The sequence below is a fragment of the Serratia proteamaculans genome (assembly GCF_008830365.1).
GTDB lineage: Bacteria > Pseudomonadota > Gammaproteobacteria > Enterobacterales > Enterobacteriaceae > Serratia > Serratia proteamaculans.
Genome location: NZ_WBKI01000008.1, coordinates 1 through 57,671 on the forward strand (window position 1 = coordinate 1; position 57,671 = coordinate 57,671).

At 54.5% G+C, this 57,671-nt stretch carries 55 protein-coding genes (1 of these 55 running past the window's edge); 34 read left to right on the forward strand and 21 right to left on the reverse strand.

The features are described from left to right. The 3 genes from F8R23_RS24240 to mdtD all read left to right on the forward strand — a co-directional run. On the forward strand, positions 1–186 hold a 186-nt coding region (locus F8R23_RS24240; RefSeq protein WP_211369081.1), incomplete at its 5' end, for a hypothetical protein. Between the two features lie 30 nt (positions 187–216). Then, entirely contained in the window at positions 217–906 is a 690-nt protein-coding gene (locus F8R23_RS21055) for a FadR/GntR family transcriptional regulator (protein ID WP_099065713.1), read from the forward strand. Positions 907–972: 66 nt separating this feature from the next. Continuing rightward, positions 973–2,388, forward strand: a complete 1,416-nt coding sequence (mdtD, locus tag F8R23_RS21060) for a multidrug transporter subunit MdtD (RefSeq protein WP_129937729.1) — start codon at positions 973–975, stop codon at positions 2,386–2,388. Here the strand turns inward: mdtD and rbsR are convergent. The 7 genes from rbsR to kup all read right to left on the reverse strand — a co-directional run bounded on the left by rbsR (position 2,385) and on the right by kup (position 10,260). Next, positions 2,385–3,386 (reverse strand): ribose operon transcriptional repressor RbsR, encoded by a 1,002-nt coding sequence (rbsR, locus tag F8R23_RS21065; RefSeq protein WP_085120102.1) that lies wholly within the window; start codon positions 3,384–3,386, stop codon positions 2,385–2,387. The genes mdtD and rbsR overlap by 4 nt on opposite strands. 5 nt (positions 3,387–3,391) lie before the next feature. After that, the gene (gene rbsK, locus F8R23_RS21070) at positions 3,392–4,318 is read right to left on the reverse strand and encodes a ribokinase (RefSeq protein ID WP_129937731.1); all 927 of its coding nucleotides are present in this window, start codon (positions 4,316–4,318) and stop codon (positions 3,392–3,394) included. A 67-nt stretch (positions 4,319–4,385) separates the two neighbouring features. After that, the gene (gene rbsB, locus F8R23_RS21075) at positions 4,386–5,273 is read right to left on the reverse strand and encodes a ribose ABC transporter substrate-binding protein RbsB (protein WP_085120130.1); all 888 of its coding nucleotides are present in this window, start codon (positions 5,271–5,273) and stop codon (positions 4,386–4,388) included. A 24-nt stretch (positions 5,274–5,297) separates the two neighbouring features. Further along, on the reverse strand, positions 5,298–6,263 hold the full coding sequence (rbsC, locus tag F8R23_RS21080) for a ribose ABC transporter permease (RefSeq protein ID WP_037421280.1): 966 nt from the start codon (positions 6,261–6,263) through the stop codon (positions 5,298–5,300). Positions 6,264–6,269: 6 nt separating this feature from the next. Continuing rightward, positions 6,270–7,775, reverse strand: a complete 1,506-nt coding sequence (rbsA, locus tag F8R23_RS21085; protein ID WP_129937732.1) for a ribose ABC transporter ATP-binding protein RbsA — start codon at positions 7,773–7,775, stop codon at positions 6,270–6,272. Positions 7,776–7,782: 7 nt separating this feature from the next. Then, on the reverse strand, positions 7,783–8,202 hold the full coding sequence (gene rbsD, locus F8R23_RS21090; protein WP_099065709.1) for a D-ribose pyranase: 420 nt from the start codon (positions 8,200–8,202) through the stop codon (positions 7,783–7,785). Positions 8,203–8,391: 189 nt separating this feature from the next. Beyond that, positions 8,392–10,260, reverse strand: coding sequence for a low affinity potassium transporter Kup (gene kup, locus F8R23_RS21095; RefSeq protein ID WP_151415963.1), 1,869 nt, complete (start codon positions 10,258–10,260; stop codon positions 8,392–8,394). 283 nt (positions 10,261–10,543) lie between these two features. Here kup and ravA point away from each other — a divergent pair, with 283 nt between their 5' ends. Both ravA and viaA read left to right on the forward strand, forming a co-directional pair. Continuing rightward, positions 10,544–12,052, forward strand: a complete 1,509-nt coding sequence (ravA, locus tag F8R23_RS21100; RefSeq protein ID WP_129936183.1) for an ATPase RavA — start codon at positions 10,544–10,546, stop codon at positions 12,050–12,052. 2 nt (positions 12,053–12,054) lie between these two features. After that, positions 12,055–13,518: an ATPase RavA stimulator ViaA gene (gene viaA / locus F8R23_RS21105; protein WP_085120108.1), complete on the forward strand. Its 1,464-nt coding sequence runs from the start codon at positions 12,055–12,057 to the stop codon at positions 13,516–13,518. Positions 13,519–13,521: 3 nt separating this feature from the next. Here the strand turns inward: viaA and asnA are convergent, their stop codons facing one another. Then, positions 13,522–14,514: an aspartate--ammonia ligase gene (gene asnA / locus F8R23_RS21110; RefSeq protein ID WP_129936184.1), complete on the reverse strand. Its 993-nt coding sequence runs from the start codon at positions 14,512–14,514 to the stop codon at positions 13,522–13,524. Positions 14,515–14,669: 155 nt separating this feature from the next. On the opposite strand from asnA, the gene asnC reads away from it, so the two are divergent. The 23 genes from asnC (at position 14,670) to F8R23_RS21225 (ending at position 37,466) form a co-directional block, all read left to right on the forward strand. Continuing rightward, positions 14,670–15,131: a transcriptional regulator AsnC gene (gene asnC, locus F8R23_RS21115; protein WP_004950461.1), complete on the forward strand. Its 462-nt coding sequence runs from the start codon at positions 14,670–14,672 to the stop codon at positions 15,129–15,131. A 97-nt stretch (positions 15,132–15,228) separates the two neighbouring features. Beyond that, positions 15,229–15,669 (forward strand): FMN-binding protein MioC, encoded by a 441-nt coding sequence (mioC, locus tag F8R23_RS21120; protein WP_129936185.1) that lies wholly within the window; start codon positions 15,229–15,231, stop codon positions 15,667–15,669. A gap of 382 nt (positions 15,670–16,051) precedes the next feature. After that, a complete protein-coding gene (mnmG, locus tag F8R23_RS21125) occupies positions 16,052–17,941 on the forward strand; it encodes a tRNA uridine-5-carboxymethylaminomethyl(34) synthesis enzyme MnmG (RefSeq protein ID WP_129937734.1) in 1,890 nt (629 codons plus the stop codon). Positions 17,942–18,077: 136 nt separating this feature from the next. Then, a complete protein-coding gene (gene rsmG / locus F8R23_RS21130) occupies positions 18,078–18,698 on the forward strand; it encodes a 16S rRNA (guanine(527)-N(7))-methyltransferase RsmG (RefSeq protein ID WP_112349481.1) in 621 nt (206 codons plus the stop codon). A gap of 640 nt (positions 18,699–19,338) precedes the next feature. Beyond that, positions 19,339–19,722 (forward strand): F0F1 ATP synthase subunit I, encoded by a 384-nt coding sequence (atpI, locus tag F8R23_RS21135; RefSeq protein WP_085120112.1) that lies wholly within the window; start codon positions 19,339–19,341, stop codon positions 19,720–19,722. Positions 19,723–19,742: 20 nt separating this feature from the next. Next, on the forward strand, positions 19,743–20,564 hold the full coding sequence (gene atpB, locus F8R23_RS21140; RefSeq protein WP_112349480.1) for a F0F1 ATP synthase subunit A: 822 nt from the start codon (positions 19,743–19,745) through the stop codon (positions 20,562–20,564). A gap of 49 nt (positions 20,565–20,613) precedes the next feature. Then, positions 20,614–20,853: a F0F1 ATP synthase subunit C gene (gene atpE, locus F8R23_RS21145; protein ID WP_004093904.1), complete on the forward strand. Its 240-nt coding sequence runs from the start codon at positions 20,614–20,616 to the stop codon at positions 20,851–20,853. A gap of 57 nt (positions 20,854–20,910) precedes the next feature. Then, positions 20,911–21,381, forward strand: coding sequence for a F0F1 ATP synthase subunit B (gene atpF, locus F8R23_RS21150; RefSeq protein WP_004950476.1), 471 nt, complete (start codon positions 20,911–20,913; stop codon positions 21,379–21,381). 14 nt (positions 21,382–21,395) lie between these two features. Beyond that, positions 21,396–21,929, forward strand: coding sequence for a F0F1 ATP synthase subunit delta (gene atpH, locus F8R23_RS21155; RefSeq protein ID WP_151415964.1), 534 nt, complete (start codon positions 21,396–21,398; stop codon positions 21,927–21,929). 12 nt (positions 21,930–21,941) lie between these two features. Continuing rightward, positions 21,942–23,483 (forward strand): F0F1 ATP synthase subunit alpha, encoded by a 1,542-nt coding sequence (gene atpA / locus F8R23_RS21160; RefSeq protein WP_085120115.1) that lies wholly within the window; start codon positions 21,942–21,944, stop codon positions 23,481–23,483. Between the two features lie 58 nt (positions 23,484–23,541). Continuing rightward, complete coding sequence (atpG, locus tag F8R23_RS21165) at positions 23,542–24,405, forward strand: F0F1 ATP synthase subunit gamma (RefSeq protein ID WP_085120116.1); 864 nt, start codon at positions 23,542–23,544, stop codon at positions 24,403–24,405. A 32-nt stretch (positions 24,406–24,437) separates the two neighbouring features. Next, positions 24,438–25,820 carry a F0F1 ATP synthase subunit beta gene (atpD, locus tag F8R23_RS21170; RefSeq protein ID WP_085120117.1) on the forward strand — a complete coding sequence of 461 codons (1,383 nt, stop codon included), beginning with the start codon at positions 24,438–24,440 and terminating at the stop codon, positions 25,818–25,820. A gap of 20 nt (positions 25,821–25,840) precedes the next feature. Continuing rightward, entirely contained in the window at positions 25,841–26,260 is a 420-nt protein-coding gene (locus F8R23_RS21175) for a F0F1 ATP synthase subunit epsilon (RefSeq protein WP_004950490.1), read from the forward strand. 296 nt (positions 26,261–26,556) lie between these two features. After that, positions 26,557–27,927: a bifunctional UDP-N-acetylglucosamine diphosphorylase/glucosamine-1-phosphate N-acetyltransferase GlmU gene (gene glmU / locus F8R23_RS21180; protein ID WP_151415965.1), complete on the forward strand. Its 1,371-nt coding sequence runs from the start codon at positions 26,557–26,559 to the stop codon at positions 27,925–27,927. Positions 27,928–28,207: 280 nt separating this feature from the next. Then, positions 28,208–30,037 carry a glutamine--fructose-6-phosphate transaminase (isomerizing) gene (gene glmS / locus F8R23_RS21185; protein ID WP_112349478.1) on the forward strand — a complete coding sequence of 610 codons (1,830 nt, stop codon included), beginning with the start codon at positions 28,208–28,210 and terminating at the stop codon, positions 30,035–30,037. Between the two features lie 335 nt (positions 30,038–30,372). Beyond that, positions 30,373–31,413 carry a phosphate ABC transporter substrate-binding protein PstS gene (gene pstS / locus F8R23_RS21190; protein ID WP_112349477.1) on the forward strand — a complete coding sequence of 347 codons (1,041 nt, stop codon included), beginning with the start codon at positions 30,373–30,375 and terminating at the stop codon, positions 31,411–31,413. A 92-nt stretch (positions 31,414–31,505) separates the two neighbouring features. After that, entirely contained in the window at positions 31,506–32,462 is a 957-nt protein-coding gene (gene pstC / locus F8R23_RS21195) for a phosphate ABC transporter permease PstC (protein ID WP_085120121.1), read from the forward strand. A gap of 1 nt (position 32,463) precedes the next feature. After that, positions 32,464–33,354, forward strand: coding sequence for a phosphate ABC transporter permease PstA (gene pstA, locus F8R23_RS21200; protein WP_099064418.1), 891 nt, complete (start codon positions 32,464–32,466; stop codon positions 33,352–33,354). A 48-nt stretch (positions 33,355–33,402) separates the two neighbouring features. Further along, positions 33,403–34,179: a phosphate ABC transporter ATP-binding protein PstB gene (gene pstB / locus F8R23_RS21205; RefSeq protein WP_012004491.1), complete on the forward strand. Its 777-nt coding sequence runs from the start codon at positions 33,403–33,405 to the stop codon at positions 34,177–34,179. An 11-nt stretch (positions 34,180–34,190) separates the two neighbouring features. Continuing rightward, positions 34,191–34,925 (forward strand): phosphate signaling complex protein PhoU, encoded by a 735-nt coding sequence (gene phoU / locus F8R23_RS21210; protein WP_085120124.1) that lies wholly within the window; start codon positions 34,191–34,193, stop codon positions 34,923–34,925. Between the two features lie 168 nt (positions 34,926–35,093). Then, the gene (locus F8R23_RS21215) at positions 35,094–35,933 is read left to right on the forward strand and encodes an ABC transporter substrate-binding protein (protein ID WP_129936187.1); all 840 of its coding nucleotides are present in this window, start codon (positions 35,094–35,096) and stop codon (positions 35,931–35,933) included. A 77-nt stretch (positions 35,934–36,010) separates the two neighbouring features. Then, positions 36,011–36,724 (forward strand): amino acid ABC transporter permease, encoded by a 714-nt coding sequence (locus F8R23_RS21220; RefSeq protein ID WP_112362304.1) that lies wholly within the window; start codon positions 36,011–36,013, stop codon positions 36,722–36,724. Position 36,725: 1 nt separating this feature from the next. Beyond that, positions 36,726–37,466, forward strand: a complete 741-nt coding sequence (locus tag F8R23_RS21225; RefSeq protein ID WP_151415966.1) for an amino acid ABC transporter permease — start codon at positions 36,726–36,728, stop codon at positions 37,464–37,466. Here the strand turns inward: F8R23_RS21225 and yieH are convergent. Beyond that, positions 37,459–38,124, reverse strand: a complete 666-nt coding sequence (gene yieH, locus F8R23_RS21230; protein WP_129936190.1) for a 6-phosphogluconate phosphatase — start codon at positions 38,122–38,124, stop codon at positions 37,459–37,461. The two genes, F8R23_RS21225 and yieH, sit on opposite strands and share 8 nt — an antisense overlap. Before the next feature lie 224 nt (positions 38,125–38,348). Between yieH and F8R23_RS21235 the strand changes: the two genes are divergently transcribed. After that, positions 38,349–39,686, forward strand: coding sequence for an NCS2 family permease (locus tag F8R23_RS21235; protein ID WP_099064423.1), 1,338 nt, complete (start codon positions 38,349–38,351; stop codon positions 39,684–39,686). 35 nt (positions 39,687–39,721) lie between these two features. Here F8R23_RS21235 and F8R23_RS21240 read toward each other — a convergent pair whose 3' ends face one another. The 10 genes from F8R23_RS21240 to rpmH form a co-directional block, all read right to left on the reverse strand. After that, on the reverse strand, positions 39,722–40,774 hold the full coding sequence (locus F8R23_RS21240) for an alpha/beta hydrolase (protein ID WP_129937737.1): 1,053 nt from the start codon (positions 40,772–40,774) through the stop codon (positions 39,722–39,724). Positions 40,775–40,868: 94 nt separating this feature from the next. Further along, positions 40,869–41,435, reverse strand: coding sequence for an NADPH-dependent FMN reductase (locus F8R23_RS21245; protein WP_099064425.1), 567 nt, complete (start codon positions 41,433–41,435; stop codon positions 40,869–40,871). A 174-nt stretch (positions 41,436–41,609) separates the two neighbouring features. After that, on the reverse strand, positions 41,610–42,335 hold the full coding sequence (locus F8R23_RS21250; RefSeq protein ID WP_129936192.1) for a 4'-phosphopantetheinyl transferase family protein: 726 nt from the start codon (positions 42,333–42,335) through the stop codon (positions 41,610–41,612). Positions 42,336–42,431: 96 nt separating this feature from the next. Next, complete coding sequence (locus F8R23_RS21255) at positions 42,432–43,745, reverse strand: lysine N(6)-hydroxylase/L-ornithine N(5)-oxygenase family protein (RefSeq protein WP_112349468.1); 1,314 nt, start codon at positions 43,743–43,745, stop codon at positions 42,432–42,434. 122 nt (positions 43,746–43,867) lie between these two features. After that, positions 43,868–44,668: an MBL fold metallo-hydrolase gene (locus F8R23_RS21260; RefSeq protein WP_112349467.1), complete on the reverse strand. Its 801-nt coding sequence runs from the start codon at positions 44,666–44,668 to the stop codon at positions 43,868–43,870. A gap of 155 nt (positions 44,669–44,823) precedes the next feature. Then, positions 44,824–46,188 (reverse strand): tRNA uridine-5-carboxymethylaminomethyl(34) synthesis GTPase MnmE, encoded by a 1,365-nt coding sequence (mnmE, locus tag F8R23_RS21265; protein WP_112349466.1) that lies wholly within the window; start codon positions 46,186–46,188, stop codon positions 44,824–44,826. Positions 46,189–46,289: 101 nt separating this feature from the next. After that, complete coding sequence (gene yidC, locus F8R23_RS21270) at positions 46,290–47,927, reverse strand: membrane protein insertase YidC (RefSeq protein WP_085120151.1); 1,638 nt, start codon at positions 47,925–47,927, stop codon at positions 46,290–46,292. 2 nt (positions 47,928–47,929) lie between these two features. After that, positions 47,930–48,187 (reverse strand): membrane protein insertion efficiency factor YidD, encoded by a 258-nt coding sequence (gene yidD, locus F8R23_RS21275; protein ID WP_012004505.1) that lies wholly within the window; start codon positions 48,185–48,187, stop codon positions 47,930–47,932. Next, positions 48,151–48,510 (reverse strand): ribonuclease P protein component, encoded by a 360-nt coding sequence (rnpA, locus tag F8R23_RS21280; protein ID WP_025123954.1) that lies wholly within the window; start codon positions 48,508–48,510, stop codon positions 48,151–48,153. Before rnpA ends, yidD begins: the two co-directional genes overlap by 37 nt. 18 nt (positions 48,511–48,528) lie before the next feature. After that, positions 48,529–48,669 (reverse strand): 50S ribosomal protein L34, encoded by a 141-nt coding sequence (gene rpmH, locus F8R23_RS21285; RefSeq protein WP_003849659.1) that lies wholly within the window; start codon positions 48,667–48,669, stop codon positions 48,529–48,531. 682 nt (positions 48,670–49,351) lie between these two features. Here rpmH and dnaA point away from each other — a divergent pair. From dnaA to yidA, 5 genes are all read left to right on the forward strand, one after another. Then, positions 49,352–50,743: a chromosomal replication initiator protein DnaA gene (dnaA, locus tag F8R23_RS21295; RefSeq protein WP_012004506.1), complete on the forward strand. Its 1,392-nt coding sequence runs from the start codon at positions 49,352–49,354 to the stop codon at positions 50,741–50,743. Between the two features lie 4 nt (positions 50,744–50,747). Next, entirely contained in the window at positions 50,748–51,848 is a 1,101-nt protein-coding gene (gene dnaN / locus F8R23_RS21300) for a DNA polymerase III subunit beta (RefSeq protein WP_129936196.1), read from the forward strand. A gap of 102 nt (positions 51,849–51,950) precedes the next feature. Further along, a complete protein-coding gene (gene recF / locus F8R23_RS21305; protein WP_099064431.1) occupies positions 51,951–53,036 on the forward strand; it encodes a DNA replication/repair protein RecF in 1,086 nt (361 codons plus the stop codon). 18 nt (positions 53,037–53,054) lie between these two features. After that, positions 53,055–55,469: a DNA topoisomerase (ATP-hydrolyzing) subunit B gene (gene gyrB / locus F8R23_RS21310; RefSeq protein WP_112349464.1), complete on the forward strand. Its 2,415-nt coding sequence runs from the start codon at positions 53,055–53,057 to the stop codon at positions 55,467–55,469. Between the two features lie 242 nt (positions 55,470–55,711). Then, positions 55,712–56,527 carry a sugar-phosphatase gene (gene yidA, locus F8R23_RS21315; RefSeq protein WP_129937738.1) on the forward strand — a complete coding sequence of 272 codons (816 nt, stop codon included), beginning with the start codon at positions 55,712–55,714 and terminating at the stop codon, positions 56,525–56,527. 45 nt (positions 56,528–56,572) lie between these two features. On the opposite strand, the gene F8R23_RS21320 is transcribed toward yidA, so the two are convergent. After that, entirely contained in the window at positions 56,573–57,514 is a 942-nt protein-coding gene (locus F8R23_RS21320; RefSeq protein ID WP_151415967.1) for an ornithine cyclodeaminase family protein, read from the reverse strand. Next, a protein-coding gene (locus F8R23_RS21325) for a threonine/serine dehydratase (protein WP_112349461.1) crosses the window boundary here: on the reverse strand, positions 57,501–57,671 show its 3' end. The gene runs 798 nt beyond the window's last position; 171 of the gene's 969 nt are visible here — the last part of the coding sequence; its start codon lies off the right edge, out of view; its stop codon occupies positions 57,501–57,503. Before F8R23_RS21325 ends, F8R23_RS21320 begins: the two co-directional genes overlap by 14 nt.

Genomic DNA, 57,671 nt, shown 5'->3' on the forward strand with positions numbered 1-57,671 from the left:
GTTAGAGGAGTCGTTGTTCCCGGTCAGTGGAGGCGCATTATAGGGAGTTCTCAGAAGGCCGCAACCCCTAAATGCAAAAAACTTTTCAAGCGCGGATTTTTTCGGCAAAGCGCTGCACAAGCCAGCGTTTTCGTCACTTTTTCCGGTAAACAGCCACAAAAACTGGCGATCCGTAGCGTAAAATAAGAGTAACAATGTCAGTAAGGACTCGCAGCCATGCAATTTAATGCTCAACAACAGGCCGCCCAACGCAATCTTTCTTATCTACTTGCTGAAAAACTCGGCCAACAAATTCTGGCAGGCGATTATCAGGCCGGCAGCATCCTGCCCGGAGAGATGGAACTGGGGGAACAATTCGGCGTTAGCCGCACGGCGGTACGCGAAGCGGTGAAGATGCTGGCGGCCAAAGGCATGCTATTGCCCCGACCGCGCATCGGGACCCGGGTCATGCCGCAAAGCCAGTGGAACTTTCTCGATCAGGATTTACTGACCTGGTGGATGACCAAAGAAAACTTCGATCAGGTCATGCAACACTTCCTTATCTTACGCACCTCACTGGAACCCCAAGCCTGCTCACTGGCCGCAGCCAACGCCAACACACAGCAAACTGCACGGCTGGCTGAACTGATGGCGGAAATGCGCGCCCTGCATATCCAGTTTGACCGGGAACACTGGATCCAGGTGGATACCCAGTTCCACCAGCTTATTTATGAAGCCAGCGGCAATCCCTTTCTGACCTCATTCGCCAATCTGTTCAGTTCGGTGTATCAAAGTTACTTCCGCGCCATCACCGGTAACGAGGTGATTAAGCTCCAGCACCATCAGGCCATCGTCGATGCGATACTCGCTGGCGATAGCGCAGAGGCATTAGCCGCCTGCCAGGTTTTGCTTAGAGAGAAAGACTAACGCATCCCTGCTTATATATAGAAGAAAGACGAAAGGGACGAAGACGACAGTTAACCGGGACTCACAATGACTAAATCCGCGCGCAGTATGGCAGGGCTACCCTGGATCGCCGCCATGGCGTTCTTTATGCAGGCACTGGACGCCACCATCCTCAATACGGCTTTGCCGGCGATAGCCCAAAGTCTTGAGCGCTCGCCGTTGGCGATGCAGTCAGCGGTTATCAGCTATACCTTGACAGTAGCCATGCTGATCCCGGTCAGCGGTTGGCTGGCAGATCGCTTCGGTACGCGCCGGGTGTTTATCGTGGCGGTTTCACTGTTTACTCTCGGTTCGCTGCTGTGCGCGCTTTCTCCGACGTTAAGCCTGCTGGTAACTTCACGCGTTATTCAGGGAGTCGGCGGTGCGATGATGATGCCAGTGGCGCGATTGGCGCTGCTACGTGCTTATCCGCGCAGCGAACTGTTGCCGGTACTGAATTTCGTGACCATGCCGGGGCTGGTTGGGCCGATCATGGGACCGATGCTGGGCGGTTGGCTGGTAACTTACGCCACCTGGCACTGGATTTTCCTTATCAATATCCCGATTGGCCTGCTCGGCATCTTCTACGCCCGTAAATATATGCCGGACTTCACCACCCCCAAGCGTCGCTTCGACTTTATTGGCTTTATGCTGTTTGGCCTGAGCCTGGTGTTGGTTTCCACCGGTCTTGAGCTGTTTGGTGAACAGGTGCTGGCCAGCTATATCTCACTGGGCATACTGCTCAGTGGTGTAGTGATGCTGTTCGGCTATATAGTCCATGCCCGTAGGCACCCTCAACCCCTGATTGGTCTGGATCTGTTCCAGACCCGAACCTTCTCGGTGGGTATTGCCGGCAACGTCGCTTCGCGGCTGGGCACCGGCTGCGTGCCGTTCCTGATGCCACTAATGCTGCAGGTGGGTTTCGGTTACTCGGCAATTATTGCCGGCTGCATGATGGCGCCGACCGCCGTCGGTTCATTAATGGCGAAATCCACCGTCACTCAGGTGCTACGTTGGTTCGGCTATCGTAAGACTCTGGTGGGTATCACCGTCATTATTGGCGTGCTGATTGCTCAGTTCGCGCTGCAAAGCCCGGGAATGCCGCTGTGGTTGATGATCCTGCCGTTGTTCGTGCTGGGGATGGCTATGTCGACGCAATTCACCGCCATGAATACCATCAGCCTGGCAGATTTGAACGACGCCAATGCCAGCTCCGGCAATAGCGTGCTGGCCGTGACTCAACAGCTTTCCATTAGCTTCGGGGTAGCGATCAGCGCGGCAGTGCTGCGTTTCTACCAAACAATGTCGCTGGGGACCATGGTCGATCACTTCCACTACACCTTTATCACTATGGGAATTGTCACCGTAGCGTCGGCGTTTGTGTTTATGCTGCTGAAAAGAAAAGACGGGCGTAACCTGATCAGCGGACGGGAACCGAAGAAGCCGGCTAAAACCGCAGGCTAACGATGACCGACCGAGGCGCGTTCCACCAGCTCTGGGGTCAACACCAGGATCTGGGCTTCGCGTTCCGGGTTCTGCAGACGATGAATCAGCGTATCGATCGCCAGTTCCCCCAGTGAATCTTTCGGTTGGTGAATGGTGCTTAAGGGTGGCGCCAGGTATTTAGCCAGTTCAATATCATCGTAGCCCATCACTGCCATGTCCTGCGGCACCGATAACCCAGCCTGATACAGCGCCTGATAAGCGCCAACGGCAACCGCATCGTTGCCGGCAAACACGGCGTGTGGCGGCTCGGCCAGTGCCAGCAGTTGCTTCATGGCATCCACACCGCCTTCAAATTCAAAATCGCAGTGCACTTCGTATCCCGGCAAGATGGTCAACCCGGCGCGTTGCATGGCGCGACGGTAGCCTTCCAGCCGATGGCGTGCGGTAGTTTTATCCTGTGGACCGGCGATGCAGGCAATCTTGCGATACCCACGGGCGATCAGGTGATCGGTCGCCATCTCACCGCCCAGCAGCGAGTTATCCTGGATGATATCGTTGGCCCCTTCGAACGGCGCCCAATCCATCATGACTATCGGTAACGAAGGATAGCGGCTCAGCGCGTCCTGCGATGGACGATGGTTTTCGGTACACATCAACAACAAGCCATCGACGCGCTTTTGCAGCAGCGTCTCCATGTTGCGATTCATGCGCGCGGCATCTTCTTCAGTATTGCACAGGATCAGGCTGTAACCACGTTCATAGCAACTGCGCTCAACGCCACGCACGACTTCGGCATAAAACGGGTTATTGCTGGAGGTCACCAGCATGCCGATGGTGCGCGTCTGGTTCAGTTTGAGGCTGCGCGCCAGGGCAGAAGGCGCATAGTTCAGTTGTTCAACGGCCGCCATGACTTTGGCTCGCACGCTGTCGCTGACAAAGCGATTGTCATTAATGACGTGCGATACTGTCGAAGTTGAAACGCCCGCCAGACGGGCGACGTCTTTCATGGTGGCCAAAGGGATTACTCCTGCTGCTGCAAGAAGGTGTCGATCTCTTCGCGCCAGGGCACAGAAGGCTGGGCTCCGGGACGAGTCACCGCTATGGCCGCCGCCGCATGGGCAAAGCGCACGGCATCTGCCATCACCTTACCTTCCAGCAGTGCCGTAACCAGCGCCCCGTTGAAGGTATCGCCGGCGGCAATGGTATCTACCGCTTTAACCTTGAAGCCAGGCACCAGCTTACCTTTGCTGTTCTCACTCAGCCAAACGCCACGGCTGCCGAGGGTGATGATCACCGTGGCAATGCCTTTATCATGCAAAGCCTGTGCGGCACGCGCGGCATCATCATCATTATTGACCGCAATACCGGTCAGGCGCTGGGCTTCGGTTTCGTTTGGCGTAATCATATCGATCATTGCCAATAATTCGTCCGGCAGTTCACGTGCCGGCGCAGGATTGAGGATCACCTGAGTTTGATGCTGTTTCGCCAGGCCGGCGGCTGCGATAACCGTCTCCAGCGGTGACTCGAGCTGCATCAGCAGCGCGTCGGCGTCGATCACCTTTTGCTGATAACGAGCCAGATAGTCGGGAGTCACTGCGGCATTGGCACCGGCATCAATGCCGATCACATTCTCGCCTTCCGCATTAACAAAAATCAGCGCAACACCGGTGGTACTGTCGGCTATCGCCTCAATCGGTTGGGTATCAATGCGATCGGTCGCCAGTTGCTGACGGACACGTTCTCCGATGTCATCAGCCCCCACGCAGGCGATAAAAGCGATATCCGCGCCGCTGCGGCCTGCCGCCACCGCCTGGTTGGCGCCTTTACCGCCAAACGCCACTTTATACTGCTTCCCGATCACCGTTTCACCCGGTTGGGGGAACTGCTCAATATTGAGGATATGGTCGGCATTGATGCTGCCCAGAACCACCAGCTTACCTGTTGCCATCGCATTGATTCCTGAATTGCGCGCCATCATAAACGCCCCGTTTTGATGGCGCTGGTGCTACAGAGTGTTATTTAGTGACCAACTTCAGATCAACCGGGATAGTGGCCGGCACTTTTTCGCCTTTCAACACTTTATCCGCCGTTTCCACACCAATCACGCCGATCTGATCCGGACGCTGCGCCACGGTCGCTGCCAGTTTGCCGCCTTCAACCGCCTTCACGCCGTCAGCGGTGCCGTCGAAGCCTACCACGACCACGTCGGTTTTACCGGCGGTTTGCAGCGCACGCAGTGCGCCCAGTGCCATTTCATCGTTCTGGGCAAACACCGCCTGCACGTCCGGATGAGCGGTCAGCAGGTTCTGCATCACGTTCAGGCCTTTGGTACGGTCGAAGTCTGCCGGCTGGCTGGCCAGCAGTTTGAATTTGTTCTGATCCAGTGACTGTTTAAAGCCTTCGCCACGTTCACGGGCGGCGGAGGTACCGGCGATCCCTTCCAGCTGGATCACTTTAGCGTCTGCGCCCACTTTCTTGGCAATAAAGTCACCGGCCATTTTACCGCCGACGCGGTTATCCGAAGCGATGTGGCTGACCACTTCACCTTTGCTTGCCACACGGTCCAGGGTGATAACCGGGATCTTGGCCTGGTTGGCCATCTTGATGGCGTTGCCAACCGCATCGGAGTCGGTTGGGTTAATCAGCAGTAACTTAGGTGCCTGCACCATCAGATCCTGCACGTTCGCCAGCTCTTTCGCCGGGTTGTTTTGCGAGTCCAGCACCACCAGGTTGTAACCCAGCTTATTGGCTTCCTGCTGTGCGCCCTCTTTCATTGAGACAAAGAACGGGTTGTTCAGGGTAGAGACCACCAGCGCGATGGTGTCTTTAGCCAGCGCATTCGCACTCAGGGTGGCGCTCAGCGCGAAGGCTGAAGCCAGAATTGCCAGTTTTTTCATTTTCATCATCGTGATTCCTGTAGGGGGAGGTTATTTGTTGCTTTTGTTCTCTACCAGAACCGCCAGCAGTATCACCACTGCCTTCACGATCATTTGGTAGTAGGAAGAAACACCCAGTAAATTCAGGCCGTTGTTCAGGAAGCCAAGGATCAGCGCCCCGATCAACGTACCGACAATGCGGCCCTTGCCACCGGCCAGGCTGGTACCACCCAGCACCACCGCAGCAATGGCATCCAACTCATAGCCGGTCCCGGCGGTCGGTTGCGCGGAAGACAGGCGCGCCACTTCGATCACCCCCGCCAGCGCCGCCAACAGTCCACAAAGCGAATAAACGATAATCTTCACTTTGTCGACGCTGATGCCGGACAGGCGGGTCGCCGCTTCGTTACCGCCCAGGGCATAAATATAGCGGCCCAGACGGGTATGGTGCAGCATGTACCAGGCGGCGATAAACACGATCGCCATGATCCAGATCGGGGTAGGCACCCCCAGCGGGCGGCCAATGCCGAACCAGCCGAAGGTATCGGCCACGTCGGTGAAGCCGGTATTCACCGGACTGCCGTTGGTGTACACCATGGTGACACCGCGCAACAGCAGCATCATCACCAAAGTAGCGATAAACGCCTGCACCTTGCCTTTGGCCACGATCACCCCGGTACAGGCGCCAACAGCCGCCCCCAATGCCAGAGCCGCCGCCACGGCTACCACTGCGTTAATTTCGAAACCGACGATCGACGCCGCCACCGCGCCAGTCAGCGCCAACAGCGATCCCACCGACAAATCGATGCCGGAGGTCAGGATCACCAGCGTCATCCCCACCGCCATAATGGCGTTCACTGAGGTTTGCTGCAGAATATTGAACAGGTTGTTTACGGTGAAGAAATTCGGGCTCATGGAAGAGACCACGGCGATCAGCACCAGCAGAGCAATCAGTGATTTTTGCTCTAACAGCCACTCTTTACTGAACCAGCGCTTTGCCACACTCTGGGAACTCATATCTGATTACTCCTGCTTTACGCCGTATTGCTTGCCAACGGCCGCAGCCATCAACGCTTCCTGGGTGGCCTGTTCAATCGGGAATTCACCGCTGAGGTGTCCTTCGTGCATCACCAGGATGCGGTCGCTCATGCCCAGCACCTCCGGCATTTCCGAAGACACCAGAATGATGCTCAGCCCTTCCTGCTTGAACTGGTTGATTAACTGATAGATTTCTTTTTTAGCGCCCACATCGACGCCACGCGTCGGTTCATCGAGGATCAACACCTTTGGCCGTGTCATCAGGCCACGGGCGATCGCCACTTTCTGTTGGTTACCGCCGGAAAGCAGGCCAATCGGCTGCTCCATCGACGGCGTCTTGATATTGAACAGGCGGATGAAATCACCCACGGCCTGCTGCTCTTCCGCCTGTTTCAGGCTGCCACCGGCCCGGCTGAAATAACGCAGCGCCGTCAGCGACATGTTTTCCTTTACCGACATCCCCAGCACCAGGCCATCGCGCTTGCGGTCTTCGGAGATATACACAATGCCGTTCGCCAGACCGTCCTGCGGCGAATGGGTTACCACCGGGCGGCCATCGAGGTTGACGGTACCGGCTTTACGCGGCGCGGCACCGTAGAGAATTTTCATCAGTTCGGTACGCCCGGCGCCCATCAGACCGGCCACGCCAAGAATTTCGCCCCGGTACAGAGTAAAGCTGACGTCATCCACACCAGGGCCGGAAACCTGGCTGACTTCCAGTCGCTTTTCGCCCCGCGGCTGATTCAAACGCGGGTACTGTTCTTCCAGCTTGCGGCCGACCATCATTTCTATCAGCGAATCTTCCTGCAGCTCACTGACCGGTCGCTCGGCGATAAACTGCCCATCACGAAACACCGTGACGTCATCGCAAATTTCAAAGATCTCTTTCAGCCGGTGCGAAATATAAACAATGCCGCGCCCTTCGGCTTTGAGTTCATTGATCACTTTAAATAAAGAAGCGGTTTCCGTGTCGGTCAGCGCATCCGTCGGTTCATCCATAATGATGACTTTGGATTCGAAGCTCAGCACCTTGGCGATTTCCACCATTTGCTGATCGCCAATCGACAACTCGCCCACCAGCCGGTGACTGCTGTAACTCAGGTTCAACCGCGCCAACAGTTTGTCGGCTTCGGCATACATGCGCTTCCAGTCGATGCGGCCGATGCGGTTAACAAACTCACGCCCGAGGAAGATGTTTTCCGCGATCGTCAACTGCGGGATCAGGTTTAGTTCCTGATGGATAATCCCGATGCCCGCTTCCTGCGAATCCTTTGGCCCGTTGAATGCCACCTCTTTACCGAGAAAATACTGACTGCCGGCGTCTTTGTTATAAATGCCGGTCAGCACTTTCATCATGGTGGATTTCCCGGCGCCGTTTTCCCCCACCAGCGCCATCACCTTGCCGGGATAAACGCTGAGCGCGGCGCCTGAAAGCGCCTTCACGCCGGGAAAAGCTTTATCGATCCCTTTCAGTTGCAGTAAAGGTTGCATAAATGCCTCAGAAAGTTACGCCGGCGCAGAGGATCACGTTCGCGTAAGGCGAGCATTCCCCGCTGCGGATCACCGCCCGGCTGTGTTCAGTTTGCGCTTTAAATGCACTGTGGCTGATATAACTCACGCTGATGGTATTTCCCTGGTGTTGGCCAAGTTCAGTCAGTTGAGCCAACAACGCGTGGTGGAGCTGCGGATTATGTTTAACTATCTCTTCCGCCAGAATGGCGCTCTCTACCTGCATTTCCTGTGTCACTACCCCAACCACCTGCAAAAATGTCGGTACGCCCTGGGTCAGCGCCAGATCGATACGCTGCGTTGCCGCCGGAATGGGCAGCCCCGCATCACAGATGGCGATCTGGTCGGTATGGCCGAGACGGGAAACCACGGCAGAAACATCAGCATTCAGCAGCACGCCTTTTTTCATCTTTTTCTTCTCACTCCACCAGCGAAACGTTTCGCTTGTGTCTGGAGTTTAAAAAAACGTCAACAGAAGGCAACCGGAACAGTGCAGAAATGTGATCGCTATCGAAACGTTTCGCTGGTGTTACCGAGAACATAGTTACCGAGAACATAAACAGAAAGGGCCCAGCTATTGCTGAGCCCTTGAGGGGAATTAAATCTCGACCTGGGTGCCCAGTTCGATTACCCGATTGGGGGGTATCTCAAACTGGTCCGGCGCACGTAGTGCGTTGCGGCTTAGTGCAATAAACAGTTTGCCGCGCAGGAACAGGTACCACGGCCGCTTGGTCAGGATCAGTGACTCATGTGACATAAAGAACGAGGTTTCCGTCATCCGACAGGGCAGCCCTTCCAGGCCGCAGCGGTGGAACACTTCCTCAACATTCGGCGTTTCACGCCAGCCGTAACTGGCCACCACCCGCCAGAAGGTCGGCGAAAGCTGTTCGATGGTCACTCGTCGTACGTTATGGACATAAGGGGCATCCTCGGTACGCAGCGTCAACAGCACCACTCGCTCATGCAGCACCTTGTTGTGCTTCAGGTTATGCAACAGCGCAAAAGGGATCACGTTGATGGCGCGAGACATAAAGACCGCGGTGCCAGGCACCCGCACCGGCGGCGATTTTTCCAGCGAGGCGATCATCGCTTCAAGGGAATTACCGTGTTCGTGCATGCGGCGCAGCAGGCGGAAACGTTCGCTCTTCCAGGTGGTCATGATGATGAACATCACCAGCGCTAACAGCAACGGCAACCAACCGCCGGAGAACAGCTTCAGGGCGTTGGCCGCGAACATCGGCACATCGATAATCAACAGGATAACCAGAGTGCCGACGGCGAAGAAACGGTTCCAGTGCCAGTTTTTTATCGCCACCGAGGTCACCAGAATACTGGTCAGCACCATGGTGCCGGTCACGGCGATACCGTAGGCCGCCGCCAGATTGCTGGAGTGTTCGAAACCGATAATCACCAGCACTACCGCGATATACAGCGTCCAGTTAATCACCGGGATATAGATTTGACCGGATTCCATCTCAGAAGTATGGATGATGCGCATCGGTGACAGGTAACCCAGACGCACCGCCTGGCGAGTCAACGAGAACACGCCGGAGATCACCGCCTGCGAGGCGATGACCGTAGCCAGCGTCGCCAGAATCAAAAGCGGGATCAGCGCCCAGTCCGGTGCCAGCAGGAAGAACGGGTTCTTGATGGCCTCCGGGTTTTTCAGCAGCAAAGCGCCCTGACCGAAGTAGTTCAGCACCAGCGATGGTAGCACCACGGTGAACCAGGCCAGGCGGATAGGGAATTTACCGAAATGCCCCATGTCGGCGTACAACGCCTCAACGCCGGTGATCGACAGCACTACCGCGCCCAGCGCAAAGAACGACACCTTCTTATATTCAATAAAGAAGTTCAGCGCCCATTTCGGGTTTAACGCCTGCAAGACTTCTGGATTCGCCATGATGCTACGTGCGCCCAGCACCGCCAGAACGATAAACCACAACAGCATCACCGGCGCAAACAGCTTACCCACGCTGCCGGTACCGTGTTTCTGGATGGCAAACAACACCGTCAGCACCAGGATGGAAAGGGGAACAATATAGCCATCAAGCGACGGCGCGGCGATTTCCAACCCTTCTATCGCCGACATCACCGATATCGCCGGGGTGATCACCACCTCGCCATAGAAAAAGCTGCCGCCAATCAAGCCCAATATCACCAACACGGCGGTGGTACGCGCCGAAGTATGACGCCCGGCCAGCGACATCAGCGTCAGGATACCCCCTTCACCGGCGTTATCCGCCCGCATGACGTAGGTGAGATACTTGAGGGAAACAATGATGATTAACATCCAGAAAATCAGCGACAGGAAGCCGAAAACCACATCTGGACGAACATCGAAGCCGTAATGGCCGGAGAAACACTCTCGAAGAGTATAGAGAGGGCTGGTGCCAATATCACCGTAAACCACCCCAATTGCCGCCAGGGTTACCGCCGATAAGGACTGTTTATGCTCTGCGCTCATAATTCGTTTCTTTATTAGAACATCCGTTAGCGATGCATCCGCATCAGCCAGAGATACGGGCTCTAAGATCCGTTACGCCCACTAAAAGGCGCACAGTATGCACGATTTATACTGCTTGCCTATCCTTATATCAGACCCTAAAAATAAACAAAATGTGAACCAGCCGCTCTTTTGATAATAGAAAGATTTTACTAATCAACAAGCTATACCATTAAAAATAATGGTGGTTTATCATCGGATTATCCACCAAGATTGGCTAACACTCGGACAACACGACAATAATATGGCGCCATCATCTCTTCTGGCAGAACGGATTTCCCGCCTCAGCAACGCGCTGGAGAGCGGTCTTTATGAACGACAGGATGCCATTCGCCTGTGTTTGCTGGCAGCGCTCAGCGGTGAAAGCGTGTTTCTGCTTGGCCCACCGGGCATCGCCAAAAGCCTGATTGCGCGCCGGTTAAAATTCGCCTTTCGCAGCGCGCGTTCATTTGAATACCTGATGACGCGTTTCTCAACCCCGGAAGAAGTCTTCGGCCCCTTGTCGATCCAGGCGTTAAAAGACGAAGGCCGCTATCAACGTCTGACCGCCGGCTACCTGCCCGAGGCGGAAATCGTATTTTTGGATGAGATCTGGAAGGCCGGCCCGGCGATCCTCAATACCCTGCTGACGGCGATCAACGAACGCCGTTTCCGCAACGGTAATACGGAAGAACCGATCCCGCTGCGGCTGCTGGTCACCGCCTCCAACGAACTGCCGGATGCCGACAGCAGCCTGGAAGCCCTTTACGATCGCATGCTAATACGCCTGTGGTTGGACAAAGTGCAGGACAAACAGAATTTCCGCTCACTGCTAGTCAGTCGCCAGAACGAGAATGAAAACCCGGTGCCTGAAGCACTGAGTATCAGTGATGAGGAATACCACCAGTGGCAACCGCAGATCGACAAAATCAAGCTGCCCGAGACTTGCTTTGAGCTGATATTCCAACTGCGCCAGCGTCTGGATGCGTTGGATAATGCCCCTTACGTCTCCGACCGTCGCTGGAAAAAGGCGCTGCGGTTGTTGCAGGCCTGCGCCTTCTTCAGCGGTCGCGACGCCGTGGCGCCGATCGATTTATTGCTGCTGAAAGACTGCCTTTGGCACGACCTCACCTCACTGAAGCTATTGCAACAGCAAGTAGAACAATTGCTGAACGAATCGGCTTATCAACAGCAATCGCTGCTGATCCAACTGCAACAGATCCATACCCGTTGGCTGCAGCATCAACAGCAGCAGAGCGACAGTCAGGCGATCGCCCTGGTGAAAAAGGGCGGCATGTTCAGCAGAAAACCTCAGTTTGCCCTGGCAACGCCGCTCGGCACCGGTACCCTGACCCTGTTGCTGCAAAAACCGCTGCAACTGCATGATATCCAAGTCAACCATCTGAGTATTGAAAACAGCGCGCTGGAAAACTGGCTGCAAAAAGGCGGCGACGTGCGCGCCAAACTGAACGGTATCGGCTTTGCCCAGCAGATCGATCTGGAAGTGGACGAGCAACTGCATCTGACGGTGCTGGACGTTAGCCGTCAACCTGCACTGCTGGCACTGCCCGGCAAACAGACCGGCGGCACGCCGCAGGCGATGCTGGATGAAATGGATCAGTTGGCGCAGCGCCTGGCGGAACAGCGCCGGTTGTTCAGTCAGCACCAACCCTGTCTGTTTACCCCCGCCGTCAGGCTGGCAAAAATTGAGGCCAGCCTGTTGCAGGTGGCGGAACAAATCAAACAGCAGCACCAGCAAATGCGCGGCCAGTAAGTATGCTCAGCCTGGAAACGCTCGATCTGCTGCTGGCGATCACCGAAGGTGAGCTGATCGAGGAGATGATCATCGGCATGCTGGCGGCACCGCAGCTGTCGATTTTCTTCAAAAAGTTTCCGGCGATCCGCCGGGCGCTGGATCGCGACCTGCCGCGCTGGAAGCTGCAACTGAAAGAACGTCTCCACGAAGCCATGGTGCCGCCCGCGCTGGCGCAGGAGTTTTATCGCTATCAACAGTGCCAACTGGAGAACAACACCCAGTTCTTCCATAACCTTAACGACACTCTGGATTTGCTGCGCCAACTGGTTTCCCCCTTTTATGAGCAGGCCCGCTCGCTGGTGGATGCCGCCGATCTGCCCAACCATCCGCTGGACGACAGCTTCCAAACTCTTTTCCTGCAGCGCTGGCGCATCAGCCTGACGCTACAGGCCACCATGATGCATCACCAGCTATTGGAACAGGAACGCGAACAGCTATTGGCGGAGCTGCAGGAGCGTCTGGCGCTAAGTGGTGCTCTGGAGCCGCTGCTGTCGGAAAACGACACCGCAGCCGGGCGACTGTGGGATATGAGTAAAGGCCACTTGCAACGGGGTGACTATCAAAGGCTGGTGGAATACGGCAACTTCTTGCAGCAGCAGCCTGAACTGAAAAAACTGGCGCAGCAGCTTGGGCGCAGCTATCAGGCCAAGGCGGTACAACAGCAGGACGCATTGCCCGAGCCGTACCGCGTGATGGTGCAGGTACCAGCCACGCTGCCGGAAGAGGTCAGCGGCATTCACCAGAGCGACGATATTCTGCGCCTGCTGCCACCCGAGTTGGTCACGCTGGGCATTGAAGAGTTGGAGTTTGAGTTTTATCGCCGCCTGCTGGAAAAACAGCTGTTGAGCTATCGCCTGCAGGGCGATGTTTGGCAGGAACAGGTTCTGATCCGCCAGGTCACCCATCAGCAGCAGGATCAGCAACCGCGCGGGCCGTTTATCGTCTGTGTGGATACCTCAGGTTCGATGGGCGGTTTCAACGAACAGTGCGCCAAAGCGTTCTGTCTGGCACTGTTACGCATCGCGCTGGCGGATAACCGCCGTTGCTACATAATGTTGTTCGCCAACCAGATCGTGCATTACGAACTCACTGCCGCCAGTGGTATTGAGCAGGCGGTGCGTTTTCTCGGCCAGCACTTCCGCGGCGGTACCGATCTGGCGGCTTGCCTGAACGCCACCGTTAGCAAAATGACGGAAAGCGGCTGGTTCGACGCTGACGCGGTGATCATTTCTGACTTTATTGCCCAGCGTTTACCGGAAGAGATAATAAAGAAGGTCAAACAACAGCAGCAAAGCCACCAGCAACGCTTTCACGCGGTGGCGATGTCCAACTACGGCAAGCCCGGCATCATGCGCATCTTCGATCATATCTGGCGCTTTGATACCGGGTTAAAAAGCCGTTTAATGCGCCGCTGGCGGCGCTGAGTATTACAGCAGGCCGTCGACCGCTTCACGCACCTGCGGAGACCACACGCCACACTGTACCTGCCCAATGTGCGACAGTTGTAGCAACAGCATCACCAGGCGCGACTGACCGATACCGCCACCGATGGTTTGTGGCATATCGCCACGCAGCAGAGACTGATGCCATTCCAGCGTCAAACGATCTTCATCCCCGGTTTGCGACAACTGGCGTTTCAGCGCGCTGGCGTCAACGCGGATCCCCATAGAAGAAAGTTCGAAGGCATCCTGCAGCACCGGGTTCCATACCAGGATATCGCCGTTCAGGCCGGCCAGCCCTGCTGCTGCTGGGGTGGTCCAGTCATCATAATCCGGTGCACGTACGTCGTGTGATTTGCCATGCGACAGCTTGCCACCAATCCCCATCAGGAATACCGCACCCAGCTCTTTGGTAATTGCCCGCTCACGGCCTTTGGCATCCAACTCCGGGTAGCGTTGCAGCAGGGTTTCGCTGTGAACAAAATGGATTTGCTCCGGCAGGAACGGCGTTAAGCCGTATTCGCGACTCACTTCACCCTCGGTTGCTTTAATTGCCGCATAAATGCTGCGCACGGTGCTTTCCAGGTAATCCTGACTGCGTTCGCCATCGCCCATCACCCGCTCCCAGTCCCATTGATCAACGTAGACCGAATGGATCGCGCTAAGACGATCTTCGTCCGGGCGCAGGGCTTTCATATGGGTATACAAGCCTTCACCGGCGCCGAAGTCATAGCTGCCCAATGTTTTGCGTTTCCATTTGGCCAGCGAGTGCACCACTTCAAAGGTGGCATCCGGCAGGGTTTTCACCTTGACCTGCACCGCTTTCTCACTGCCAGACAGGTTGTCCTGGGTACCGTCACCCAGACGACTGAGGATCGGCGCCTGCACTTCGATCAGGCCAAGCTGTTGTTCCAACTGGCGGGAGAAGAAGGATTTAACCAGGCTGATTTGTTGTTGTTTTTGAATAAACTGTTTTTTCATTGCCGTATCTCTTATAAACCTGTTTCTGTTGCCAACGATTAAGCAACAGAACGGCACTACAATTCAATATCCGCTAATCAATATTGCCTTTTCACTTTTAATCGTTCATTTTGATGCGGTAATAATTCAACAATCAGCAATTAGTGGGGGATTAAATGGCTGAAAATTATCAGATCGATAATCTCGATCGCGGCATCCTTAACGCCTTGATGGAGAATGCACGCACACCTTATGCCGAACTGGCGAAAAACTTTGCCGTCAGTCCCGGCACCATTCATGTGCGGGTAGAGAAGATGAAGCAGGCCGGTATCATCACCGGTGCGCGGGTCGACGTGAACCCCAAACGCCTGGGTTACGACGTCTGTTGTTTTATCGGCATTATATTAAAGAGTGCTAAAGACTATCCCTCCGCGCTGAAAAAGCTCGAAAGCCTGGAGGAAGTGGTCGAGGCCTATTACACCACCGGCCACTACAGCGTGTTTATCAAGGTGATGTGCCGCTCGATAGATGCGTTACAACAAGTACTTATCAACAAGATCCAGACGATTGACGAGATCCAGTCTACTGAAACCCTGATCTCGCTGCAGAACCCCATCATGCGTACCATCACTCCCTAGCCAACTAATTACTATACCCATATTATCCACAGGTAGATCCCAGCCGATTCACAGCGTACAATGCTGCCACTTTGAGAAGGCTGGGATCATTCATTTCATGGCAGACATTACTCTGATCAGTGGCAGTACGCTTGGCAGTGCCGAGTACGTAGCCGAGCACTTGGCTGAAAAGCTGGAAACAGCAGGCTTTACGACCGAGACCCTGCATGGCCCTGAATTGGATGAATTGACCCTGTCCGGACGCTGGCTGGTGGTGTCTTCTACCCACGGTGCCGGCGATTTACCGGATAACCTGCAACCTCTACTGGAACAAATAGAAGAACAGCTTCCTGATTTATCTCAGGTGCAGTTTGGTGCAGTCGGTTTAGGCAGCTCTGAATACGATACGTTCTGTGGTGCGATCCAACGGATCGACGATCTTCTGATTGCTCGTGGAGCGAAAAGGATCGGCGATCGGCTCGAGATCGACGTGACTGAACACGAAATTCCTGAGGATCCGGCAGAGGAATGGGTGAAAAATTGGATTAATTTACTCTAATTTGTTCAAAGATCACCCGAACGATTGTGGATAACTATGCTTAAAAGCAGGGTAAAAGCAGTAGTTATCCCAATAACAACCTTAGGTCGCTTTTTGTCCTGTGTATAACATGCCATTTAGATCCCAGCTTATAAGCCATAGGATCACCGATCATTCACAGCTAACGATCCTCCTTAATTAGCTGATCTCAATCGCGAATAATCACTTATCCACAGAAGATCGCGATCCTAATAAGAGATCTAATAAAGAGATCTTTAAATAAAAAGATCTTCTTTTAATTACTCAAGGATCCTGACCACTTGGTCGATCGACTAAACTTGAGTAGAATCCTCCATCCCAGGGCAATACAACGATCGTTCGCAATACGACGAGGTGCAGTTCCATGTTTTATCCAGAGCAATTTGACGTCATCATCATCGGTGGTGGCCATGCCGGTACCGAAGCCGCTATGGCTGCGGCACGTATGGGACGTCAGACTTTATTACTGACTCACAATATCGATACCCTGGGGCAAATGTCTTGCAACCCGGCGATTGGCGGTATTGGTAAAGGGCATCTGGTTAAGGAAATTGATGCACTTGGCGGGCTGATGGCCACGGCGATCGATCATGCCGGCATCCAGTTTAGGATACTAAACGCCAGCAAAGGCCCTGCGGTACGAGCCACCCGAGCTCAGGCTGACCGAGTGCTGTATCGCCAAGCGGTACGTACTGCTCTGGAGAACCAGCCAAATCTGATGATCTTCCAGCAGCCCGTCGAAGATCTGATTGTGGAAAACGATCGCGTTGTCGGTGCCGTTACCCAAATGGGACTGAAATTCCGCGCCAAGGCGGTCGTGCTGACCGTAGGCACCTTCCTGGACGGCAAGATCCACATCGGCCTGGAAAATTACAGCGGTGGCCGTGCCGGGGATCCTCCGTCGATCTCGCTTTCACAGCGACTGCGTGAATTGCCTTTGCGGGTTAACCGTCTGAAAACCGGTACGCCACCGCGTATCGATGCACGCACCATTGATTTCAGCGTACTGGCACCGCAACACGGTGACACACCGATCCCGGTATTTTCGTTCATGGGCAACGCCGGGCAACACCCGGAACAAATGGCGTGCTACATCACCTACACCAACGAAAAAACCCATGACGTGATCCGTAATAACCTCGATCGCAGCCCGATGTACGCCGGGATCATCGAAGGGATCGGACCACGCTACTGCCCGTCGATCGAAGACAAGGTGATGCGCTTTGCCGATCGTAACGCACACCAGATCTTCCTCGAGCCGGAAGGCCTGACCAGCAATGAAATTTATCCAAACGGCATCTCCACCAGTCTACCGTTTGACGTACAGATGCAGATCGTTCATTCGATGGAAGGGATGCAGAACGCCCGAATCATTCGACCTGGTTATGCCATCGAATACGATTTCTTCGATCCCCGTGATTTGAAGCCGACGCTGGAAAGCAAATTTATCCAGGGCCTGTTCTTCGCTGGCCAGATCAACGGCACCACCGGTTACGAAGAGGCAGCTGCACAAGGCCTGTTGGCCGGTCTGAATGCTGGACGTTACGCCAACGAAGACGAAGGCTGGTCGCCACGTCGCGATCAGGCTTATCTGGGTGTGTTGGTGGACGACCTCAGCACCTTGGGCACCAAAGAGCCGTACCGCATGTTCACTTCACGCGCCGAATACCGCCTGATGCTGCGTGAAGACAATGCCGATCTGCGTCTGACGGAAAAAGGCCGCGAACTGGGTCTGGTGGACGATGCCCGTTGGGCACGCTTTAGCGAAAAGCTGGAGCGCATCGAACAGGAACGCCAGCGCCTGCGTGATATCTGGATGCACCCGCACGCCGAGAACGTCGAGCAGGTGAACGCGCTGCTGAAAGCACCACTGTCGCGCGAGGCCAACGGTGAAGAACTGCTGCGCCGTCCGGAAGTGGATTACACCCAATTGACCTCCGTTGCGGCATTTGCTCCGCCACTGGCCGATACCCAGGCCGCCGAGCAGGTTGAGATTCAGGTGAAATACGAAGGCTACATTGTTCGTCAGCAGGAAGAGATCGAAAAACAGCAGCGCAATGAGAACACCGTGCTGCCGCTGGATCTCGATTACCAACAGGTTTCTGGTCTGTCGAATGAAGTGATCGCCAAGTTGAATGATCATAAACCAAACTCGATCGGCCAGGCTTCACGCATCTCCGGCATCACGCCGGCGGCGATCTCCATTTTGCTGATTTGGCTGAAAAAACAGGGGCTGCTGCGCCGCAGCGCATAAATCCCGTTTTTGGGTGGCCGTTTGTTGATTTGATGAGCAAACGGCCGCTGACATCTTTTCGGACCTGAATTATCATGGCCACCTCCTTGGCCAGCCCTACCTGGCTTGCCGTTGCGCGCCAGTTTGAGGACACGTTGTGCAGAAAAAATTAGATTCGTTGCTCAAAGCGGCAGGCATTGCGCTTCCCGATCGGCAAAAACAGCAGTTACTGGGCTATGTTGGCATGCTGGATAAGTGGAACAAGGCGTATAACCTCACTTCGGTGCGTGATCCACAACAAATGCTGGTGCGCCATATTCTCGACAGCATCGTGGTAAACCCGCATCTGCAGGGCAGCCGTTTTATCGATGTTGGCACTGGTCCTGGCTTACCAGGCATTCCGCTGGCGATTGTTCGTCCTGATTCCCATTTCACCTTGCTCGACAGCCTGGGCAAGCGCGTGCGCTTCCTGCGACAGGTTCAGCATGAACTGGGTTTGACCAACGTTGAGCCGGTACAGAGCCGTGTTGAGGCGTTCCCCGCTGAGCCACCGTTCGATGGTGTCATCAGCCGTGCCTTTGCTTCGCTGCAGGATATGCTTACCTGGTGTCACCATTTGCCGGCAAAAGGGCAGGGGCGTTTCTACGCGCTGAAAGGCGTGCGTCCAGATGAAGAACTGGCGCAGTTGCCTGAAGGCATCGAACTGGAATCGGTGGTTCGTCTACAGGTACCGGAACTCGAAGGTGAACGTCACCTAGTGGTACTTAAGGCAAACTGAGTTTGTTTTTGATCAAGTAAGCGCGAATTAAAATATAGTGGCAATGGTTAAAGTAAGCAGGCTAATCAATAGGTGGTTTTTTTAGTTAATTTACTTTTTATTAACACAAAAATAGGCGCTAATTGGCGACAATAGGGTAATTGCAGATCGTAATAGTTACGTTAGCAACGATAAGTGAAGGATCCTGCTTTGCTGCTAATGTTAATTAGCTGTTGGAATACTATCCCCGAAGCTGTCAATAAAAGGTTTTTAGTGGGTATACGGATTGTTTTTGAACAGTTAATTTGTAATATTATGATTTATAATATCTTTTTGATCGCCCGATTTGCTAAAGACGCTTTAACCGACCCTGGGCTATAAATCAGTAATAGGTATTATTGTGAGCAACTACACGTTTCTTGCTGTAACACTGGAATAATCAGACAATTAAATGAGCCCTATTATTCCGACCGTTTTCTTGTGAAAATAGCCTGAAATGGGAGAATTTAAATAATTGTTCACCTTTTCGCTACTTATCGATTGAATTCGTTGGTATGCCCCGTATAATTTGCTCGTTTTTTGCTGCTTGACTCAGAGCAGTAAAGACCGTTTTATACGTCACTCAGCATACCCCCTCTGGGGTACGGAGAGAACAAACGTCATGTCTGTGTCCCTTTACAGCGGAAAAGTTGCTCGCAAATTGCTGTTTCTGCAGTTAATGACTTTTGTTCTGATCAGCGCTGCTTTCGGTCTGAAAAGCCTGGAATGGAGCGGTTCGGCGCTGGCGGGCGGTCTCGCTGCCTGGTTGCCGAGTACCATGTTTATGCTGTTTGCCTTGCGCCATCAGGCGCAGACGCCGGCACCCGGACGGGTTGCCTGGTCGTTCGCTATCGGCGAGGGATTAAAGGTCTTGATCACCATAGTTTTGTTGATCGTGGCGCTTGGGGTGTTCAAAGCGGCATTTTTACCGCTTGGCCTGACCTATTTAGCGGTGTTAGTGGTGCAGATAGTGGCACCGGCCGTGATTAACAGTTACCGAACTTAACTAAAAGGGTAAGAGGCATCATGTCTGCATCTGGAGAAAATGGGACTGCAAAGGACTATATCAGCCACCATCTGAATAACCTTCAGTTGGATCTGCGTACTTTTCAGTTAGTTGAACCACACTCTGGTAACCCGACATTCTGGACGTTGAACATTGACTCATTGTTCTTCTCTGTCTTGTTGGGAGCTGTTTTCTTGTTTATTTTCAAGAAAGTGGCTAATACAGCGACCAGTGGTGTACCGGGGAAACTTCAAACTGCCGTCGAACTTATCATGGGCTTCGTCGACAGCAGCGTTCGTGATATGTATCACGGTAAGAGCAAGGTGATTGCTCCGCTGGCGCTGACAGTGTTCGTCTGGGTATTCCTGATGAACATGATGGATCTGTTGCCAATCGATCTTCTGCCGTTTATTGGCGAACATGTGTTTGGTTTGCCGGCGCTGCGTGTTGTTCCTACCGCAGACGTAAGTATTACGCTGTCGATGGCGTTAGGCGTATTTATCCTGATTCTGTTCTATAGCATCAAAATGAAAGGCGTTGGTGGGTTCGTTAAAGAGTTAACCATGCAGCCGTTCAACCATCCGTTATTCATTCCAATCAACCTGATTCTTGAAGGTGTCAGCCTGCTGTCCAAGCCTGTTTCACTCGGCCTGCGACTGTTCGGCAACATGTATGCGGGTGAGTTGATCTTCATCCTGATTGCCGGTTTGTTGCCGTGGTGGTCACAGTGGCTTCTTAATGTGCCTTGGGCCATTTTCCACATCCTGATCATTACGCTTCAAGCCTTTATTTTCATGGTTCTGACGATTGTCTATCTGTCGATGGCATCTGAAGAGCACTGATTTTCTTAAAACACTTACACTTTTAAACTGAAACAAACTGGAGACTGTCATGGAAAACCTGAGTATGGATCTGCTGTACATGGCTGCCGCTGTGATGATGGGTTTAGCGGCAATCGGTGCTGCGATCGGTATCGGCATCCTGGGTGGTAAATTCTTGGAAGGCGCTGCACGTCAGCCTGACCTGATTCCTTTGCTGCGTACACAGTTCTTTATCGTTATGGGTCTGGTTGACGCCATCCCGATGATCGCTGTTGGTCTGGGTCTGTACGTGATGTTTGCTGTCGCGTAAGTAGAGAATTTCTCTACACTGAAACCACACTATTAACTTTTAAAGAGGCATTGTGCTGTGAATCTTAACGCAACAATCCTCGGCCAGGCCATCGCGTTCGTTCTGTTTGTCTGGTTCTGCATGAAGTACGTATGGCCGCCGATCATGGCAGCCATCGAGAAGCGTCAGGGAGAAATTGCTGACGGTCTCGCTTCTGCAGAACGTGCCAAAAAAGATTTGGACTTAGCGCAAGCCAATGCGACCGACCAGCTGAAAACTGCTAAAGCAGAAGCTCAGGTGATCATCGAGCAAGCAAACAAACGCAAAGCTCAGATCATGGATGAAGCGAAAGCGGAAGCCGAGCAGGAACGTAACAAAATCGTGGCGCAGGCTCAGGCTGAGATCGAAGCCGAACGTAAGCGCGCTCGTGAAGAGTTGCGTAAGCAAGTCGCGATGCTGGCAATTGCCGGCGCCGAGAAGATCATCGAACGTTCCGTGGATGAAGCTGCTAACAGCGACATCGTAGATAAACTGGTCGCTGAACTGTAAGGAGGGAGGGGCTGATGTCTGAATTTGTAACTGTAGCTCGCCCCTACGCCAAAGCAGCTTTTGACTTTGCCGTTGAGCATCAAAGCTTGGAGCGCTGGCAGGATATGCTGGCGTTTGCTGCTGATGTCACTCGCAATGAACAGATTTCTGAACTGCTGGCTGGTGCTGTCGCGCCGGAGACGCTGTCCAGAACGTTCATCGCGGTATGTGGCGAACAACTCGACGAACATGGCCAGAACTTTATCCGTGTAATGGCCGAAAATGGACGTTTACTGGTTCTTCCTGCGGTGCTGCAGCAGTTCATCGAACTGCGCGCCTTGCTGGAATCCACCGTCGAAGTCGACGTGCTCTCTTCGAGCGCACTGAGCGACAAGCAGCAGGCTAATATTGTCGCTGCGATGGAAAAACGTCTGTCACGCAAAGTTAAGCTGAATTGCAAAATTGACAAGTCTGTACTGGCCGGCGTAATTATCCGTGCTGGCGATATGGTGATTGATGGCAGCGTTCGCGGTCGTCTAGAACGCCTGGCAGACGTCTTGCAGTCTTAAGGGGACTGGAGCATGCAACTGAATTCCACCGAAATCAGCGAACTGATCAAGCAGCGCATTGCTCAGTTCAATGTGGTGAGCGAAGCTCACAATGAAGGTACTATTGTTTCCGTCAGTGACGGGATCATCCGCGTACACGGTCTGGCCGAAGTTATGCAGGGCGAAATGATCGCGCTGCCAGGCAACCGTTATGCAATCGCATTGAACCTGGAGCGCGACTCCGTAGGTGCCGTGGTTATGGGTCCGTACGCGGATCTGGCCGAAGGCATGAAGGTAAAATGTACTGGCCGTATTCTGGAAGTTCCGGTTGGCCGTGGCCTGCTGGGCCGTGTAGTTAACACCCTGGGCGCACCTATCGACGGTAAAGGCCCGGTTGATAACGACGGTTTCTCCCCGGTTGAAGCTATTGCCCCTGGTGTTATCGAGCGTCAGTCCGTAGATCAGCCGGTTCAAACTGGCTACAAATCTGTTGACGCCATGATCCCAATCGGCCGTGGCCAGCGTGAGCTGGTGATCGGTGACCGTCAGACAGGTAAAACTGCACTGGCGATCGATGCGATCATCAACCAACGCGATTCCGGCATCAAATGTGTTTACGTGGCTATCGGCCAGAAAGCGTCCACCATCGCTAACGTGGTGCGCAAACTGGAAGAGCACGGCGCACTGGCAAACACCATCGTTGTGGTTGCTACCGCGTCCGAGTCCGCTGCACTGCAATACCTGGCGCCATATGCCGGTTGTGCGATGGGTGAATACTTCCGTGACCGCGGTGAAGATGCGCTGATTGTTTATGATGACCTGTCCAAACAGGCCGTTGCATACCGTCAGATCTCCCTGCTGCTTCGTCGTCCACCAGGTCGTGAAGCTTACCCAGGCGACGTATTCTACCTCCACTCCCGTTTGCTGGAGCGTGCTGCGCGTGTTAACGCCGACTACGTTGAAGCCTTCACCAAAGGTGAAGTCAAAGGCCAAACCGGTTCACTGACGGCTCTGCCGATCATTGAAACCCAGGCAGGTGACGTTTCCGCGTTCGTTCCGACCAACGTAATCTCGATTACCGATGGTCAGATCTTCCTGGAATCCAACCTGTTTAACTCCGGTATTCGTCCGGCAGTTAACCCGGGTATCTCCGTATCCCGTGTGGGCGGTGCAGCGCAAACCAAGATCATGAAAAAACTGTCCGGTGGTATTCGTACCGCGCTGGCACAGTACCGTGAACTGGCTGCGTTCTCTCAGTTCGCTTCCGATCTGGATGATGCGACCCGCAAACAGCTGAGCCACGGTCAGAAAGTGACCGAGCTGCTGAAACAGAAACAGTATGCGCCGATGTCCGTCGCACAACAGTCTCTGGTGCTGTTTGCCGCAGAACGTGGCTTCCTGAACGACGTTGAAGTCGCGAAAGTCGTGAGCTTCGAAGCCGCGCTGGTTGCTTACGCAGATCGCGAGCATGCCGAGTTGCTGAACCACATCAACCAAACTGGCAATTTCAACGATGAGATCGAGGGCAAGCTGAAAGGCATCCTCGAGACCTTCAAGAAAACCCAGTCCTGGTAACGCTCAGCGGCCTGCAGTTGTAAGACAGCAGGCCGTCTGGCAATGAGGAGAAGCAGACATGGCCGGCGCAAAAGAGATACGTAGTAAGATCGCGAGCGTGCAAAACACGCAAAAGATCACTAAAGCGATGGAAATGGTCGCCGCCTCCAAGATGCGTAAATCGCAGGAACGCATGGCGGCCAGCCGTCCTTATGCAGAGACCATGCGCAAAGTGATTGGTCACCTTGCGTTAGGTAATCTGGAATATAAGCACCCGTACCTGGATGAGCGTGATGTTAAGCGCGTCGGGTATCTGGTGGTGTCTACTGACCGTGGTCTCTGTGGTGGCTTGAACATTAACCTGTTCAAGCGGCTGTTGTCAGAGATGAAAGGCTGGTCCGAAAAAGGTGTCGAAACTGATTTGGCACTGATTGGCTCTAAAGCGGCTTCTTTCTTTGGTTCCGTGGGCGGCAACGTGGTTGCCCAGGTTACCGGCATGGGGGATAACCCTTCCCTGTCGGAGCTGATCGGCCCGGTGAAAGTGATGCTGCAAGCCTACGACGAAGGTCGTTTGGACAAGCTGTACATTGTCAGTAACAAATTTATCAATACGATGTCCCAAGAACCACAGATCGTTCAGCTGCTGCCGTTGCCGCCTGCCGATGACGGTGAGCTGAAGAAAAAATCTTGGGATTACCTGTATGAACCCGATCCAAAAGTGCTGCTTGATACCTTGCTGCGCCGCTATGTGGAATCTCAGGTTTATCAGGGCGTCGTGGAAAACCTGGCCAGCGAGCAGGCCGCACGAATGGTAGCGATGAAAGCCGCAACCGATAACGGCGGTAGCCTGATCAAAGAGCTGCAGTTGGTATACAACAAGGCTCGTCAGGCCAGCATCACTCAGGAACTCACCGAGATCGTTTCGGGAGCCTCCGCGGTTTAAGCTAGGTTTACGAATTACGTAGAGGATTCAAGATGGCTACTGGAAAGATTATCCAGGTAATCGGCGCCGTAGTGGACGTCGAGTTCCCTCAGGATGCCGTACCAAAAGTGTACAACGCTCTTGAGGTAGAAAACGGCACCAATAAGCTGGTGCTGGAAGTTCAGCAACAGTTGGGCGGTGGCGTGGTTCGCTGTATCGCAATGGGGACCTCTGATGGTCTGCGTCGCGGTCTGAAAGTGACTGACCTGGACCACCCGATTGAAGTACCGGTAGGTAAAGCTACCCTGGGCCGTATCATGAACGTATTGGGTGAACCAATCGACATGAAAGGCGATATCGGCGAAGAAGAACGTTGGGCAATTCACCGTCCGGCGCCAAGCTACGAAGATTTGGCCAACTCCCAGGATCTGCTGGAAACCGGTATCAAGGTTATGGACCTGATCTGCCCGTTCGCCAAGGGTGGTAAAGTGGGTCTGTTCGGTGGTGCGGGCGTAGGCAAAACTGTAAACATGATGGAGCTGATCCGTAACATCGCGATCGAGCACTCTGGTTATTCCGTGTTTGCAGGCGTGGGTGAGCGTACTCGTGAGGGTAACGACTTCTACCACGAGATGAACGACTCCAACGTACTGGACAAAGTATCCCTGGTTTACGGCCAGATGAACGAGCCACCGGGTAACCGTCTGCGCGTTGCTCTGACCGGTCTGACCATGGCGGAGAAATTCCGTGACGAAGGCCGTGACGTTCTGCTGTTCGTTGATAACATCTACCGTTACACCCTGGCCGGTACCGAAGTGTCCGCACTTCTGGGCCGTATGCCATCGGCAGTAGGTTATCAGCCAACGCTGGCGGAAGAGATGGGCGTTCTGCAAGAACGTATCACCTCTACCAAGACCGGTTCTATCACTTCCGTACAGGCCGTTTACGTCCCTGCGGATGACTTGACTGACCCGTCACCAGCCACCACCTTTGCTCACTTGGATGCAACTGTGGTACTGAGCCGTAATATCGCTTCTCTGGGTATCTACCCGGCCGTTGACCCGCTGGATTCCACCAGCCGTCAGTTGGATCCGCTGGTGGTTGGCCAGGAGCACTACGATGTAGCGCGTGGCGTGCAGTCCATTCTGCAACGTTATCAGGAACTGAAAGATATTATCGCAATCCTGGGTATGGACGAGCTGTCTGAAGAAGACAAACTGGTCGTATCCCGTGCGCGTAAAATCCAACGCTTCCTGTCTCAGCCGTTCTTCGTGGCAGAAGTCTTCACCGGTTCTCCGGGCAAGTTCGTATCGCTGAAAGACACCATTCGTGGTTTCAAAGGCATTATGGACGGCGACTATGACCACCTGCCTGAACAAGCGTTCTACATGGTTGGCACCATTGAAGAAGCAGTGGAAAAAGCCAAGAAACTGTAACGTCTTGAGAGGAGGGTGATATGGCTATGACTTACCATCTGGATGTAGTCAGCGCGGAAAAACACATGTTTTCCGGCCTGGTGCAAAAGATCCAGGTGACAGGTAGCGAAGGCGAACTGGGGATTTTCCCTGGCCATGCGCCGCTGCTGACTGCCATCAAGCCTGGCATGGTGCGTATTGTTAAACAACACGGTGAAGAAGAGTTCATCTACCTGTCCGGCGGTATCCTTGAGGTACAACCGAGCGTGGTCACCGTGCTGGCTGACACTGCTATCCGTGGAACGGACCTCGACGAAGCGAGAGCGCTGGAAGCTAAGCGTAAAGCTGAAGAGCATATCAGCAGCTCTCATGGCGATGTCGACTATGCTCAGGCATCTGCAGAACTGGCGAAAGCGATCGCGAAACTGCGCGTTATCGAGCTCACCAGAAGATCGATGTAATATTTTGGCGCGTGTATAACGCAACCAAAATTAAGAAAGCGGCCTATTGGGTCGCTTTTTTTTTGCTTTAAAATAAGCGTTTCAGTCCGGCGAGTATGGTGATGTATAACCCCCCGTTGGGGCTGAAAATGTCTCCGATCGCCGACAGTTCTGCCCACTGCCGGGTTATGTGAGTGTTAATTGCTGTGTGCCTAGTGCCCCATGGCCTACACTGGGTTCGTGCAGAGAAATATGTAGTAATATCGTCACTAAAGGGTTCTACTTTCGTCTATCAAAATGGAGTTATCAGGTTGCTTATGTCGAACAGCGCAATGAGTGTGGTGATCCTCGCCGCGGGCAAGGGAACACGCATGTATTCCGATCTTCCCAAGGTATTACATCCGTTGGCCGGCAAGCCGATGGTGCAGCACGTCATTGATGCCGCGATGAAACTGGGCGCGAAAAACGTCCATCTGGTGTATGGCCATGGCGGCGATCTGCTGAAAAACACCCTGACCGACGGCGCACTCAACTGGGTGCTGCAGGCCGAGCAATTGGGTACCGGCCATGCCATGCAGCAGGCGGCACCGCATTTTGCCGATGATGAAGACGTGCTGATGCTGTACGGCGACGTCCCGCTGATTTCTGTCGATACTTTGCAGCGTCTGATGGCCGCGAAGCCACAGGGCGGCATTGGCCTGCTGACGGTGAAGCTGGCTGACCCGAGCGGCTACGGGCGTATCGTGCGTGAGAACGACCAGGTGGTGGGCATTGTTGAGCACAAGGATGCTAGCGAAATCCAGCGCCAGATTAATGAAATCAACACCGGTATCCTGGTGGCTAACGGGCGCGATCTGAAGCGCTGGTTGGGAATGCTGAACAACGACAATGCACAGGGTGAGTTTTACATCACCGATATCATTGCGCTGGCCCATGCCGACGGCAAGAAAATTGAAGCCGTGCATCCGTCACGCCTGAGCGAAGTGGAAGGTGTGAATAACCGCCTGCAACTGTCGCGGCTTGAGCGCATCTACCAGGCAGAACAGTCTGAAAAATTGCTGTTGGCTGGCGTTATGCTGCTGGATCCGGCGCGTTTTGACCTGCGCGGGGAACTTGTCCACGGTCGCGACATCTCTATTGATGCCAACGTGATTATTGAAGGCACAGTTAAGCTGGGGGATCGAGTGAAAATCGGTGCCGGCTGCGTGCTGAAAAACTGTGTGATCGGTGATGACTGCGAAATCAGTCCGTACAGCGTGCTGGAAGATGCCGTGCTGGCAGCGGAATGCACCGTGGGTCCTTTTGCCCGCTTGCGTCCGGGTGCTGAACTGGCAGTGGGTGCCCATGTGGGCAACTTCGTCGAAATGAAAAAGGCGCGTTTGGGTAAAGGGTCCAAAGCGGGTCATCTAAGCTACCTGGGTGATGCCGAGATTGGCGACGATGTGAATATCGGTGCCGGTACCATCACCTGTAACTATGATGGCGCCAACAAGCATAAAACCATCATCGGCGATGGTGTGTTTGTCGGTTCCGACACCCAGCTGGTGGCACCTGTGTCCGTCGGCAAAGGCTCTACCATCGCCGCCGGTACTACTGTGACCCGTGATATCGGCGAAGACGAACTGGTGCTGAGCCGCGTCAAGCAGGTGCACATTCAGGGTTGGCAGCGCCCGGTCAAGAAGAAGTAACTAGTGTGTTTTTCGTTGGGTTCTGCTTACGAGCCCAATACAAAACATAAAAGTCCTCAATAGATTTTGAGCTGCTGCTAGGCGGTAAGAGAGTGAATTCCCAGGAGCTTAGTTCACTAAGTGACTGGGATGAGCACTCGCAGCCAACAACGCAGCAGCTCGAAAGATGAAGAGGATAATCCCCATTCTCTACAGGCTCGGGGACGCACGGTAAAAACCGGCAAAATCAGGTCAAGACATCGAAAGCGCCCCGAAAGGCGTTTAATTAGGAATACAACTGATGTGTGGAATTGTAGGCGCAGTAGCGCAACGTGATATTGCAGAGATTCTGTTGGAAGGGCTACGCCGCCTTGAATACCGTGGCTACGACTCAGCCGGTTTGGCGGTGGTGGATGCCGAAGGTAACGTCAGCCGTTTACGTCGCGTGGGCAAAGTTAACAAACTGGCCGAAGCCGCTGAACAACATGAATTGCATGGGGGCACCGGTATTGCTCACACCCGCTGGGCAACGCACGGTGAACCTACCGAAGCTAACGCGCACCCGCATGTTTCTGATTACATTACGGTGGTGCATAACGGCATCATCGAAAACCACGAACCGCTGCGTGAACTGCTGATTGAACGCGGTTATCACTTCAGCTCTGAAACCGACACCGAGGTGATTGCTCATCTGGTGCATTGGGAACAGCGCCAGGGCGGTACCTTGCTGGAGGTGGTTCAACGGGTGATCCCTCAGTTGCGTGGCGCATACGGCACCGTGGTGATGGACAGCCGCGACCCTAGCGTGCTGGTGGCTGCGCGCTCTGGCAGCCCGCTGGTTATCGGCCGTGGCGTGGGCGAAAACTTCCTGGCTTCCGATCAACTGGCGCTGTTGCCGGTAACCCGTCGCTTTATCTTCCTGGAAGAAGGTGACGTGGTGGAGATGACTCGCCGCACCGTCAACATTTTCGATAAGCAGGGCAACGCCGTTGAGCGTCCTGAAATTGAATCCCAGGTGCAGTACGACGCCGGTGACAAAGGCGCCTACCGTCACTACATGCAAAAAGAGATCTACGAACAGCCACTGGCGCTGAAGAACACCCTGGAAGGGCGTTTCAGCCAGGGCAAAATCAACCTGAGCGAGCTGGGCCCGCGTGCCGACGAACTGTTGGCGAAGGTGCAGCACGTGCAAATCATTGCCTGTGGGACCTCTTACCACTCCGGCATGGTTGCCCGCTATTGGTTCGAATCGCTGGCCGGCGTGCCTTGCGACGTGGAGATCGCGTCAGAATTCCGTTATCGCAAATCTGCCGTACGTCCGGGCAGCCTGATCATTACCTTGTCGCAATCCGGTGAAACCGCCGATACCTTGGCGGCACTGCGCCTGTCGAAGGAACTGGGTTATCTCGGTTCGTTGGCGGTGTGTAACGTGGCCGGTTCTTCACTGGTGCGTGAATCCGATCTGGCGCTGATGACCAAGGCCGGTACCGAAATCGGTGTGGCTTCCACCAAAGCTTTTACCACCCAGCTTGCGGTGCTGTTGATGCTGGTGGCGCGTTTGGGCCGACTGAAAGGTATGGCGGAAAGCGTTGAGCATGAAATCGTGCACGGCCTGCAGGCGTTGCCGGCGCGTATCGAACAGATGCTATCGCTGGATAAAAGCATTGAAGCGCTGGCGGAAGGCTTCTCCGACAAGCATCACGCACTGTTCCTTGGCCGTGGCGATCAGTACCCGATCGCGATGGAAGGGGCGCTGAAGCTGAAAGAGATCTCCTACATTCACGCTGAGGCCTATGCGGCCGGTGAACTGAAGCATGGCCCGCTGGCGTTGATCGATGCCGATATGCCGGTGATTGTGGTGGCGCCGAATAACGAACTGTTGGAAAAGCTGAAGTCCAACATTGAAGAAGTGCGCGCACGCGGTGGTCAGTTGTACGTGTTCGCCGATCAGGATGCCGGCTTTGTCAGCAGCGAAGGCATGACCATCATCCCGTTACCGCACGTTGAAGAAATCGTGGCCCCGATCTTCTACACCGTGCCGTTGCAGCTACTGTCTTACCACGTGGCGCTGATCAAAGGCACCGACGTTGACCAGCCGCGTAACCTGGCGAAGTCTGTCACGGTAGAGTAACTCGCTTCTGTTAGCCTCTAAAAGCCGGCCGCTGTGCCGGCTTTTTTCATGGCTGTAGCAAATATGACAATGGTGCGACAACAGGGATAAAAGTTGTCATATTCAAGCGGATAGGTGAGATGAGAAGGTTTTTTTATTGATTAATTACTGAGTGTTTTTATCTTTAACTGGCTGATTTTAAATACATACTCATCACAGCGCTCGCACTGTAATATAACTGTCATATTTCGTACATTTTACTGTCACCAAACTGTCCTATTTTCCCTCCTGCAGCAATACTTACTCTGATGAAAACGACTTGAAGTCGATTTTTGAATATCCCATTAGGAGGGATTATGAAACTGATGCGTACCACCGTCGCCAGTATTGTGGCAGCGACTTTCTCCCTGACCGCCGTGTCCGCGTTCGCTGCTGCTAGCCTGACCGGTGCAGGTGCGACATTCCCCGCTCCGGTTTATGCCAAGTGGGCAGATTCTTATCAGAAAGAAACCGGCAACAAAGTTAACTATCAGGGCATCGGCTCTTCTGGTGGCGTGAAGCAAATCATCGCCAATACCGTTGACTTTGGGGCTTCTGATGCACCTTTGACTGACGAAAAACTGGCAGCTGATGGCCTGTTCCAGTTCCCTACCGTGATCGGTGGTGTGGTACTGGCAGTTAACATCCCGGGCATCAAATCCGGCGAACTGACCCTGGACGGCAAAACCCTGGGCGACATCTACCTGGGTAACGTGAAAAAATGGAATGATCCGGCGATCACCAAGCTGAACCCAGGCGTTAAATTGCCGGATCAGAACATTGCCGTTGTGCGTCGTGCTGATGGTTCAGGCACCTCGTTCGTGTTCACCAGCTACCTGTCTAAAGCCAACGCACAGTGGAAAGAGAAAATCGGCGCAGGCTCTACCGTTAACTGGCCAACCGGTCTGGGCGGCAAGGGTAACGACGGCATCGCGGCCTTCGTACAGCGTCTGCCAGGTTCTATCGGCTACGTTGAATATGCTTACGCCAAGCAGAATAACCTGGCTTACACCAAGCTGATTTCTGCCGATGGCAAAGCGGTTAGCCCAACCGAAGAGAGCTTCAGCGCGGCGGCTAAAGGCGTGGACTGGAGCAAAACCTTCGCACAGGACCTGACTGACCAGAAAGGCGACAACGCCTGGCCAATCACTTCCACCACCTTCATCCTGGTGCACAAAGAGCAGAAAAACCCGGTTCAGGGCACCGAAGTGCTGAAGTTCTTTGACTGGGCGTACAAAACGGGCGCCAAGCAGGCTAATGACCTGGATTATGCCACTCTGCCGAACGAAGTGATCGAGCAGGTGCGTGCAGCATGGAAAACCAACGTAAAAGACAGTTCCGGTAAAGCGCTGTACTAACAACGCAGGGGCGCGTGATCCAACGCGCCCCACTCAGTTTTTCAGGGTCTGACCTATGTTGGGCCTGCCAGGGTTAAAACAGAGAGTGATCTATGGCTGAGTACAAGCCGACCATTAAAGCACCGAGTAAAAATGGTGACGTCATCTTCAGCGCGCTGGTTAAACTGGCAGCGCTGATTACCCTATTGTTGCTGGGCGGCATTATTGTTTCACTGATCTTCGCCTCCTGGCCGAGCATCCAGAAATTCGGTTTCTCCTTCCTGTGGACCAAAGAGTGGGACGCGCCTGCCGAGCAGTTCGGTGCGCTGGTGCCTATCTACGGCACCGTGGTCACCTCGTTGATTGCACTGATTATCGCCGTGCCCGTCAGCTTTGGTATTGCGCTATTCCTGACCGAGCTGGCGCCAAACTGGCTGCGACGCCCACTGGGCATCGCTATTGAATTGCTGGCGGCGATCCCGAGCATCGTTTACGGCATGTGGGGCCTGTTCGTGTTCGCCCCGCTGTTTGCCGAATATTTCCAGACTCCGGTTGGCGATGTGCTGTCCGGCATTCCGATTGTCGGTGAGCTGTTCTCTGGCCCGGCGTTCGGTATTGGTATTCTGGCTGCCGGGGTGATCCTGGCGATTATGATTATTCCTTACATCGCTGCCGTAATGCGCGACGTGTTCGAACAGACCCCGGTGATGATGAAAGAGTCGGCCTACGGCATCGGCTGCACCACCTGGGAAGTGATCTGGCGTATCGTGCTGCCGTTTACCAAGAATGGCGTGATCGGCGGTGTGATGCTGGGGTTGGGCCGTGCGCTGGGGGAAACCATGGCGGTGACCTTCATCATCGGTAACACCTACCAGCTCGACAGCGTCTCACTGTATATGCCGGGCAACAGTATCACCTCTGCGCTGGCCAACGAATTCGCCGAAGCGGAATCTGGGGTACACACCGCAGCGTTGATGGAACTGGGGCTGATTCTGTTTGTTATCACCTTTATCGTCCTGGCGCTGTCGAAGTTGATGGTCATGCGTCTGGCCAAGAAGGAGGGACGCTAACGTGGCGACTATGGAAATGCAAAACAACCTGGCGCTGTTGGAAAGCCGTCGCAAAATGCAGGCCTGGCGTCGTCAGAAAAACCGACTGGCGCTGTTCATGTCGATGGCGACCATGGTGTTTGGCTTGTTCTGGCTGGTGTGGATCTTGTTCTCCACGGTGACCAAAGGCATCGACGGAATGTCGCTGGCGTTGTTCACCGAAATGACACCACCACCGAACACTGCCGGCGGCGGGCTGGCTAACGCTATCGCCGGTAGCGGGTTATTGATCATGTGGGCGACGATATTCGGCACGCCGCTGGGCATCATGGCCGGCATTTACCTGGCGGAATACGGCCGTAAATCCTGGCTGGCGGAAATCATCCGTTTTATTAACGACATTCTGTTATCGGCACCGTCGATCGTCGTGGGCCTGTTTGTGTACACCATTGTGGTGGCGAAGATGCAGCACTTCTCCGGCTGGGCTGGGATCATTGCACTGGCGTTGTTGCAGGTGCCGATCGTGATCCGTACCACCGAAAACATGCTGAAACTGGTGCCGGATACGCTGCGTGAGGCGGCTTACGCGCTGGGTACGCCGAAATGGCGCATGATTTCTGCCATCACGTTGAAGGCCTCGGTTTCCGGCATTATCACCGGCGTGCTGCTGGCGATTGCACGTATCGCCGGGGAAACCGCACCGCTGCTGTTTACCTCGCTGTCGAATCAGTTCTGGAGCACCGACCTGATGCAGCCGATCGCCAACCTGCCGGTGACCATTTTCAAATTCGCCATGAGCCCGTTCGCCGAATGGCAAGAACTGGCCTGGGCCGGGGTGCTGTTGATTACCCTGTGTGTACTGGTACTGAATATCTTGGCGCGTGTAGTTTTCGCCAAGCAAAAGCATTCATAAAATTTTGAGCGCGGCCCTGGCGGCGCTGATGAAAAGAGAGAAGTCTTGATGAGTATGGTTAACGACGCTTCCAGCAGCAAAATTCAGGTACGCGATCTGAACTTCTACTATGGCAAATTCCATGCGCTGAAAAACATCACGCTGGATATCGCCAAGAACAAGGTCACCGCGTTTATCGGTCCATCCGGCTGCGGCAAATCAACCCTGCTGCGCACCTTCAACAAGATGTATCAGCTATACCCCGAGCAGCGTGCCGAAGGCGGCATTCTGCTGGATGGGCAGAATATTCTGACCGATAACTCGGATATCGCCCTGTTGCGTGCCAAGGTTGGCATGGTGTTCCAGAAGCCGACGCCGTTCCCGATGTCGATTTACGACAACATCGCTTTCGGTGTGCGTCTGTTTGAAAAGCTGTCGCGTGCCGATATGGATGAGCGGGTGCAGTGGGCTCTGACCAAGGCAGCGCTGTGGAACGAAACCAAGGACAAGCTGCACCAGAGCGGTTACAGCCTGTCCGGCGGCCAGCAGCAGCGCCTGTGTATCGCCCGCGGCATCGCCATTCGTCCGGACGTATTATTATTGGATGAACCCTGCTCGGCGCTGGATCCTATTTCCACCGGTAAAATTGAAGAGCTGATCAGCGAGCTGAAGTCTGACTACACCGTGGTGATCGTAACTCACAACATGCAGCAGGCGGCGCGTTGCTCGGACTCCACGGCATTTATGTATCTGGGCGAACTGATCGAGTTCAGTGATACTGATACCCTGTTCACCGCGCCACAGAAAAAACAGACAGAAGACTACATCACTGGCCGTTATGGTTGATAGGATGCATCATGGATAACCTGAATTTAAATAAACACATTTCCGGCCAGTTCAACGCAGAACTTGAGCACATCCGCACCCAGGTGTTGACCATGGGCGGGCTGGTGGAGCAGCAACTGACCGACGCCATTACCGCGATGCACAACCAGGACGGTGAATTGGCCAAGCGGGTGATCGAAGGCGACGCCAAGGTCAACATGATGGAAGTGGCGATCGACGAGGCCTGCGTGCGGATCATTGCCAAACGCCAGCCGACCGCCAGCGACCTGCGCCTGGTGATGGCGATCATCAAAACCATCTCCGAGCTGGAGCGTATCGGCGACGTGGCGGACAAAATCTGCCGCACCGCGCTGGAAAAGTTCTCGCACCAGCACCAGCCACTGTTGGTCAGTCTGGAGTCGCTGGGCCGCCATACCGTGCAGATGCTGCACGACGTGCTGGACGCTTTCGCGCGTATGGATCTGGATGAAGCGATCCGAATTTACCGCGAAGACAGAAAGGTCGACCAGGAATATGAAGGCATCGTGCGTCAGTTGATGACTTACATGATGGAAGACACACGTACCATTCCCAGCGTGCTGACTGCGTTGTTCTGCGCCCGTTCGATCGAGCGTATCGGAGATCGTTGCCAGAACATTTGCGAATTTATCTTCTACTTCGTCAAAGGTCAGGACTTCCGTCATATTGGCGGCGATGCGCTGGAAAAGCTGTTGTCGTCCGACGGTAAAGACGAGAAAAAAGAGTAATTCTCCCCACGAGTTACCCTCCAAAGGCGCAGAAAACTGCGCCTTTATGCTGTTTAAAACCCCTAAAGACAAAAAGGTTATAAATATAGCTTTTTATATTATTTCCTGACCTAAGTGGGTCTTGCTAGCGTAGCAGCCAGCAGGACATCAACCCCTTAGGAGCAACTCATGAAACATCGCGTTTTGGCCTTAACTTTGTTAGCCAGCCTGACCAGCCTCGCCACCGGTGCCGCGCATGCGGACAAACTCGACGACATCAAGAAAGCCGGCGTAGTGCGTATCGCGGTGTTCGACAGCAACCCTCCGTTCGGTTATATCGATCCGCAAAGCAAAAAGCTGGTGGGTTATGACGTTGATGTAGCCGATGCGATCGGCAAAGCGCTGGGTGTGAAGGTGGAGCTGCGTGCCACTAACCCGGCCAACCGCATTCCTTTGCTGGTAGCGAAAAAGGTCGATTTGATCGCTGCCAACTTCACCATTACTGACGAGCGTGCCAAGGAAGTGAACTTCAGCGTGCCGTACTTCGCTACCGGCCAGAAATTTATCGCCCATAAAGGCGTGCTGAAAACCCCGGAAGACATCAAAAAACTGCGTATCGGCGCGGACAAAGGCACGGTGCAGGAGATTACCCTGCGTGAACATTACCCGACGGCTAAAGTGATCTCTTACGATGACACTCCGCTGGCGTTCGTCGCCCTGCGCAACGGCAACGTACAGGCGATCACTCAGGATGATGCCAAGCTGGTGGGCCTGCTCGGCAATCTGCCGGCGGCGCAAAAGGCTGATTTCGAGATCTCGCCGTTCAGCATTACCAAAGAGTACCAGGGGGTCGGTATTCCCAAAGGCGAAGATCGCCTGACCACCAGCGTGAACGACACGCTGATTAAACTGGAAAAAGACGGCGAAGCGGCGAAGATCTACGATCGCTGGTTTGGCCCGGAAACCAAAACCGCGCAGCCACGCGGCGACTTCAAAATCGCGCCTTTGGATCAACAGCCGAAGGCCTGATTTTCACGGGCTGAAATCTGTTTGGAGGGGCGCAGCTTGCTGCGCCCCTGACGCATTTTGCAAGACAAGGATTGACCATGAATCTGGACTGGCTGCTGGCGCCGGAGTATCTGAGCTGGCTGTGGCAGGGTTTCCTGCTGACGCTGTGGCTTTCCGCCTGCGCGAGCCTGGCCGCCACGCTGTTGGGTTTTTTACTGACCGCGATGCGTGACAGCCGCCTGTGGACACTGCGCTGGCTGGCGGTGGGTTACAGTTCGTTGTTTCGCAATACGCCATTGCTGGTACAGCTGTTCTTCTGGTATTTCGCCGCCGGGCAGATCCTGCCGTCCGCCGCCATGCAGTGGCTGAATACTTCACATCAAATCGGCCCGCTTGAGTGGCCGTCGTTTGAATTTCTCGCCGGTTTTTTCGGTCTGACGCTGTACTCCAGTGCCTTTATCGCCGAAGAGATCCGTTCCGGTATCCGTGGTGTCGCCGGTGGGCAAAAATATGCGGCTAACGCGCTGGGATTAACCGGCTGGCAGGCGATGCGCTATGTGGTGCTGCCACAGGCGCTGAAAATCGCCATGCCGCCGCTGCTGGGCCAGTATATGAACGTGATAAAAAACTCCTCGCTGACCATGGCGATCGGCGTTGCCGAACTGTCCTATGCTTCGCGCCAGGTGGAAACCGAGACGCTGCGCACCTTCCAGGCGTTTGGCGTGGCGACGGTGCTGTACATCGCCATCATTGCGCTGCTGGAAGGTTGGGGCATGTGGCGACAGCAGCGTAAACCGCTGAGAGGGCATTAAGATGGATTTCAGCGTCATTTACGACAATCTGGGTTATCTGCTGTGGGGCACCTGGCCGGACGGGCCGCTGGGGGGCGCAGCGCTGACGTTGACGATCAGCCTGATGGCCGGCGTGGCTTCGGCCATTCTCGGCACGCTGTTAGGCGTGGCACTGGCGATGTCGCGTGGCGTCGCTGCCGGATTACAGGCCATGCTGCTGGGTTTCTTCCGCGCCATCCCGGTTATCATGCTGATTTTCTGGACCTATTTTCTGCTGCCGATCGTTTTTGGCGTGGATATTCCGGAAATTACTACCGTAGTTTGCGCATTGGCATTGATCGCCTCGGCCTATCTGGCTCATGCGGTGAAGGCGGGAATTGCCGCCATCGGCCCGGGCCAGTGGCAAGCGGGTTTATCACTGGGGTTAACCCGCTGGCAGACGCTGTGGATGATCGTATTGCCCCAGGCGCTGCGCATGATGGTGCCTTCGTTTATCAACCAGTGGATTTCGTTGATCAAGGACACTTCGCTGGCCTATATCGTCGGTGTCGGTGAGCTGACCTTTCTGGCAACCCAGGTCAACAACCGCAGCATGGTGTACCCGATGGAGGTGTTCCTGTTTATCGCCCTGGTGTACTTCGTTTTTTGTCTGGCGCTGGATCTGCTGGCCAATGCGGTCAATCGCCGCTTTAGCCCGCAGACCCGGGCGTTGAAACGCTCATGGCGCTGGTGGCGTAACAAACCGCCGTTGCCGGCTAGTTAGTCAACTGCCAGCCACGTTCACGCCACAGCGCTGGTAATTGCGCCAAATCGTCGAATGCGGTGACCAGCGGATGGTCGATCGGTTGGTTGTGCGGATCGGCGCAGAAGTAAAACACCGGGATCCCGGCGGCGATCCCCGCCTGCGCACCGGCAGCGGAGTCGTCCACCAGGATGCAACGCTCCACGGGAACCTGCATTTTTTCGGCGGCGTGAAACACGATCGCCGGGTCCGGTTTCCAGCGCTGAATGTCATAGCCGCTGAACAACCGGTCATCAAAATAGTGCAGCATGTCGGTCAGGCCGAGCGAGTGCTGCATTTTGCTGACCGGGCCGTTAGACACGGTGCACATTGGTACTGTCACCTGCGCCAGCAGCTCGCGCGCACCGGCAATCTGCCGCAGTTCGCTGTCAAACAGACGGGCCACTTCCTGACGGTATAACGGCTCCAGTTCTTCCTTCGGCAAGGCGACGCCGTGCTCCGCATTAACCTGTTCGATAATCTCGTACAGTTTCACCCCTTTGTACTTCCTGAATACCTCGTCCAGCGAAAGGTGAATGCCATAGTGGGCAAACATGTGCACATAGGCTTTGCTGCACAGCACTTCGCTGTCCACCAGCGTGCCGTCGCAATCAAACAAAATACAGTCAATCTGCTTCATCAGGGGCCGTGTCCTTAGGTTATGCGGTGATAATGCCACTTTAACCGCATCAGGCAGGATTGCGACCCCAGAATCACGGTTTACCGATCAATCTCAGTAAATACAATCTGTTGGGGTTTTTAGCCGTAAAGACGGCGAAAAAAAGCTGTGAGCGGCGTCAAAACCCTGACTTTTTGTTATAGGATAGCCAGCGACTCTCCATTCCCTTCTTCGGAATTCTGATAATGAGCAAACAAGTCACTGGCCTTGACGTTGAGCAAGGCTTGCTTGGGCGTGTGTTTAAACTCAAGCAACATGGCACTACGGCGCGTACGGAAACGATTGCCGGTATTACTACCTTTTTGACCATGGTGTATATCGTGTTCGTTAACCCGCAAATTTTGGGCGCGGCGGGCATGGATACGCAGGCGGTGTTTGTAACCACCTGTCTGATTGCCGCTTTTGGCAGTATTTTGATGGGCCTGCTGGCGAACCTGCCGGTGGCACTGGCGCCGGCAATGGGCCTCAATGCGTTCTTCGCCTTTGTGGTGGTGGGCGCGATGGGGATTTCATGGCAGATCGGCATGGGGGCCATCTTCTGGGGCGCGGTCGGTTTATTGCTGTTGACCATTTTCCGCGTCCGCTACTGGATGATTGCCAATATCCCCATGAGTTTACGGGTGGGGATCACCAGCGGTATTGGCCTGTTTATCGGCATGATGGGGCTGAAAAATGCCGGCATTGTGGTGGCTAACCCGGATACGCTGGTGACCATCGGTAGCCTGACCTCGCACAACGTGCTGTTGGGTGCGCTGGGCTTCTTTATTATTGCCGTGCTGTCCTCACGTAATTTCCATGCGGCAGTGCTGGTTTCCATCGTGGTGACCACCCTGATCGGCTGGGCGCTGGGCGATGTGAAATACGGCGGCGTGTTCTCGATGCCACCCAACATTACCTCGGTAGTGGGCCAGGTTGATCTGGCGGGGGCGTTGAACATTGGCCTGGCGGGGGTGATTTTCTCCTTTATGCTGGTGAACCTGTTCGACTCCTCCGGCACCCTGATTGGCGTGACCGACAAGGCTGGTCTGACTGATGCAACGGGCAAGTTCCCGCGCATGAAGCAGGCGCTGTACGTGGACAGCATCAGTTCGGTGGCCGGCTCCTTTGTCGGTACCTCCTCCGTGACGGCCTACATTGAAAGCTCCGCCGGGGTTTCCGTCGGCGGCCGTACCGGCCTGACCGCGGTGGTGACCGGGATCCTGTTCCTGCTGGTGATTTTCCTGTCGCCGCTGGCGGGCATGGTGCCGGCTTACGCCGCTGCCGGTGCGTTGATCTACGTGGGCGTGCTGATGACATCCAGCCTGGCGCGGGTGAAGTGGGATGACCTGACCGAAGCAGTACCGGCGTTTGTGACCGCGGTGATGATGCCGTTCAGTTTCTCAATTACCGAAGGTATCGCGCTCGGCTTTATTTCTTACTGCGTGATGAAGTTGGGTACCGGCCGCTGGCGTGAAATCAGCCCATGCGTGGTGGTTGTCGCGCTACTGTTTGTGCTGAAGATTGTCTTTGTAGACGGTCATTAATGCGAATAGGGCCGACAAACGTCGGCCCTATTCTCTTAGGCTCCCGGCGTTGCGTCGGGCGCCTGATGTAATATCCACTGCAACGGCCGTTTGAAACGCACCTGCCAGCCGCCATCGGGGTTCTCCCCCTGGGCAAAATGCAAAGCCTCTACCTGATTATTCTCACTGAACAGATTGGCGAAGTGCATCGCCAACGCCTGATCGCTGAAACTTTGCCGATCATAGTGCGCCACCACCAGCCGCTTATGGGTTGCCAGCGACTGCTGTGCCTGTTTTATCTCGCCATTAGGGGCGATCAGCAGTGCACCGGCATAAAGTTGTGGGTACTTGGCCAGCAGATTGGCGGCATGCAGTGCTCCCTGACCACGAGCGGTAAGGTAGACCTGTTGGGGGTTGAGCTTTAATTCTTTGGTTAAGGGCTGCAAAGCCCGCTGAATTGCGCTCTGAGTGCTTTCATCACTGTAATTTGACCAACGGAAACAGTTTTCTGACAGCATCTGGGTGCCGTTGATCTCAACATAGGCGACGCCGATCTCACTGAAAAACAGGCGCTCTTCAGGCGTGATACCGGCGCTTTTGCCATAGGCGTGCAGATACACCACCGTTGGCCAGCCTCCGGGTGGGGGTGTACCGTCCGGTATGGCGTAGCTGGCTTTGCCTTCGAACCAATGCGCATGTTGCAGATAGCGCGCTTTGGTTATCGCCAGAATCGACTGATAGGTACTGCTGTGTTGGATGTTGTTGAAGGCGTCGTCCTCCAACAGATTGTAGTAATACCACAACCCGCGATCGGCGCTCAGTTGCAGATAACGCTCTGCCAATTCGGTCTGGCCCTTTTCTGCTGAGGAGGCCGCCAACTGGTAAGGTGCCCATACGTTACGGCCATCTTCACGCATCAGCGTCAGATACAACGACATGGCGGCGATCTTTTTATCTTCCTGGCTCTGTGCGGTGCGGGGTAACTGGGTGCTAAGCGGGCTATGTACCGGCAGCTCGATCGGCTCTTCTCCGGCGGGATAATGCATTTCTGTGGCTAATAGTGGTCTGGTGATGAAAGCCAGTAATATGGCTAAAATAAAAAAATACATAATTTAATGACTTTATTTTTAATGGGTTGGTGATTTTTTTCTCATGATAATGACGCCATCAGTCAATTTTTGCTGAAGGCGTCAAAAAAGATATTTATTTCAGACGACGGATGTAATCGCTGAAGGCGGACAGCTGCCCCGTCAGGAAGTCCAGCGTACCCTGGTCATTCAATTCTTCCGTCTGCGCGTCCACTTTGTTCTGGATCACGCCACCCATAAATTCTGGTTTGTTCATCACCATTGCGTCGAGGAACACCAGGATCTGGCGCAGGTGATACTGGCAGCGTGCGCCACCAATTGGTCCCATTGAGCTGGTCTGAATAGCCACTGGCTTACCGGCCAAGGGTTGATTTGGCAGACGGGAAAGCCAGTCGATGGCGTTCTTCAATCCGCCCGGCACCGAATAGTTATATTCCGGGGTTACGATGATCACGCCGTCAGCCTGGCGGATTTGTTCGGCAATGGCTTCCACCGCGGCGGGGAAACCTTCCCCCTGCTGCATATCGGCATCGTACAGCGGGATATCACGGATAGAGGGGAGTGCTTCGATGGTGACACCTTGTGGGGCAAGGCCGGGTAAGGCACGGGCGACCATCGCGTTGTAAGAGCCTTTACGTAAACTGCCGAGCAGGGTGACGATTTTTAATGCTTGGTCTGACATGGTGATTCTCCCTTTCGAATGAACAGATTCAGCTTAGAACACCCGAAGATAGTAGGGCAAGAAGGGCAGTGAGAATAGATGATTGCTGAATATTTAGCTGACTTTGCAGTTTTATGCAGAAATTTATCCGTTAAAGAAAGTTTTATCTTACAGACTCGCCATTAATCACCGATGTCAGCGGTGGAGTGCCAGACTGGTTAATTTCACAAAGCGGGTGGAGATGGCTGGGGTTCGCGGGGATATTTCGCCGTGCTTCTGCAGGCCTTTATCCGTTTCGTATTGCCAACAGATTAAGCGCTCAAGGCTGGGTTCACGCGCGCAAGCCCAACTCAGGTATTCATCGGCATCGCTCATCACATGGACCTGGGGGGTGATACTGGAGCGCAGATGGCCGGAAAAAGGATGCAGCAGCAGCGTCGACTGCCCGCTATTACCCTGGCCGGAAAGTTTTAGCACGCTCTGGCGGATACTCCACAGCTGGGTTTCTGCCTCCAGTCGATCGTATTGCGCACTGATCCAGGCGCTTTCGGCCGGCGTTTGGTATTGGTGCTGCCGCTCTTTATGTTGCCCGCCGCGGGCGCGCATGACTTCAATATCCAGCCCTACCTTGCCTTCCTGGCTGAGCAAGACCCCTACCGTATCGCTGGCATAGGCCAGGCTGAAATCGGGCAGGTGATTGTCGACGAAACAGGGGCGACCGGTGGGGGTGGTGGCGATAGAGGGCAATATCGGCAGCCCATAAAGATAGAACATCATCTCAGCGAGCAGGATGCGCCCCTGCAGGAAGCGCTGGCGGCGTTTAACGGAAAAAGAAGCGGTCGCAGCAACCACGTCTGCGGAGAGTCTCCGGGTATCCAGTGCGGTGGATGTGGGGATCCATCGGGCAAAATGACACGCCATTATTCACTCCATCACAGAGGGGCAGCAGAAAACGTAGGGGGGTTAGATTAAGCATAAGTCGCGGATTTATCATTAAAAAACAGTATGCGTTTTATCCTATTTATCTTCCTGTTCAATATTATTGTCCGGTGCCGCGTCACTCCACCATTGGATCATTGATGCGTTAGGCGTCAAATCAAAATGGGGTTTACCGAGGAGATGATTGAGAATGCGGGCAGAGCGCCAGGCCATCAGGCTGAGCCCACCCTCGGCGCTGCCGTGACTATGTATACCGGCATTCACCGCATAAATACGATTCTGTTCAGGACCTTGCCACTCAAGGTTAAAATCCGGCAGCAGCGGCAAATGTTGCTGATCGTCAAAGGGAATGCGCGGCAACAGGGGTTTTAGACAGGATGGGAGCGAAGGGCGGTAACCTGTCGCTAAAATAACGATGTCGGCATGAAATCCTTCCTGGCGATTTTCCAAACCGTGGCGGGTACGCAGCTGATAGCCCTTGTCCGTCGGTTCGATTGCCAGCAGCGTGCGGTGCGGCAAAAGACGGACATTACGTGGCTGATGCATGACATCGAAACGCATGTATAACTCTCGGTACAGCGTGCGCAGCGTATGATTGCTGATGCCGTCGGCGGGCAGTTTCTGTGTCCTGATTTCGCGTTCGCGAATATCCTGCGGCAGCGTATAAAAATAATCGACGTATTCCGGGGTGAAATACTCATTGGTGAAAGCGGACTCGTCCAGCGGTTGGAAGTTCGGGCGGCGGGAAATCCAATCCAGTTGCGCCGGTTCTCCCCAGTGACCGCGCAGCGCGTTCAGGAAAATATCTGCACCGCTTTGACCACCCCCAACTACGGCCACCCGTTTACCCGTCAGATCTGGATTGCGAATGGCTATTTCGGCGGCATGCAGACAATTCTCTCCCAGCGCCGGGTAAAACTCCGTCGGTAACCAGGGGTCATGGCCGGTACCCAGGCAAATATTCTTCGCCCACAGGGTCTGGTTGAGGGTGCGTACCTCGAACAATTGCTGGTCATCGTCAAAATCAATACTTTCAACCGACTGCGAAAACTGTAGCCCATCTAATCTATCGCAGGCCCAACTCAGGTAGTCCGAGAACTCTTCACGGCTGATAATTTGCTGTTCGGTGATCAAAAAACGATAAATTTTTTTCTGCTCGACCAGGTAATTGATAAAGGAGAATTGGCTGCGGGGTGTCACCGCTGTGACCAGATCCTGCAGCACATAGGTCTGCATATAGGCAGAAGGCAATAGCATGCCGGGATGCCAACGGAAGCTGGCGTTTCGATCGAGGAAGGTATAATTGAGGGCACCACTTTCATAGGCTAGGGCGGCCAGGCTGAGGTTGAAAGGGCCAAGGCCGATACCCAGTAAATCCAGTGGTTCATTCATTCTTTCTTATCTCTCCCGACAGAAATCGCTGAGATAAGCTTAGGTGATTTTTGGCAATCCAGGGGAGATAGCGGACCCTGTTCAGGGGGATGGCGGTAAAAACTAATGTGCTTGTTAGCGTTTTATTCCAGAACGAAAGTGTCTCCCGTCGCCGGTGATATCATCTCTGGCAGCCACAGTCGTCCCCATGTGCCGGTACAATGGCATCCCATGATCTTATCCGGTTTTTGCTGACTCAGAAAATGCCTGACCTGCCATAACAGGCGGGGTGAGGCGCAGCGCAGGTGGAAACCGCCGATCAACGCATGGATCTTATTGACCCCGGTGATCTTTTGGCAATGACGCACGATGTTAATGATCCCACGATGCCCACAGCCGGTAATAATAACCAGCCCACGATCGGACTTATAAATCAGCACACCCTCGTCGCTAACGTAATCCACCGCCTCCGTTTTGCCACTGATTACGCCATAGGCCTTTGGCTCGGCAACCGCGATTTCTCCGGACCAGATAAAACGTTCGCTGATATGCAGTGGTTCACTGCTGTACTCCATTTGATGCCGTGAGTAATCGATATCCAGCGATAATTTTTTGATTTTCCGGGTTTTACCCAGCAGTTTCACTGCCGAATAGCGTTCATTGGCGATGTGCGGATGGCAGATGATACGGCTGTTATCGGCTAGCCATGGGACACCACCGCAGTGGTCATAATGGCCATGTGACAGCAGCGTCGCGGTTAGCCTGGACAGGTCGACGCCCATCAGCTCTGCGTTATGCAGGAAACTGTCATCAGGGCCGGTATCGAACAAAACCGAGTCCGTTTCATCTTGTATCAACAGGCTTAGTCCGGCTTTCACCCGCAGCGATGGGTCCACGCCGGCAGCGAGTCGATTTTCCAGTAACACCCTGAGGGTTAATGCCATACTTGCTCTTTCCTGAGAGGGGATCCCTTGTCGCTCAGTATATCGCGTTGACCCTGAAGGTGCTGTGACCGGCCGCTCAGGCATCAATCACCGAGAGCAGGTAAAAATTTACCCGCTCTGGCGGAGAAAACCCGCTATCGGTGGTATTTGATGGCTTACTTGCCGATGCAGAAGCTGGAGAAGATGCGTCCCAGCAGGTCATCGGAGGTGAATTCGCCGGTGATTTCACTCAGCGCTTGCTGGGCCAGGCGTAATTCCTCGGCCAACAGCTCCCCCGCGTAAGCGCTCACTAACTGTTCTTTGCCCTCGACCAGATGCTGGGCCGCTTGTTCCAGCGCTTGCAGGTGGCGACGGCGGGCCAGGAAGCCACCCTCCATATTACTGGTGAAGCCCATGCTCTGCTTCAGGTGGTCGCGCAGCAGATCGATGCCCTCACCGGTACGCGCCGACAGGCGAATAAGTGAGTGACCATTTACTTCGGTCATACCCAGCGTTTCACCAGTGATGTCGGCTTTATTACGTACCACGGTGATCGGCAGACGGTGCGGCAGACGAGCCATAAATTCTGGCCAAATCTCCGCCGGTTCGGTGGCCGCAGTGGTGGTGCCATCGACCATAAACAGCACGCGGTCGGCTTGTTCGATCTCATTCCACGCACGTTCGATGCCGATGCGCTCCACTTCGTCGATAGCTTCACGCAGGCCGGCGGTGTCGATGATGTGCAACGGCATGCCGTCGATGTGAATATGTTCGCGCAAAACGTCACGGGTCGTACCGGCGATATCGGTAACAATCGCGGCCTCACGGCCGGCTAATGCGTTCAGCAGGCTGGATTTACCGGCATTTGGCCGTCCGGCGATCACCACCTTCATTCCTTCACGCAACAGGCTGCCCTGGCGCGCTTCGGCGCGTACGTTGTCCAGATCGGCCATGACACCATTGAGCTGCGCTTCGATTTTACCGTCAGACAGGAAGTCGATTTCTTCATCGGGGAAGTCGATGGCCGCTTCTACGTAGATCCGCAGGTGAGTAAGTGCTTCCACAAGCTGGTGGATGCGGGTGGAAAAAGCTCCCTGCAGCGAGTTCATGGCTGAGCGGGCTGCCTGCTCGGAACTGGCGTCGATCAGGTCGGCAATCGCCTCGGCCTGTGCCAGATCCAGCTTGTCATTGAGGAACGCACGTTCGGAAAACTCGCCGGGCCGCGCGATACGCATGCCGGGAAGCGCCAGTACGCGTTTGAGCAGCAGATCGAGGATCACCGGGCCGCCGTGGCCTTGCAGTTCCAGCACGTCTTCGCCGGTAAACGAATTGGGCCCCGGGAACCACAGCGCAATGCCCTGATCGAGGGTCGCGCCCTCGGCATCACGGAATGGCAGGTAATCGGCGTAACGTGGCTTCGGTAGCTTACCGAGTAGGGCCTGGGCCACATCTTTGGTGCCACGGCCGGAAATACGCAGAATGCCGACGCCGCCGCGTCCCGGCGGAGTGGCTTGGGCTACGATGGTATCGGTGGTGCTCATAGTGACTCTCTCTGACAATTCAATATGCAAAAAGGCGGTCTTAATGACCGCCTCTTATCTATCGCTGCAAGGGTTCAGCGCGCCGAACCCCTACAATACGCTTAGGTCTTTTTCTTGTCGCGGCTGTGTAAGCCACGTTTTTCCAGGCCGCGGTAAATCAACTGCTGCTGGATGATGGTCACCAGGTTACTGACGATGTAGTACAGCACCAGACCGGACGGGAACCACAGGAAGAACACTGTGAAGATCACCGGCATGAAGGTCATGATTTTCTGCTGCATCGGGTCCGTCACGGTGGTCGGCGACATCTTCTGGATGAAGAACATCGTCACGCCCATCAGGATTGGCAAGATGTAGTACGGGTCTTGCGCCGACAGGTCATGGATCCACAGGGCGAACGGCGCATGGCGCAGCTCAACCGAGCCCATCAACATGTAGTACAGCGCCAGGAAGATTGGCATCTGGATAACCAGCGGCAGACAACCCCCCAACGGATTCACTTTCTCAGACTTGTACAGCGCCATCATCTCTTGGCTCATGCGCTGTTTGTCATCACCGATACGCTCACGCATCGCCTGCAGTTTTGGCTGCAGCATGCGCATTTTCGCCATCGAGGTGTACTGCGCTTTGGTCAGCGGGTACATGATGCCACGCACGATGAAGGTGATGATGATAATTGAGAAGCCCCAGTTACCGATAAAGCCGTGGATGAACTTCAGCAGTTTGAACAGCGGCTGGGAGATGAACCACAACCAACCGTAATCCACGGTCAGGTCCAGATGCGGCGCCAGTTGGGCCATCTGATCCTGCAGCTCCGGGCCAACCCACAGGGTCGCGTTCAGTTGCTGCTGCGCACCAGGCTGCACTACTACCGGAGTAGATTTGAAGCCGATGGTGGACAGGTTGTCGCCAGGCTTGGCGGTATAGAAGGTATTGCTACCCTGAGTTGCCGGTACCCAGGCGGTGGCGAAGTATTGTTGCAGCATCGCAACCCAACCGCCCTGCGTGGTCACACTCAGGTTCTCGTCCTTATCGAACGCATACTTCTGATATTTGTCATCGCTGGAAGAGTACGCCGCGCCACGGAAGGTGTGCAGGGCGAAGTTGTTGCTGCCGGTGTCACGGTGCTTAGGCAGCTCGGTGGTCTGCTTCAGTTGGCCGAACAGGGTCAGTTCCAGCGGAGTGGTGCTTTTGTTGTCGACGTTGTAGTCAACGCCAACCGCGTAATGGTTACGCTTGAGCACGAAAGTCTTGGTGTAGATGGCACCGTCTTTACCGGTAAAGGTCAGCGGAATGCGCAGCTCTTCCTGGCCTTCCGGCAGGGTATAGCTGTCCTGCGCCGCCTGGAACAGAGGACGTTCGCCGTTTGCCGGGTTATCCGGACCGTTTCTGCCGGTCAGGCCGCTTTGCGCCTGATAAACAAATGACGGTGTGGTTTCCAGCAATTGGAATGGCGTCGATGAACCCAGAGTGTCCGGGTAGGCCAACAGTTTAGCCTGCTCGATATCACCACCACGGGTGTTGATGGTCAGCGACAGCACGTCAGTGTTAACGGTAATCAGTTTACCCTGGCCACTGGCTGGAACTGCTGAGCTTGCGGCATCACCGGTAGCAGTGTTCGAAGTCTGTTGCGTGGTCTGCGCGACTGGTTGCGGAGCATTGTCCGTTTGCCAGGCTTGCCAGATCATGAAAGACACGAACAGCAGAGCGATGAGGAGAAGATTGCGTTGCGAATCCATCGTTAGTGTTCTCTGTTATCGTCGGGTTTCGGCGGCACGGGATCATCGCCACCTGGGTTCAAGGGGTGGCATTTTAATACGCGTTTCAATGCTAACCAACTGCCTTTTATCATGCCAAACCTGCTTAATGCCTCAATTGCGTAATGAGAGCATGTCGGCTGGAAGCGACAACGAGGCCCAAGCAGCGGACTGATGACGAGCTGGTAAGCCCGCACCAGCCCGATCAGGATGCGGGAGCCTGGCGACAGTGGCGACGCCATAATTTTTCCAAAGCTTCCGTCAGCGCGCGGTTATCCAAATCCGCTATCCCTTTTTTGGCCACCACGACAAAATCCATCGCCGGTAACTCGTGCTGAAGTAAACGGAAGCTTTCGCGGGTTAGGCGTTTGATCCGGTTGCGTTCATGCGCGCGTTTGACGTGTTTTTTGGCGACGGTAAGACCGATGCGGGGATGCCCCAGCTGGTTCAGGCGGCCGAGGATGGTGATTTGCGGCGTGCCAGCCCGTTGTGGCTGCTGGAAGACGAAAGTGAAGTGAGTGGGAGTTAACAAACGTAACTCCCTGGGAAAAGCGAGCTTAACCACTCAGCGGGTTAGCTTTTATTACTTAGAAACAGTCAGACGAGAACGGCCTTTCGCACGACGGCGGGCCAGAACTTGACGACCATTCTTGGTTGCCATACGAGCACGGAAACCGTGGCTACGGTTACGCTTCAATACGGACGGTTGGAAAGTGCGTTTCATGGCGATTTCTACCTAAACTTAAAATAATTACTGATCAGTAAACGCGTTTGGCTATTCGGCGTGAAGACGACCGACGCCTCAATCGCAATATATAAAGAGGCGGGATTGTAATAATTGTACAGTCCTGAGTCAATTCACATTGCGCTAGCCTACCTGGTTGTCTGCCAATTCGGAGTAAAATCCGGTATTGGCCCGTGGTCACCGCAGAATCCTGTCTGGTTAATGACACACCATTTAGGAACCAGGTACACACGTAGGGCGAAGATTATACGGACTCGGAGGTAAATCGCAAGGATCCCGATGCGATCCTTCGGGGGAAAAGCAAGGATCTTGCGTGGATAACAGGGTATAACCGGTTGACAATGTAAAAAATCCCTTTCCCCACGCGGGATTTTGCCTGCAATTTAACGAGGCTGGTGAAAAGATCGCCGCAGGCCGGGGCCTGTGGATAAAATGGATCTAATCTGTGATGAAGGGGAGGATCTCTTGCGCAGATTGCGCTATGATCCGTCATTCCGATCGCGATCTCTCAAGCGGGGATCGTGAGGGACATAAACCGTGAAAGGCGGTTCGCATCCCCCACAGGCAAACAGCCGATGCCGGGTATGTGTCAAAAATCATGAGTTATAAAAAATTAGCCTGATTCTTTTCTTTTATTGATCTTGTTCGAGTGGAGTCCGCCGTGTCACTTTCGCTTTGGCAGCAGTGTCTTGCCCGATTGCAGGATGAGTTACCTGCCACAGAATTTAGTATGTGGATACGCCCATTGCAGGCGGAACTGAGTGACAACACCCTGGCGCTTTATGCGCCCAATCGTTTTGTGCTGGATTGGGTTCGCGATAAATACTTAAACAATATCAATGGTCTGTTGAATGATTTCTGCGGTACGGATGCCCCATTACTGCGTTTTGAAGTGGGTAGCAAACCGCTCTCCCAAATCATCAGCCAGACCGTTACTGCCAGCGTTAGCGCACCCAGCGCGCCAATAGTACGCGTCGCGGCACCTTCGCGCCCAAGCTGGGACAACGCGGCACCGCAGCCTGAACTTTCTTACCGCTCCAACGTTAACCCAAAGCATACCTTTGATAACTTTGTAGAGGGTAAATCCAACCAATTGGCGCGCGCGGCGGCCCGCCAGGTGGCGGATAATCCGGGCGGAGCCTATAACCCGTTGTTCCTTTATGGCGGTACCGGTTTGGGTAAAACTCACCTGTTACATGCGGTGGGCAACGGCATCATGGCACGCAAGGCCAACGCCAAAGTGGTCTATATGCACTCGGAACGCTTTGTGCAGGACATGGTCAAAGCCCTGCAGAACAATGCCATTGAAGAATTTAAGCGTTACTACCGTTCGGTCGATGCGCTGCTGATCGATGACATACAATTTTTTGCCAATAAAGAGCGTTCGCAGGAAGAGTTCTTCCATACCTTTAACGCCCTGTTGGAAGGCAATCAGCAGATTATCCTGACCTCCGACCGTTATCCAAAAGAGATAAACGGGGTGGAAGATCGTCTGAAATCCCGCTTCGGTTGGGGGCTGACGGTAGCGATCGAACCGCCGGAGCTGGAAACGCGCGTAGCGATCCTGATGAAAAAGGCCGACGAGAACAATATTCGTCTGCCGGGCGAAGTGGCGTTCTTTATCGCCAAGCGCCTGCGTTCCAACGTACGTGAGCTCGAAGGGGCGCTGAACCGCGTGATCGCCAACGCAAACTTTACCGGCCGTGCCATTACCATTGATTTCGTGCGTGAAGCGCTGCGTGATCTACTGGCGCTGCAGGAAAAGCTGGTCACCATCGATAATATTCAAAAGACGGTGGCGGAATACTATAAAATTAAAATCGCTGATTTGTTGTCCAAGCGGCGTTCGCGTTCCGTTGCTCGTCCGCGCCAAATGGCGATGGCGCTGGCAAAAGAACTCACCAACCACAGCCTGCCAGAAATCGGCGATGCGTTTGGTGGCCGCGACCATACCACGGTGTTGCACGCCTGCCGGAAGATTGAGCAGTTACGTGAAGAAAGTCACGACATCAAAGAAGATTTCTCCAATTTAATCAGAACATTATCTTCCTAGCGCTATGAAATTTATCGTTGAACGTGAGCATCTGCTAAAACCGCTGCAACAGGTGAGCAGCCCGCTGGGCGGCCGCCCAACACTGCCAATTCTGGGTAACCTGCTGCTGCAGGTGACGGAAGGCTCCCTGCTGTTGACCGGTACCGATCTGGAGATGGAGATGGTGGCGCGCGTTGCCCTGTCCCAACCCCATGAAGTGGGCGCGACTACCGTCCCCGCGCGTAAACTCTTTGATATCTGCCGTGGCTTGCCTGAAGGGGCCGAGATCACTGTAACGTTGGAAGGCGAGCGTATGCTGGTGCGTTCCGGCCGCAGTCGCTTCTCTCTCTCTACGTTGCCCGCGGTAGATTTCCCGAACCTGGACGACTGGCAGAGTGAAGTTGAATTTTCTTTGCCGCAGGCGACGTTGAAGCGCCTGATCGAAGCCACGCAGTTCTCGATGGCTCATCAGGATGTGCGTTACTACTTAAACGGCATGCTGTTTGAAACCGAAGGTGAAGAGCTGCGTACCGTGGCGACCGATGGTCACCGTCTGGCGGTGTGTTCGATGTCGATCGGTCAGCAATTGCCGTCGCATTCGGTGATCGTGCCGCGTAAAGGGGTAATGGAACTGGTGCGTCTGCTGGACGGCGGCGATACGCTGCTGCAATTGCAGATCGGCAGTAACAACATCCGCGCCCACGTCGGTGACTTTATCTTCACTTCCAAGCTGGTTGACGGTCGTTTCCCTGATTATCGTCGCGTATTGCCGAAGAATCCGGACAAAACGTTGGAAGCCGGTTGCGATCTGCTCAAGCAGGCATTTGCTCGCGCGGCCATTTTGTCGAACGAAAAGTTCCGTGGCGTGCGGCTGTATGTCAGCCAAAACCAGCTCAAGATCACCGCCAACAACCCTGAACAGGAAGAAGCGGAAGAGATCCTCGATGTCAGCTACGACGGCACCGAGATGGAGATTGGTTTTAACGTCAGTTACGTGCTGGATGTATTGAACGCGCTCAAGTGTGAAGATGTGCGCCTGCTGCTGACCGACTCGGTTTCCAGCGTGCAGATCGAAGACGGTGCCAGTAAGTCTGCTGCCTACGTCGTCATGCCAATGCGGTTGTAGTTCATACCCGTCGTCTTTCAAGTTGCAGCGTTGCTGGCTGCAACTTGAAATCCATAGGGTATATAAGGTTGGATAACTTACCGTCATGGGTAAAGAGATTGCATGGCTCTGACGCGTTTACTGATTAAAGATTTTCGCAATATAGAAGATGCAGATTTGGCGCTGGCGCCGGGATTCAACTTCCTGGTGGGGCCCAATGGCAGCGGAAAGACCAGCGTGCTTGAGGCGGTTTACACCCTCGGGCACGGGCGGGCTTTTCGCAGCCTGCAGGCCGGTCGGGTGATCCGCCACGACCAGCCGGAGTTTATTTTGCACGGCCGTATTGACGGTGCAGAACGTGAAATATCCGTAGGATTAAGCAAGAGCCGTCAAGGGGACAGCAAGGTACGTATCGATGGCAGCGACGGCCACAAAGTGGCTGAACTGGCGCAGCTATTGCCGATGCAACTGATTACCCCCGAAGGTTTTACCCTGCTAAACGGTGGGCCGAAATTCCGGCGCGCCTTCCTGGACTGGGGCTGTTTTCATAACGAACCCGGTTTTTTCACCGCCTGGAGCAACCTGAAACGGTTACTGAAGCAGCGCAATGCCGCGCTGCGCCAGGTCAGTCGCTATGCGCAGATCCGCGCCTGGGATCAGGAACTGATCCCCTTGGCCGAGCGTATCAGCGAGTGGCGGGCAGCTTACAGCGACGCGATTGCCGCGGATATTACCGCGACATGCGCGCAGTTTTTGCCCGAATTTGCCCTGAGTTTCTCTTTCCAGCGTGGCTGGGACAAAGAGAGCGACTACGGAGAGCTGCTGGAGCGCCAGTTTGAGCGTGACAGGGCGTTAACCTATACCGCGGTGGGGCCGCATAAGGCGGACTTCCGCATCCGTGCCGACGGCACGCCGGTAGAGGATTTGTTATCGCGCGGTCAGCTTAAACTGCTGATGTGCGCGTTGCGCTTAGCGCAGGGTGAGTTTCTCACCCGGCAGAGCGGGCGGCGTTGCCTGTATCTGATTGATGATTTTGCCTCCGAGCTGGACACCGGCCGTCGCCGGTTACTGGCCGATCGCCTGAAAGCCACCCAGGCCCAGGTCTTTGTCAGTGCCGTCAGCGCTGAACAAGTGACCGATATGGCCGGTGAAAAGGGCAAGATGTTCCGCGTGGAACAAGGTAAAATAGAGGTTCAACCACAGGACTAAAATGAGCGAGAAACGTTGATGTCGAATTCTTATGACTCCTCAAGTATCAAGGTATTAAAAGGGCTGGACGCGGTGCGTAAGCGCCCGGGCATGTATATCGGCGACACCGATGATGGCACCGGTCTGCACCACATGGTATTCGAGGTTGTGGACAACGCTATCGACGAAGCACTCGCTGGCCACTGTAGTGACATCCAGGTGACCATCCATGCCGATAACTCCGTTTCGGTACAGGATGACGGCCGTGGTATCCCGACCGGTATTCACGAAGAGGAAGGGGTTTCTGCGGCACAGGTGATCATGACTGTGCTGCATGCCGGCGGCAAATTTGATGACAACTCCTACAAGGTTTCTGGCGGTCTGCACGGCGTGGGTGTTTCGGTTGTTAACGCCCTGTCTGAAAAACTGGAACTGGTGATCCGTCGTGAAGGCAAGGTGCACGAGCAAACCTACGCCATGGGCGAACCACAGGCGCCGCTGAAAGTGGTCGGTGAAACCGATCAGACCGGCACCACGGTGCGTTTCTGGCCGAGCTATGAAACCTTCACCAATAATGTCGAATTTGAGTACGATATTCTGGCCAAGCGCTTGCGCGAACTCTCATTCCTGAACTCTGGTGTGTCTATCCGCCTGAAAGACAAACGCACGGACAAAGAAGACCACTTCCACTATGAAGGCGGTATCAAGGCGTTTGTTGAGTACCTGAACAAAAACAAAACCCCGATCCATCCAAACGTGTTCTATTTCTCGACCATGAAAGACGACATCGGTGTGGAAGTGGCGCTGCAGTGGAACGACGGTTTCCAGGAAAATATCTACTGCTTCACCAACAACATCCCACAGCGTGATGGGGGTACTCACCTGGTCGGTTTCCGTACCGCGATGACCCGTACCCTGAACAGCTACATGGATAAAGAAGGCTACAGCAAAAAAGCCAAAATCAGCGCCACCGGTGACGATGCGCGTGAAGGCCTGATTGCTGTGGTTTCGGTGAAAGTGCCGGATCCGAAATTCTCTTCTCAGACCAAAGACAAGCTGGTTTCTTCTGAGGTGAAAACGGCGGTTGAAACGCTGATGAACGAGAAGCTGGTCGATTATCTGATGGAAAACCCGAGCGATGCGAAAATCGTCGTCGGCAAAATCATCGATGCGGCACGTGCTCGTGAAGCAGCGCGTAAAGCGCGTGAAATGACCCGTCGTAAAGGCGCATTGGATCTGGCCGGCCTGCCGGGCAAACTGGCGGATTGCCAGGAACGTGATCCGGCGCTGTCTGAACTGTACCTGGTGGAAGGGGACTCAGCGGGCGGCTCTGCCAAGCAGGGGCGTAACCGTAAGAACCAGGCGATCCTGCCGTTGAAAGGTAAAATCCTCAACGTTGAGAAGGCGCGCTTCGACAAGATGCTGTCTTCACAGGAAGTCGCGACACTGATCACTGCACTGGGTTGCGGCATTGGCCGCGATGAGTACAACCCGGACAAGCTGCGCTACCACAGCATCATTATCATGACCGATGCCGACGTCGATGGCTCGCACATCCGTACGCTGCTGTTGACCTTCTTCTACCGTCAGATGCCGGAAATCATTGAGCGCGGTCACGTGTTCATTGCCCAGCCGCCGCTGTACAAGGTGAAAAAAGGCAAGCAGGAGCAGTACATCAAAGATGACGAGGCGATGGATCAGTACCAAATCGCCATCGCGATGGACGGTGCCACCCTGCACACCAACGCCAGCGCCCCAGCGCTTGCCGGTGAGCCATTGGAGAAACTGGTTGCCGAGCACTACAGCGTGCAGAAGCTGATCGGTCGCATGGAGCGCCGCTACCCGCGTGCACTGCTGAACAACCTGATCTACCAGCCGACTTTGTTGGAAGGCGATTTGAGCGATCAAGCCAAGGTTAAGACCTGGATTGATTCGCTGGTGAAATTGCTGAACGATAAAGAACAGCACGGCAGCAGCTATGACTCGGTGATCTTTGAGAACCGTGAGCGCCAGATGTTTGAGCCGGTACTGCGCATCCGTACCCACGGTGTGGACACCGACTACGCGCTGGACTTCGAATTCATTCACGGCGGTGAATACCGCAAAATCTGCGTGCTGGGTGAGAAACTGCGCGGCCTGATCGAAGAAGATGCCTACATCGAACGTGGTGAGCGTCGCCAGCCGATTGAAAGCTTCGAGCAGGCGTTGGAGTGGCTGGTGAAAGAGTCACGCCGTGGTCTGGCAGTACAGCGTTATAAAGGTCTGGGCGAAATGAACCCAGAGCAGCTGTGGGAAACCACCATGGATCCGGAAAGCCGCCGCATGCTGCGCGTGACGGTGAAGGACGCCATTGCTGCTGACCAACTGTTCACCACCCTGATGGGTGATGCGGTTGAACCTCGTCGTGCCTTTATCGAAGAAAATGCCCTGAAAGCGGCCAACATCGATATCTAACCTCTTTCTCCCCAAAATAATTCAGGTTGCATCAAGGCGGCAACTGAGCGAATCCCCAGGAGCTTAGATAACTAAGTGACTGGGGTGAGTCAAGGCAGCCAACAAAGAGGCAGCCTGAAGTATGATGGGGGCATTGAAAATCCGCGCCGGGAAACTTGCGCGGATTTTTTTACGCCTTTTTTGGCGCTGACATTCCGGGCTGAAACGCGTTAGCATGGGGAAAACCACTGGGAGAGGCTCTAATGGCTATTGAATTGATTGCGATTGATATGGACGGCACGCTGCTCAATCCGCAGCACCAGATTACGCCGGCGGTAAAGCAGGCGATCGTCGAGGCACGCCGCAAAGGGGTGCATGTGGTGCTGGCCACCGGGCGGCCTTACGTCGGCGTGCAGGATTATCTGCGTCAGTTGGATATTCAGGGCCCCGGTGATTTCTGTATTACCTATAACGGTGCACTGGTTTTACAGGCGGCAGACGGCGCCTGCATCCTGCAGGAAACACTGGGTTTTGAGGATTACCTGCACTTCGAGAAGATGGCTCGCGAGTTTGGCGTCCATTTCCAGGCGTTTGATTTCGATACCCTGTATACCCCGAACAAGGATATCGGCAAATACACCGTACATGAGTCTGAGATGACCGGTATTCCGCTGAAATACCGCAGCGTGGAAGAGATGGATCCTTCGATTCGTTTCCCGAAAGTGATGATGATCGACGAACCGGAACTGTTGGATCGCGCTATCGCTCGCATCCCGGCAGAAACGCGGGAACGTTACACCATCCTGAAAAGCGCGCCTTATTACCTGGAAATCTTGCACCAGAAAGTGGATAAGGGGGCTGGGGTGAAAATGCTGGCCGATCATCTCGGTATTGCGCGTGAAAATGTGATGACGTTGGGCGATCAGGCCAACGACACGGCGATGATTGAGTATGCTGGGTTGGGCGTGGCAATGGGTAATGCTATCCCAGAACTGAAAGCGGTAGCACAGTACGTTACCACTACCAACACTGAAGACGGTGTAGCACGCGCCATCGAGAAATTTGTGCTGAATGCCTGATAGTATTTTGCCTCCAAGGGGCGCAGCCGCGCCCCTTTAAGCCGCTTATAACCGCGCTAAAATGCCCTTCACAATCTGCACGTCCTGAATCGCCAGCCCGGTCAGATCGGCCAGGGTGATTTGCTGAGGGTCGCTGCGCACTTTTATCCCCTGAGCCAATGCGGCACCCAGTTCGACGATCGGCGTCGATTTAAGCAAACCCTGCCGGTAAGCAGTGGCGATCTCACCAAACTCGGTACATTGTGCCAAAGAATCCACCAACAGCACATCCGCCCTGGCCACCAGATCGGCTGCCAGCTCTTGCTTACCCTGTCCGTCTGCGCCGACCGCGGTGATGTGGGTACCGGGCTGGATATCCGCCGCCTGCAGAATGGGTTCGCGACTCGGAGTGGTGGTGACAATCAAGCGGCAGTGCGCCGCCAGTTCCACCGCATCCTGGGTGATCTGCACCCGGAAACCTTCTGCTTCGGCATCGCGCCGGTAGGCTTGCAAAGCCACGTCGTTGCGACCCCATACCCAAACCTCACGGCAGGCGGTCTGGGGTTTTAACTGTTGCAACTGCAACCGGGCCTGCATGCCGCAGCCGACGATGCCAATCGCCGGGATCTCCTCCGGAGCGCAGAGTTCGGCGGCAATTCGCCCGGCCAGCGCGGTGCGTAACGCGGTTAGCCAACCTTCGTCCAGCAACAGTGCCTGCGGCTCACCGGTTTGCGCCGAGAAGGCCATCATCAGCCCCTGATTACTGGCTAACCCTTGCGCCGGATTACGGTAAAAGCCGGAAGAGACCTTGACGACAAATTGCTCGTCGCCTTCCAGCCAGGCCGATTTAATGCAGCTGTCACCAGCCGCCTGTTCAAACAGAAAATGCTGTACCGGAGGCTGTTGCACCTGTTGCTGTGAATAGGCAATAAAACCCTGTTTGAGCAACAAGGTGACGGCATCTGTATTGAAAGCGTCAAGGATCTGCCGTTTGTTAATGATTTTCATCGGCAATGGCCTTGAGGTATTTCTCCAGTACGATGTTTTTCCCGCACAGTACCACCGCCACTTTTTTTCCCTGGAATTCCGCTGCCAGTTTGATGGCGGCGGCTAAGGCCACCCCGGCGGCACCTTCGATGATCCAGCGATCGCTGGCGGCTATCTG

Coding starts and splice junctions, on each gene's coding strand:
- F8R23_RS21055 (WP_099065713.1), top strand. CDS start 217: ATGCAATTTAATGCTCAACAACAGGCCGCCCAACGCAATCTTTCTTAT.
- mdtD (WP_129937729.1), top strand. CDS start 973: ATGACTAAATCCGCGCGCAGTATGGCAGGGCTACCCTGGATCGCCGCC.
- rbsK (WP_129937731.1), bottom strand. CDS start 4,318: ATGGCAACAGGTAAGCTGGTGGTTCTGGGCAGCATCAATGCCGACCAT.
- rbsB (WP_085120130.1), bottom strand. CDS start 5,273: ATGAAAATGAAAAAACTGGCAATTCTGGCTTCAGCCTTCGCGCTGAGC.
- rbsC (WP_037421280.1), bottom strand. CDS start 6,263: ATGAGTTCCCAGAGTGTGGCAAAGCGCTGGTTCAGTAAAGAGTGGCTG.
- rbsA (WP_129937732.1), bottom strand. CDS start 7,775: ATGCAACCTTTACTGCAACTGAAAGGGATCGATAAAGCTTTTCCCGGC.
- rbsD (WP_099065709.1), bottom strand. CDS start 8,202: ATGAAAAAAGGCGTGCTGCTGAATGCTGATGTTTCTGCCGTGGTTTCC.
- kup (WP_151415963.1), bottom strand. CDS start 10,260: ATGAGCGCAGAGCATAAACAGTCCTTATCGGCGGTAACCCTGGCGGCA.
- ravA (WP_129936183.1), top strand. CDS start 10,544: ATGGCGCCATCATCTCTTCTGGCAGAACGGATTTCCCGCCTCAGCAAC.
- viaA (WP_085120108.1), top strand. CDS start 12,055: ATGCTCAGCCTGGAAACGCTCGATCTGCTGCTGGCGATCACCGAAGGT.
- asnA (WP_129936184.1), bottom strand. CDS start 14,514: ATGAAAAAACAGTTTATTCAAAAACAACAACAAATCAGCCTGGTTAAA.
- asnC (WP_004950461.1), top strand. CDS start 14,670: ATGGCTGAAAATTATCAGATCGATAATCTCGATCGCGGCATCCTTAAC.
- mioC (WP_129936185.1), top strand. CDS start 15,229: ATGGCAGACATTACTCTGATCAGTGGCAGTACGCTTGGCAGTGCCGAG.
- mnmG (WP_129937734.1), top strand. CDS start 16,052: ATGTTTTATCCAGAGCAATTTGACGTCATCATCATCGGTGGTGGCCAT.
- atpI (WP_085120112.1), top strand. CDS start 19,339: ATGTCTGTGTCCCTTTACAGCGGAAAAGTTGCTCGCAAATTGCTGTTT.
- atpB (WP_112349480.1), top strand. CDS start 19,743: ATGTCTGCATCTGGAGAAAATGGGACTGCAAAGGACTATATCAGCCAC.
- atpE (WP_004093904.1), top strand. CDS start 20,614: ATGGAAAACCTGAGTATGGATCTGCTGTACATGGCTGCCGCTGTGATG.
- atpH (WP_151415964.1), top strand. CDS start 21,396: ATGTCTGAATTTGTAACTGTAGCTCGCCCCTACGCCAAAGCAGCTTTT.
- atpA (WP_085120115.1), top strand. CDS start 21,942: ATGCAACTGAATTCCACCGAAATCAGCGAACTGATCAAGCAGCGCATT.
- atpG (WP_085120116.1), top strand. CDS start 23,542: ATGGCCGGCGCAAAAGAGATACGTAGTAAGATCGCGAGCGTGCAAAAC.
- atpD (WP_085120117.1), top strand. CDS start 24,438: ATGGCTACTGGAAAGATTATCCAGGTAATCGGCGCCGTAGTGGACGTC.
- F8R23_RS21175 (WP_004950490.1), top strand. CDS start 25,841: ATGGCTATGACTTACCATCTGGATGTAGTCAGCGCGGAAAAACACATG.
- glmU (WP_151415965.1), top strand. CDS start 26,557: ATGTCGAACAGCGCAATGAGTGTGGTGATCCTCGCCGCGGGCAAGGGA.
- glmS (WP_112349478.1), top strand. CDS start 28,208: ATGTGTGGAATTGTAGGCGCAGTAGCGCAACGTGATATTGCAGAGATT.
- pstS (WP_112349477.1), top strand. CDS start 30,373: ATGAAACTGATGCGTACCACCGTCGCCAGTATTGTGGCAGCGACTTTC.
- pstC (WP_085120121.1), top strand. CDS start 31,506: ATGGCTGAGTACAAGCCGACCATTAAAGCACCGAGTAAAAATGGTGAC.
- pstB (WP_012004491.1), top strand. CDS start 33,403: ATGAGTATGGTTAACGACGCTTCCAGCAGCAAAATTCAGGTACGCGAT.
- phoU (WP_085120124.1), top strand. CDS start 34,191: ATGGATAACCTGAATTTAAATAAACACATTTCCGGCCAGTTCAACGCA.
- F8R23_RS21215 (WP_129936187.1), top strand. CDS start 35,094: ATGAAACATCGCGTTTTGGCCTTAACTTTGTTAGCCAGCCTGACCAGC.
- F8R23_RS21220 (WP_112362304.1), top strand. CDS start 36,011: ATGAATCTGGACTGGCTGCTGGCGCCGGAGTATCTGAGCTGGCTGTGG.
- F8R23_RS21225 (WP_151415966.1), top strand. CDS start 36,726: ATGGATTTCAGCGTCATTTACGACAATCTGGGTTATCTGCTGTGGGGC.
- yieH (WP_129936190.1), bottom strand. CDS start 38,124: ATGAAGCAGATTGACTGTATTTTGTTTGATTGCGACGGCACGCTGGTG.
- F8R23_RS21235 (WP_099064423.1), top strand. CDS start 38,349: ATGAGCAAACAAGTCACTGGCCTTGACGTTGAGCAAGGCTTGCTTGGG.
- F8R23_RS21240 (WP_129937737.1), bottom strand. CDS start 40,774: ATGTATTTTTTTATTTTAGCCATATTACTGGCTTTCATCACCAGACCA.
- F8R23_RS21245 (WP_099064425.1), bottom strand. CDS start 41,435: ATGTCAGACCAAGCATTAAAAATCGTCACCCTGCTCGGCAGTTTACGT.
- F8R23_RS21250 (WP_129936192.1), bottom strand. CDS start 42,335: ATGGCGTGTCATTTTGCCCGATGGATCCCCACATCCACCGCACTGGAT.
- F8R23_RS21255 (WP_112349468.1), bottom strand. CDS start 43,745: ATGAATGAACCACTGGATTTACTGGGTATCGGCCTTGGCCCTTTCAAC.
- F8R23_RS21260 (WP_112349467.1), bottom strand. CDS start 44,668: ATGGCATTAACCCTCAGGGTGTTACTGGAAAATCGACTCGCTGCCGGC.
- mnmE (WP_112349466.1), bottom strand. CDS start 46,188: ATGAGCACCACCGATACCATCGTAGCCCAAGCCACTCCGCCGGGACGC.
- yidC (WP_085120151.1), bottom strand. CDS start 47,927: ATGGATTCGCAACGCAATCTTCTCCTCATCGCTCTGCTGTTCGTGTCT.
- yidD (WP_012004505.1), bottom strand. CDS start 48,187: ATGGCGTCGCCACTGTCGCCAGGCTCCCGCATCCTGATCGGGCTGGTG.
- rpmH (WP_003849659.1), bottom strand. CDS start 48,669: ATGAAACGCACTTTCCAACCGTCCGTATTGAAGCGTAACCGTAGCCAC.
- dnaN (WP_129936196.1), top strand. CDS start 50,748: ATGAAATTTATCGTTGAACGTGAGCATCTGCTAAAACCGCTGCAACAG.
- recF (WP_099064431.1), top strand. CDS start 51,951: ATGGCTCTGACGCGTTTACTGATTAAAGATTTTCGCAATATAGAAGAT.
- gyrB (WP_112349464.1), top strand. CDS start 53,055: ATGTCGAATTCTTATGACTCCTCAAGTATCAAGGTATTAAAAGGGCTG.
- yidA (WP_129937738.1), top strand. CDS start 55,712: ATGGCTATTGAATTGATTGCGATTGATATGGACGGCACGCTGCTCAAT.
- F8R23_RS21320 (WP_151415967.1), bottom strand. CDS start 57,514: ATGAAAATCATTAACAAACGGCAGATCCTTGACGCTTTCAATACAGAT.